This is a genomic window from Diaphorobacter oryzae DSM 22780 (assembly GCF_059568935.1).
The window spans coordinates 167745-224238 of sequence record NZ_JCANUL010000001.1 but is presented as its reverse complement, the minus strand read 5'-3'; the positions used below and the strand labels follow the sequence as shown (position 1 = coordinate 224238).

At 67.5% G+C, this 56494-nt stretch carries 49 protein-coding genes and 2 tRNA genes (2 of these 51 only partly in view); 22 read left to right on the top strand and 29 right to left on the bottom strand.

Going from position 1 to position 56494, the window contains the following annotated elements; all coding sequences use genetic code 11:
• From BP68_RS01055 to BP68_RS01045, 3 genes are all read left to right on the top strand, one after another.
• Nucleotides 1-261 carry the end of a hypothetical protein gene (locus BP68_RS01055; RefSeq protein WP_496368192.1) on the top strand. The gene continues 261 nt to the left of window position 1, outside the view, so 261 of the gene's 522 nt are visible here — the last part of the coding sequence; its start codon lies beyond the left edge, outside the window; it ends in the stop codon at nucleotides 259-261.
• A 141-nt stretch (nucleotides 262-402) separates the two neighbouring features.
• Nucleotides 403-888, top strand: coding sequence for an EVE domain-containing protein (locus BP68_RS01050; protein ID WP_496368190.1), 486 nt, complete (start codon nucleotides 403-405; stop codon nucleotides 886-888).
• Between the two features lie 118 nt (nucleotides 889-1006).
• Nucleotides 1007-2926, top strand: coding sequence for a choice-of-anchor I family protein (locus tag BP68_RS01045; RefSeq protein WP_496368188.1), 1920 nt, complete (start codon nucleotides 1007-1009; stop codon nucleotides 2924-2926).
• A 31-nt stretch (nucleotides 2927-2957) separates the two neighbouring features.
• Here BP68_RS01045 and BP68_RS01040 read toward each other — a convergent pair whose 3' ends face one another.
• Nucleotides 2958-3848: an NAD(P)-dependent oxidoreductase gene (locus BP68_RS01040; protein WP_496368186.1), complete on the bottom strand. Its 891-nt coding sequence runs from the start codon at nucleotides 3846-3848 to the stop codon at nucleotides 2958-2960.
• A 78-nt stretch (nucleotides 3849-3926) separates the two neighbouring features.
• Nucleotides 3927-4886 carry a class I SAM-dependent methyltransferase gene (locus BP68_RS01035; protein WP_496368184.1) on the bottom strand — a complete coding sequence of 320 codons (960 nt, stop codon included), beginning with the start codon at nucleotides 4884-4886 and terminating at the stop codon, nucleotides 3927-3929.
• 144 nt (nucleotides 4887-5030) lie between these two features.
• Here BP68_RS01035 and BP68_RS01030 point away from each other — a divergent pair, with 144 nt between their 5' ends.
• A complete protein-coding gene (locus tag BP68_RS01030) occupies nucleotides 5031-5345 on the top strand; it encodes a DUF2322 family protein (RefSeq protein ID WP_496368182.1) in 315 nt (104 codons plus the stop codon).
• 241 nt (nucleotides 5346-5586) lie between these two features.
• Complete coding sequence (locus BP68_RS01025) at nucleotides 5587-7470, top strand: hypothetical protein (RefSeq protein WP_496368180.1); 1884 nt, start codon at nucleotides 5587-5589, stop codon at nucleotides 7468-7470.
• Between the two features lie 117 nt (nucleotides 7471-7587).
• Here BP68_RS01025 and lpdA read toward each other — a convergent pair whose 3' ends face one another.
• The 3 genes from lpdA to aceE are packed head-to-tail and all read right to left on the bottom strand — an operon-like array spanning nucleotide 7588 to nucleotide 13813.
• Nucleotides 7588-9414: a dihydrolipoyl dehydrogenase gene (gene lpdA / locus BP68_RS01020; RefSeq protein WP_496368178.1), complete on the bottom strand. Its 1827-nt coding sequence runs from the start codon at nucleotides 9412-9414 to the stop codon at nucleotides 7588-7590.
• A 13-nt stretch (nucleotides 9415-9427) separates the two neighbouring features.
• A complete protein-coding gene (gene aceF, locus BP68_RS01015; RefSeq protein ID WP_496368176.1) occupies nucleotides 9428-11095 on the bottom strand; it encodes a dihydrolipoyllysine-residue acetyltransferase in 1668 nt (555 codons plus the stop codon).
• A gap of 21 nt (nucleotides 11096-11116) precedes the next feature.
• Nucleotides 11117-13813, bottom strand: a complete 2697-nt coding sequence (gene aceE, locus BP68_RS01010) for a pyruvate dehydrogenase (acetyl-transferring), homodimeric type (RefSeq protein WP_496368175.1) — start codon at nucleotides 13811-13813, stop codon at nucleotides 11117-11119.
• Nucleotides 13814-13982: 169 nt separating this feature from the next.
• Here aceE and BP68_RS01005 point away from each other — a divergent pair, with 169 nt between their 5' ends.
• The 5 genes from BP68_RS01005 to BP68_RS00985 all read left to right on the top strand — a co-directional run bounded on the left by BP68_RS01005 (nucleotide 13983) and on the right by BP68_RS00985 (nucleotide 20898).
• Nucleotides 13983-16529: a PAS domain-containing sensor histidine kinase gene (locus BP68_RS01005; protein ID WP_496368173.1), complete on the top strand. Its 2547-nt coding sequence runs from the start codon at nucleotides 13983-13985 to the stop codon at nucleotides 16527-16529.
• Nucleotides 16526-17152: a response regulator transcription factor gene (locus tag BP68_RS01000; protein ID WP_496368171.1), complete on the top strand. Its 627-nt coding sequence runs from the start codon at nucleotides 16526-16528 to the stop codon at nucleotides 17150-17152. The genes BP68_RS01005 and BP68_RS01000 overlap by 4 nt, the downstream gene beginning before the upstream one ends.
• An 81-nt stretch (nucleotides 17153-17233) precedes the next feature.
• Complete coding sequence (gene folD, locus BP68_RS00995) at nucleotides 17234-18085, top strand: bifunctional methylenetetrahydrofolate dehydrogenase/methenyltetrahydrofolate cyclohydrolase FolD (protein WP_496368169.1); 852 nt, start codon at nucleotides 17234-17236, stop codon at nucleotides 18083-18085.
• 43 nt (nucleotides 18086-18128) lie between these two features.
• The gene (locus BP68_RS00990; RefSeq protein WP_496368167.1) at nucleotides 18129-20168 is read left to right on the top strand and encodes a M3 family metallopeptidase; all 2040 of its coding nucleotides are present in this window, start codon (nucleotides 18129-18131) and stop codon (nucleotides 20166-20168) included.
• A gap of 85 nt (nucleotides 20169-20253) precedes the next feature.
• The gene (locus BP68_RS00985) at nucleotides 20254-20898 is read left to right on the top strand and encodes a glutaredoxin family protein (RefSeq protein ID WP_496368165.1); all 645 of its coding nucleotides are present in this window, start codon (nucleotides 20254-20256) and stop codon (nucleotides 20896-20898) included.
• A 42-nt stretch (nucleotides 20899-20940) separates the two neighbouring features.
• Here BP68_RS00985 and rpiA read toward each other — a convergent pair whose 3' ends face one another.
• A complete protein-coding gene (rpiA, locus tag BP68_RS00980; RefSeq protein WP_496368163.1) occupies nucleotides 20941-21630 on the bottom strand; it encodes a ribose-5-phosphate isomerase RpiA in 690 nt (229 codons plus the stop codon).
• 35 nt (nucleotides 21631-21665) lie between these two features.
• On the opposite strand from rpiA, the gene BP68_RS00975 reads away from it, so the two are divergent.
• Nucleotides 21666-22712 (top strand): quinone-dependent dihydroorotate dehydrogenase, encoded by a 1047-nt coding sequence (locus tag BP68_RS00975; RefSeq protein WP_496368161.1) that lies wholly within the window; start codon nucleotides 21666-21668, stop codon nucleotides 22710-22712.
• Between the two features lie 64 nt (nucleotides 22713-22776).
• Here the strand turns inward: BP68_RS00975 and BP68_RS00970 are convergent, their stop codons facing one another.
• From BP68_RS00970 to uvrB, 16 genes are all read right to left on the bottom strand, one after another.
• A complete protein-coding gene (locus tag BP68_RS00970) occupies nucleotides 22777-23091 on the bottom strand; it encodes a hypothetical protein (RefSeq protein ID WP_496368159.1) in 315 nt (104 codons plus the stop codon).
• Nucleotides 23092-23093: 2 nt separating this feature from the next.
• The gene (locus BP68_RS00965; protein WP_496368157.1) at nucleotides 23094-23489 is read right to left on the bottom strand and encodes a phage holin family protein; all 396 of its coding nucleotides are present in this window, start codon (nucleotides 23487-23489) and stop codon (nucleotides 23094-23096) included.
• Nucleotides 23490-23559: 70 nt separating this feature from the next.
• Entirely contained in the window at nucleotides 23560-23868 is a 309-nt protein-coding gene (locus BP68_RS00960; RefSeq protein ID WP_496368154.1) for an ElaB/YgaM/YqjD family protein, read from the bottom strand.
• Nucleotides 23869-24011: 143 nt separating this feature from the next.
• Nucleotides 24012-25127, bottom strand: a complete 1116-nt coding sequence (locus BP68_RS00955) for an NAD(P)/FAD-dependent oxidoreductase (RefSeq protein WP_496368152.1) — start codon at nucleotides 25125-25127, stop codon at nucleotides 24012-24014.
• A gap of 16 nt (nucleotides 25128-25143) precedes the next feature.
• Nucleotides 25144-26181: a histone deacetylase family protein gene (locus BP68_RS00950; RefSeq protein WP_496369046.1), complete on the bottom strand. Its 1038-nt coding sequence runs from the start codon at nucleotides 26179-26181 to the stop codon at nucleotides 25144-25146.
• 105 nt (nucleotides 26182-26286) lie between these two features.
• Nucleotides 26287-26361: transfer RNA gene (locus BP68_RS00945), tRNA-Val, on the bottom strand.
• A gap of 41 nt (nucleotides 26362-26402) precedes the next feature.
• Nucleotides 26403-26477, bottom strand: a tRNA-Val gene (locus BP68_RS00940).
• Nucleotides 26478-26502: 25 nt separating this feature from the next.
• A complete protein-coding gene (gene dnaQ, locus BP68_RS00935; protein WP_496368150.1) occupies nucleotides 26503-27231 on the bottom strand; it encodes a DNA polymerase III subunit epsilon in 729 nt (242 codons plus the stop codon).
• A complete protein-coding gene (gene fdx, locus BP68_RS00930; RefSeq protein WP_496368148.1) occupies nucleotides 27231-27569 on the bottom strand; it encodes an ISC system 2Fe-2S type ferredoxin in 339 nt (112 codons plus the stop codon). Before fdx ends, dnaQ begins: the two co-directional genes overlap by 1 nt.
• A 52-nt stretch (nucleotides 27570-27621) precedes the next feature.
• Nucleotides 27622-29490 (bottom strand): Fe-S protein assembly chaperone HscA, encoded by a 1869-nt coding sequence (hscA, locus tag BP68_RS00925; protein ID WP_496368146.1) that lies wholly within the window; start codon nucleotides 29488-29490, stop codon nucleotides 27622-27624.
• A gap of 69 nt (nucleotides 29491-29559) precedes the next feature.
• The gene (gene hscB / locus BP68_RS00920) at nucleotides 29560-30078 is read right to left on the bottom strand and encodes a Fe-S protein assembly co-chaperone HscB (RefSeq protein WP_496368144.1); all 519 of its coding nucleotides are present in this window, start codon (nucleotides 30076-30078) and stop codon (nucleotides 29560-29562) included.
• 66 nt (nucleotides 30079-30144) lie between these two features.
• On the bottom strand, nucleotides 30145-30468 hold the full coding sequence (gene iscA / locus BP68_RS00915; protein WP_496368142.1) for an iron-sulfur cluster assembly protein IscA: 324 nt from the start codon (nucleotides 30466-30468) through the stop codon (nucleotides 30145-30147).
• Nucleotides 30469-30475: 7 nt separating this feature from the next.
• Nucleotides 30476-30874, bottom strand: coding sequence for a Fe-S cluster assembly scaffold IscU (gene iscU / locus BP68_RS00910; RefSeq protein ID WP_496368140.1), 399 nt, complete (start codon nucleotides 30872-30874; stop codon nucleotides 30476-30478).
• A gap of 32 nt (nucleotides 30875-30906) precedes the next feature.
• Nucleotides 30907-32127 carry an IscS subfamily cysteine desulfurase gene (locus BP68_RS00905; RefSeq protein ID WP_496368138.1) on the bottom strand — a complete coding sequence of 407 codons (1221 nt, stop codon included), beginning with the start codon at nucleotides 32125-32127 and terminating at the stop codon, nucleotides 30907-30909.
• Between the two features lie 106 nt (nucleotides 32128-32233).
• Complete coding sequence (iscR, locus tag BP68_RS00900; RefSeq protein WP_313295999.1) at nucleotides 32234-32770, bottom strand: Fe-S cluster assembly transcriptional regulator IscR; 537 nt, start codon at nucleotides 32768-32770, stop codon at nucleotides 32234-32236.
• 254 nt (nucleotides 32771-33024) lie between these two features.
• The gene (uvrB, locus tag BP68_RS00895) at nucleotides 33025-35127 is read right to left on the bottom strand and encodes an excinuclease ABC subunit UvrB (RefSeq protein ID WP_496368135.1); all 2103 of its coding nucleotides are present in this window, start codon (nucleotides 35125-35127) and stop codon (nucleotides 33025-33027) included.
• Between the two features lie 108 nt (nucleotides 35128-35235).
• On the opposite strand from uvrB, the gene BP68_RS00890 reads away from it, so the two are divergent.
• Nucleotides 35236-36432 carry an amino acid aminotransferase gene (locus tag BP68_RS00890; RefSeq protein ID WP_496368133.1) on the top strand — a complete coding sequence of 399 codons (1197 nt, stop codon included), beginning with the start codon at nucleotides 35236-35238 and terminating at the stop codon, nucleotides 36430-36432.
• 107 nt (nucleotides 36433-36539) lie between these two features.
• On the opposite strand, the gene ygiD is transcribed toward BP68_RS00890, so the two are convergent.
• On the bottom strand, nucleotides 36540-37403 hold the full coding sequence (gene ygiD, locus BP68_RS00885; protein ID WP_496369044.1) for a 4,5-DOPA-extradiol-dioxygenase: 864 nt from the start codon (nucleotides 37401-37403) through the stop codon (nucleotides 36540-36542).
• Between the two features lie 195 nt (nucleotides 37404-37598).
• Here ygiD and BP68_RS00880 point away from each other — a divergent pair, with 195 nt between their 5' ends.
• Nucleotides 37599-38501, top strand: coding sequence for a CoA transferase (locus BP68_RS00880; protein WP_496368131.1), 903 nt, complete (start codon nucleotides 37599-37601; stop codon nucleotides 38499-38501).
• Nucleotides 38498-39193, top strand: coding sequence for a DUF1294 domain-containing protein (locus tag BP68_RS00875; RefSeq protein WP_496368129.1), 696 nt, complete (start codon nucleotides 38498-38500; stop codon nucleotides 39191-39193). Before BP68_RS00880 ends, BP68_RS00875 begins: the two co-directional genes overlap by 4 nt.
• Nucleotides 39194-39258: 65 nt before the next feature.
• On the opposite strand, the gene BP68_RS00870 is transcribed toward BP68_RS00875, so the two are convergent.
• Nucleotides 39259-41715, bottom strand: coding sequence for a YgiQ family radical SAM protein (locus BP68_RS00870; RefSeq protein ID WP_496368127.1), 2457 nt, complete (start codon nucleotides 41713-41715; stop codon nucleotides 39259-39261).
• A gap of 93 nt (nucleotides 41716-41808) precedes the next feature.
• Nucleotides 41809-42267 (bottom strand): azurin, encoded by a 459-nt coding sequence (gene azu / locus BP68_RS00865; protein WP_496368125.1) that lies wholly within the window; start codon nucleotides 42265-42267, stop codon nucleotides 41809-41811.
• Between the two features lie 182 nt (nucleotides 42268-42449).
• Between azu and BP68_RS00860 the strand changes: the two genes are divergently transcribed.
• A complete protein-coding gene (locus BP68_RS00860; protein ID WP_496368123.1) occupies nucleotides 42450-43031 on the top strand; it encodes an IMPACT family protein in 582 nt (193 codons plus the stop codon).
• 33 nt (nucleotides 43032-43064) lie between these two features.
• Here BP68_RS00860 and BP68_RS00855 read toward each other — a convergent pair whose 3' ends face one another.
• Together BP68_RS00855 and BP68_RS00850 are read right to left on the bottom strand one after the other, a co-directional pair.
• A complete protein-coding gene (locus tag BP68_RS00855) occupies nucleotides 43065-43598 on the bottom strand; it encodes an ankyrin repeat domain-containing protein (protein ID WP_496368121.1) in 534 nt (177 codons plus the stop codon).
• Between the two features lie 124 nt (nucleotides 43599-43722).
• Nucleotides 43723-44652 carry a pseudouridine synthase gene (locus BP68_RS00850; protein WP_496368119.1) on the bottom strand — a complete coding sequence of 310 codons (930 nt, stop codon included), beginning with the start codon at nucleotides 44650-44652 and terminating at the stop codon, nucleotides 43723-43725.
• Nucleotides 44653-44848: 196 nt separating this feature from the next.
• Here BP68_RS00850 and dusA point away from each other — a divergent pair, with 196 nt between their 5' ends.
• A complete protein-coding gene (dusA, locus tag BP68_RS00845) occupies nucleotides 44849-45868 on the top strand; it encodes a tRNA dihydrouridine(20/20a) synthase DusA (RefSeq protein WP_496368117.1) in 1020 nt (339 codons plus the stop codon).
• Here dusA and BP68_RS00840 read toward each other — a convergent pair.
• Nucleotides 45858-48554, bottom strand: a complete 2697-nt coding sequence (locus tag BP68_RS00840) for a bifunctional diguanylate cyclase/phosphodiesterase (protein ID WP_496368115.1) — start codon at nucleotides 48552-48554, stop codon at nucleotides 45858-45860. The genes dusA and BP68_RS00840 overlap by 11 nt on opposite strands.
• 255 nt (nucleotides 48555-48809) lie before the next feature.
• On the opposite strand from BP68_RS00840, the gene BP68_RS00835 reads away from it, so the two are divergent.
• The 3 genes from BP68_RS00835 (at nucleotide 48810) to BP68_RS00825 (ending at nucleotide 52047) form a co-directional block, all read left to right on the top strand.
• Nucleotides 48810-49862 (top strand): GTP pyrophosphokinase, encoded by a 1053-nt coding sequence (locus BP68_RS00835; protein ID WP_496368113.1) that lies wholly within the window; start codon nucleotides 48810-48812, stop codon nucleotides 49860-49862.
• Nucleotides 49863-50044: 182 nt separating this feature from the next.
• Nucleotides 50045-51364, top strand: a complete 1320-nt coding sequence (locus BP68_RS00830; protein ID WP_496368111.1) for a polyhydroxyalkanoate depolymerase — start codon at nucleotides 50045-50047, stop codon at nucleotides 51362-51364.
• A gap of 8 nt (nucleotides 51365-51372) precedes the next feature.
• Nucleotides 51373-52047, top strand: coding sequence for an RnfABCDGE type electron transport complex subunit B (locus tag BP68_RS00825; protein ID WP_496368109.1), 675 nt, complete (start codon nucleotides 51373-51375; stop codon nucleotides 52045-52047).
• 42 nt (nucleotides 52048-52089) lie between these two features.
• On the opposite strand, the gene BP68_RS00820 is transcribed toward BP68_RS00825, so the two are convergent.
• The gene (locus BP68_RS00820; protein ID WP_496368107.1) at nucleotides 52090-53598 is read right to left on the bottom strand and encodes a methyl-accepting chemotaxis protein; all 1509 of its coding nucleotides are present in this window, start codon (nucleotides 53596-53598) and stop codon (nucleotides 52090-52092) included.
• Between the two features lie 190 nt (nucleotides 53599-53788).
• Between BP68_RS00820 and dapC the strand changes: the two genes are divergently transcribed.
• The 3 genes in view from dapC to BP68_RS00805 are tightly spaced (at most 55 nt apart) and all read left to right on the top strand, a layout consistent with a single transcriptional unit that may run on beyond the window.
• Complete coding sequence (dapC, locus tag BP68_RS00815) at nucleotides 53789-54991, top strand: succinyldiaminopimelate transaminase (RefSeq protein WP_496368105.1); 1203 nt, start codon at nucleotides 53789-53791, stop codon at nucleotides 54989-54991.
• Nucleotides 54992-54999: 8 nt separating this feature from the next.
• Nucleotides 55000-55824 (top strand): 2,3,4,5-tetrahydropyridine-2,6-dicarboxylate N-succinyltransferase, encoded by an 825-nt coding sequence (gene dapD, locus BP68_RS00810; protein WP_496368103.1) that lies wholly within the window; start codon nucleotides 55000-55002, stop codon nucleotides 55822-55824.
• A 55-nt stretch (nucleotides 55825-55879) separates the two neighbouring features.
• On the top strand, nucleotides 55880-56494 hold the 5' portion of the coding sequence (locus BP68_RS00805; RefSeq protein ID WP_496368101.1) for a PilT/PilU family type 4a pilus ATPase. Its footprint extends 549 nt past the window's final position; the window shows 615 of its 1164 coding nt (coding positions 1-615); its start codon is at nucleotides 55880-55882; its stop codon lies off the right edge, out of view.

Below are 56494 nucleotides of genomic sequence, written 5' to 3'. Positions count from 1 at the left end.
CAGAAGGCGGTGTCCATGGTCGGCTCGGTGCTCATCGGCAAGTTCATCTCGCGCGAACTGGTGCTGCGCGCCACCCAGGCCGTGGGCCTGCGCCTGTCGGCCAAGCAGGCCGCCAAGTATGTGCCGCTGGCCGGCCAGGCCGTTGCCGCCGCCCTGGGCTACGCCACGCTGCGCTACCTGGGCGAGCAGCACCTGCGCGACTGCGTGCGCGTAGTGCAGCAGGCCCAGCTCATCCTGCCCGAGCCCGCGGCGCAGCGCTGAAGACGCGATAAAACGGCCATTTCAGACCCCTAGCCCTTACCCATCAAGCGCGAACAGCTATTACTTCAATAGCAAACCACCATCATAACCAACGCAGTGCGCCACGCACCAGGGCCCCGCAGGTTTTGCCAGAATGCCGCAATGACCGCCTCCGCCCGCCCCGCTCACTACTGGCTCATGAAGTCCGAGCCCGACGAATGCTCGATCGACGACGCCCTGGCTGCCCCGGGTGCCACCGTGCCCTGGACCGGCGTGCGCAACTACCAGGCGCGCAACTTCATGCGCGACGCGATGCAGGTGGGCGATGGCGTGCTGTTCTACCACTCGAGTTGCCCCGAGCCCGGCATCGCCGGCATTGCGCGCGTGGCCTCGGGCGTGCGACCGGACCCGACACAGTTCGACCCGGCCTCCCCCTACCACGACCCCAAGTCCTCGCCCGCCAGCCCGCGCTGGCTGCTGCTGGATGTGCAGGCCCTGCGCAAGACGCGGCTCATCGGCCTGGCTGAACTGCGCGCGCACCCGGCGCTTGCGGACATGCGCGTGCTGCAGCGGGGCAACCGGCTGTCCATCACGCCGGTCGAGGCGCATGAATGGGCGGCCATCACCGCCGCGATGGCGCAGGCATAGGCACGCGCCCCGGCGGCCTGGAAACATTTTTCACACGGCATTCACCGTTTTCACAGACGCGTCATGGTCGTGACATGGAATGTGGGCTTTCGCCCCCGCATTCCCTTCACACCCAGCCATGACACTTCCAGCCTCCACCCGCCGTCCCCTGCTCTGCCTCGGCCTGATCGCCTCGGCCGCCATTGCCGCCTGCGGCGGCGGCGATGGCGACGACTTCGAAGCCACGCCCAGCACCCTCAGGCTCGAGAAGATCGGCGGCTACGCCTCCGGCATCTTCCTCCAAAGCGCGGCCGAAATCCCGGCCTTCGACCCCGCATCCAAGCGCGCCTTCGTGGTCAACGCACAGTCGGGCAAGCTGGATGTGCTGGACCTGAGCGAGCCCAAGCAGCCCAAGAAGGTGGGTGAGATTTCCGCTGCCAGCGTGCTCGCCAACGGCGAGGTCAATAGCGTGGCCGTGCAAAACGGGCTGGTGGCCATCGCCATCCAGGCCCGCCCCAAGACCGACGCGGGCCGCGTGGCGCTCTACCAGGCCGCCGACCTGAAGCTGCTGGGCTCGGTCACGGTCGGCGCGCTGCCCGACATGCTGACCTTCACGCCCGACGGCAAGACCCTGCTGGTGGCCAACGAGGGCGAGCCCAGCGACGACTACCAGATCGACCCCGAGGGCTCGGTCGCCATCGTGGACGTGAGCACGCCCGCCAGCCCCAAGGTGCGCACCGCGGACTTCAAGGCCTTCAACGGCCGCAAGGCGGAGCTGCTGGCCAAGGGCGTGCGCCTCTTCGGCCCCACGGCCGACGGCCAGGGCACGGCCACCGTCGCGCAGGACCTGGAGCCCGAGTACATCGCCGTGGCGCCGGACGGCAAGACCGCCTGGGTCACGCTGCAGGAGAACAACGCCCTGGCCATCATCGACATCGCCCGCGCCGCCGTCACCGATATCGTGCCGCTGGGCTACAAGGACCATGGCCAGGCCGCCAACGCGCTGGACTTCGCCGACAGCGATGGCAAGAGCCCTGTGGTCCACATCGCCGCCGCCCCCGGCGTCCTGGGCATGTACCAGCCCGACGCCATCGCCGCCTACAAGGCCCACGACGGCCAGACCTACCTGGTGACCGCCAACGAGGGCGACGCCCGCGCCTGGGGCGAGGACACGCCCGCCTACTTCGGCAATGGCGCCAAGGGCACCGGCGACGTGACCAAGGGCTTCGTCGAGGAATGGCGCGTCAAGCACCTGGTGCACAAGGACGGCTTCCTGCGCCGCGCGGACGATGACCTGCCCGCCCACCTCATCCAGCTGGCCAAGGGCAACGGCGGCGCCCTGCTCAACCCCGCCACTTTCGCCTGGTGCGGCGCCGTCGCGGGCGACCCGAAGGGCTGCCGCGACGACGACAAGCTGGGCCGCCTGAAGGTCACCTGGACCCAGGGCTACCAGGTGAACCCCGACGGCAGTCCCAAGTGGCACAACGCCCAGGGCGAGGCGGACCCGGCCGGCAACCGGCTGATGTACGACAAGCTCTACACCTACGGCGGCCGCTCGGTCTCCATCTGGAACGCCCAGGGGGCGCAGGTCTGGGACTCGGGCGCCGCCATCGAGCAGCTCCTGGCCAGCGACGAATGCAAGCTGGGAGCCAAGCGCGACATCGCCTGCAAGACCTACTTCAACACCGGCCACGACGCCAGCGCCAAGCTGGATGCCCGCAGCTCCGCCAAGGGCCCCGAGCCCGAGGGCCTGGCCGTCGGCACCATCGGCAGCAAGACCTTTGCCTTCGTGGGCCTGGAGCGCATGGGCGGCGTGCTGGTGTTCGACATCACCGACCCCAAGGCCCCCAAGCGCGTGGACTACATCAACACCCGCGAGGACTGGAGCGCCAGCTTCAGCAACAAGACCCCCCCCGCGCTCGACAAGGTGGGCGACCTGGGCCCCGAGGGCCTGGTGTTCATTCCCGCCAAGGACTCGCCCAACCGCAAGCCCCTGCTGCTGGTCGGCAACGAGGTGAGCGGCAGCACCGCGGTGTTCCAGCTCAACCTGGGCCAATGACCCACCGCCGGGCCCCGGCCCGGCGCGAACCTCAGCGCGCCTGCGCCTTCGGGTGCAGCAGCGCCACCAGTTCCGGCACCAGCCGGTCCGGCCCGCCCTCGGCCACGGCCGTGGCGAAGGTGTCGTGCACGGCCTGGGCAATGCCGTGCGCGGCGCCGCCGTCCTGCGCCATGGTGGTGTAGTAGCCCATGTCCTTGAGCGCATTGGCCATGAAGAAGCGCAGCGCCGTCGGGTCCTGCTGCAGCAGGTAGGGGCGCAGCCGCTCCAGCGCCACGCCGCCGCCGCCGCCCTTGGCCAGCACGTCCACGAACACCTGGGGGGCAACGCCCGCATCCAGGGCGCAGGCGGCGGCCTCGGCCACCAGGGCCACGCTGCCCAGCGAGACGTAGTTGTGCAGCAGCTTCATGCGGTGGCCGCTGCCCACCACGCCCGTGTGGGTGATGTTCTCGGCAAAGCACTGCAGCAGGGGCCGGCATTCCTCCAGCAGCTGCGCGTCGCCGCCCACCAGCAGGTTCAGGCGGCCCTCGGCGGCCTCCTTGGGCGTGCGGGTCATGGGCGCGTCCAGAAAGCGGCCGCCGGCAGCGGCCACGGCGCGGGCGATGGATGCGGTGGACGCGGGAATGGCCGTGGAGCAGTCGATCACCACGCTGCCCGGCTGCAGCGCGGCCAGCGCGCCCTGCTCTCCCAGCAGCACGGCCTCGACCTGCGGCGAGCCGGTCACGCACAGGATCAGCACCTGCACCTGCCGCGCCAGCGCCTGCACGGTAGCCGCGGTGGACACGCCCAGGGCCTTCAGTTGGTCCAGCGGCTGGTTGCCCGGGTGCTCCAGCACCGTCAGCGCGTAGCCCTTGCGGGTAATGTTCAGTGCGATGCCGTGGCCCATCAGGCCGACGCCGACCAGGCCGATGCGGGGGGTGTCCATGTGTGTTTGTCTCCGTTATTCAATGGGGTGTTCCAGGTGCCCGCCCCATTGTGGCCCGCCATGGCCCCGCCCACGGCCTCAATGCCCGGGCGCCGCCTCCCGGAAAACCAGTACCTTCAGCGCCTGTTCCTCGTCCACGTCGGCGAACACGGGCGGATTGGCCACGCGCTCCACGAAGGCCAGCGACGGCGCCAGCTCCTGCATCTGGTCCCGCAGGAAGGCCACGCCCAGCTCGGGCGCGTTCAGGCACAGCAGCGCATGGCCGCCGGGCGCCAGCAGATCGGGCAGGCGGCGCATGAGGCGCGCATAGTCCTTGGTGGCGACGAAGCTGCCCTTCTGGTAGCTCGGCGGGTCGCAGATGACCAGGTCGTACGGACCGCCGCGCGTGATCTTACCCCAGGAGCTGAAGATGTCGTGCGCCAGAAAGCTGGCACCGGCGCTCAGCCCGTTGAGCTGGTGGTTCTGCTGCCCCGTGGCGATGGCGCCGCGGCTCATGTCCACGTTCACCACCTGGGCCGCGCCCGCCTGCAGCGCCGCCACCGAGAACGCGCAGGTGTAGGCAAACAGGTTCAGCACCCGGGCGCCCTCGCCCGTGCGCGCGCGGTGCGCGGCCACATGCGCGCGCACCCAGCGGCGCCCCTCGGCCATGTCCAGAAACAGGCCATGGTTCTGCCCGCGCAGCACCTGCACCCGCAGGCGCGCGCCGCCCTCCGTCACCACATGCGGATCGGGCACGCTGCCAGCCATCAGCCGCGTGTCGCTGCGACCCTCGATGCGCAGCGCCTCGCCCCGGTGCTGGAACACCCAGTTCAAGGGCTGGCCCGGGGCGATCTGCTGCCAGCGGGCCTGCAGCGCAGCGCCGATGGCGGCCAGTTCTTCCTCCGCCACCGGGGCAAAGCTAGTGAGCACGAAGACGGGCGGGTAGGCATCCAGCGTCCACTGCTCGCAGCCGGCAAAGCGCCCGCCCCGCCCATGGAAGATGCGGCAGGCATCCGAGGTCAGGGGCATGGCGGCAATGGCGTCGAGCAGGGCTTGCATGGAACGGAGGGGCAAAAAGACTGAAATAATGGAGCATCAAAATGCCCGCTAGCACCCATTGTGCCAGCGCAAGCAGCTATTGTTTTTGATGAATGGCGCGCCCCCACTGCGCCACCGTTTGACAACCGCCCTCAAGGAACCACCATGGCATTCGCCGACAACCTGCGCCAACTCCCGCCCGTCACCCACCTGGCCGCCCTGCAGCTGCTGGACGATGCGGGCCAGATCGCCGCCACCATTCCCAACCAGCCGGGCAAGACCGGCTCGCTGACCGTCTACGCCGCGCTGGCGGCAAAGCACGGCGGCATCACCGTGGCCGCGGCCCAGGAAGGCCTGGAGATGTTCGCCGAGCACACGCAGGACGCGCGCAACCGCCCCGGCGCACACCCCAACATCGACCGCCTGCTGGAGGTGATTGCCTCCGGCCGGGGCTACCGCGTGGTGCTGGTGCCGGCCTGAGGCCGCCATCGACCCGCCAGGCAACCCCGACAAAAACCGACGTAAAGGCGCTCACATCAAGCGCAGACAACTATCAAAATAAGAGCAAAACACCCTTGCAGTCGCCCTGCAAACCGCCTGACGGAGGTGCGGTGCCCGCGTACCCATCGTCACTCAAACGTCACTGTCTGTAACTTCATAATCCCACCAACGGGGGCAGAAAGGCTGTCATCCCGCCTTACCAGAAGCAGCAGAGGAACCGATGAGAAAGCCCAAAGGCCGGACCCTGGAAGAGTTTGTGCCACTGATGCCCGGCGAGGCCAAACTTCTCCAGGCGTGCGCCAATGGGGACGAGGCCGCATTGGGCAACCAACGACCGACGCAGAAGACAGGTGACAACGCTGTCCGAGCAGACTTTATTCGCTTCCTGGCCCTGGGAGGGGATGACAATGCACCGATCCATGAACGAGGGGTTCGACTCGCTGGCGGGTGGATTGAGGGCGCACTCAACCTCACCGGTGCAGTCATACACACCACCCTTTCGCTTCGCCAGTCTTACTTCCCCTCCACTCCCGTACTTGAGGGGGCGGAGATAGCTGGCCGACTCAACCTTTCCGGCAGTGAAGTTCCAGGACTACGCGCCGATCAACTGCGATGCAAGCGCAGCGTCTTTCTTTCCAAAGGATTCACGGCCGTCGGAGAAATCCGCATGGTGGGCGCACGAATTGGCGGCAACTTGGATTGCAGGGGCGCGCAACTGGATGGTCAAGGTAGCGACTGTCTATCGATGGACGGCACCTTAATCAGAGGCGACGCTTCTTTATCACACGGTTTCACCGCAGTCGGAAAAGTTTGCCTGCTGGGTGCACAAATTGGTGGCGACTTCTATTGCCAGAGTGCGAAACTGGATGGTCAAGGCAGTAATTGTCTGTCGGTAGATCGCGCCGTGATCCACGGTAGCGTCTTTCTTACTGAGGGGTTCACAGCAGTCGGAGAAGTTCGCCTGCTGGGTGCACAAATTGGTGGCGACTTCTATTGCCAGAGTGCGAAACTGGATGGTCAAGGTAGTGACTGTTTGTCGATGGACAGCGCCGCGATCAAAGGCGGTGTCTTTCTTTCAGACGGGTTCACAGCAGTTGGAGAAGTTCGCCTGCTAGGAGCACAAATTGGCGGCAACTTGAATTGCCAGAGCGCGAAGCTGGATGGCGATGATGGTGGCAGCCTATCAGCTGACGGCATGACGGTAAGCGGTGCCTTTTTCTTTCGCCACTTAAAGCAATCCGTCAAACACGTTCAACTGTCTTCCGCCAAGGTAGGCCAGCTGATTGACGACGCAGACTCTTGGGGCGATCAATTGGTGTTGGATGGCTTTGTCTATAGCCACATTGCCGGCCAAGCCCCCACGGATGCAATGACGCGCCTGAAGTGGCTCAAAAAACAGCAGGCGAAGCACACAGGCGCAGATGGGTTTCGGCCACAGCCCTGGAAGCAGTTGCAGACCGTGCTGCGCAACATGGGGCATGAAGAGGACGCGCGGCAAGTCGCCATCGCACTTGAAGACCACATGCGATCAGTGGGGCTGATTGGGCAAACGCCCTCCAGCTGGCCAGGGTGGCGGCGCGGGGCGTATCGCACCACTGCGCAGGCTCTGCATTGGCTGTTCAAAGCACTGATCGGCTATGGTTACCGCCCGCTGCGGCTGGCGGGATGGATGGTGGGGGTCTGGTTGGCTTGCGCGATCATCTACTGGTGCGCGGCACTGCAAGGGGTGATGGCGCCCAGCAACCCGCTGGTGTTCCAGAACAAGGCTTACGAGCCGTCGTGCAAGCCGCGCGGGCCAGCACCTGAAGCGGTGGACAACACCAATTGGTATTTGTGCAAAGACTTGCCCGAGGAATACACGGGCTTCAGCCCGCTGGCCTACTCTCTGGACCTGCTGCTACCGCTGGTGGATTTGCAGCAAGAGCCCGACTGGGCCCCCATGATTCCCACGCCTGCCGGCACCTGGTACCAGGAGCTGTTTGGCAACTGGTCGTTCAAGCACTTTGTGCGGCTGACGGTCTGGTTTCAGATTCTGTTTGGCTGGGTTGCCAGCTTGCTGCTGGTGGCCGTGGTTTCCGGGCTGACCAAACGGCGCGAGGAATGAAGTGCAAGGCCAACAGAGCCTCTAATCTATCGCCCCGGGTTAAAAAAATACCGCGCAGCCCTTTCGGAATCTGCGCGGCCAGCTACTGAATCAGTAGCATTTCAGTAGCTTATCGACTTACTTCCTCTGCGGCGGCACGTCCGTGCAGCTGCCGTGGGCGATCTCCGCCGCCATGCCGATGCTCTCGCCCAGCGTGGGGTGCGGGTGGATGGTCTTGCCGATGTCCACGGCATCGGCCCCCATCTCGATGGCCAGCGCGATCTCGCCGATCATGTCGCCCGCGTGGGTGCCCACGATGCCGCCGCCCAGGATCTTGCCGTGGCCGTGGGCCTCGGGGCTGTCGTCGAACAGCAGCTTGGTGTAGCCCTCGTCGCGGCCGTTGGCAATCGCGCGGCCAGAAGCCGTCCAGGGGAACAGGCCCTTCTTGACCTTGATGCCCTGGGCCTTGGCCTGGTCCTCGGTGAGGCCCACCCAGGCGACCTCGGGGTCGGTGTAGGCCACGCTGGGGATCACGCGGGCGTTGAAGGCGGCGGCTGCCAGCTCCTTGTTGCCCTGCAGCTCGCCGGCAATGACCTCGGCCGCCACATGCGCCTCATGCACCGCCTTGTGCGCCAGCATGGGCTGGCCCACGATGTCGCCGATGGCGAAGATGTGCGGCACGTTGGTGCGCATCTGGATGTCGACGTTGATGAAGCCGCGGTCCGTGACTGCAACCCCAGCTTTTTCGGCGGCGATCTTCTTGCCGTTGGGCGTGCGGCCCACGGCCTGCAGGACCAGGTCGTACACCTGCGGTGCGGGGGCGGTGCCGCCCTCTTCCGCTGCGGCGAACGTCACCTCGATGCCTTCGGGCGTGGCCTTGGCCCCCACCGTCTTGGTCTTGAGCATGATGTTGTCGAAGCGATGCTGGTTCATCTTCTGCCACACTTTGACCAGGTCGCGGTCGGCGCCCTGCATCAGGCCGTCCATCATTTCGACCACGTCCAGACGGGCGCCCAGGGTGCTGTAGACCGTGCCCATTTCCAGGCCGATGATGCCGCCGCCCAGGATCAGCATGCGCTTGGGCACGCCCTGCAGCGCCAGGGCGCCGGTGGAGTCCACCACGCGCGGGTCGTCGGGCATGAAGGGCAGGCGCACGGCCTGGCTGCCGGCGGCGATGATGGCGCGCTTGAAGGCGATGACCTTCTTGGTGCCGGTCTTGTCCTGGCCGGTGCCGGTGGTTTCCTCCACCTCCAGGTGGTTGGCGCCGGCGAAGCTGCCGTAGCCGCGCACGGTGGTCACCTTGCGCATCTTGGCCATGGCGGCCAGGCCGCCGGTGAGCTTGCCGATGACCTTTTCCTTGTGGCCGCGCAGCGTGTCCACATTGACCTGGGGTGCGCCAAAGTCGATGCCGGCGGCAGACAGGTGCGCCACCTCGTCCATCACGGCCGCCACATGCAGCAGCGCCTTGGAGGGGATGCAACCCACGTTCAGGCACACACCGCCCAGGGTGGCATAGCGCTCGACCAGCACCACCTTCAGGCCCAGGTCCGCCGCGCGGAAGGCGGCGCTGTAGCCGCCGGGGCCGCCGCCCAGCACCAGCACGTCGCACTCCAGATCGGCGCTGCCGCCAAAGCTGGACGCTACGATTTGAGGAGCTGCTTGCGCTTGCGCAGCGGGCGCTGGGGCCTGTTTTTGCTCTGATGCTGTCGGCGCCGCGGTGGCTGCGCCTTCGGCCTCCAGCGTGAGCAGCACGGAGCCTTCGGCCACCTTGTCGCCCAGCTTCACCTTCAGTTCCTTGACCACGCCGGCGTGGCTGGAGGGGATCTCCATGGAGGCCTTGTCGGACTCCACGGTGATCAGGCTTTGCTCGGCCTTGATGGTGTCGCCAGGCTTCACCAGCACTTCGATGATGGCCACCTCGGCGAAGTCGCCGATGTCGGGCACCTTGATGTCAATCACTGCCATATCGGGTTCTCCTTTACAGCAGGATGCGGCGGTAGTCCGCCAGCACCTGGCCCAGGTAGGCGTTGAAGCGCGCGGCGCTGGCGCCGTCGATGACGCGGTGGTCGTACGACAGCGACAGCGGCAGCGTCAGGCGCGGCACAAACTGCTTGCCGTCCCACACGGGCTTCATGGCCGACTTGGACAGGCCCAGGATTGCTACCTCGGGCGCGTTGATGATGGGCGTGAAATGCGTGCCGCCGATGCCGCCCAGCGAGCTGATGGACATGCAGCCGCCCTGCATGTCGGCCGCGCCGAGCTTGCCGTCGCGGGCCTTCTTGGCCAGCTCGCCCATTTCCTGGCTGATCTGCAGGATGCCCTTCTTGTCGGCATCGCGCAGCACGGGCACCACCAGGCCATTGGGCGTGTCGGCCGCAAAGCCGATGTGGAAGTACTGCTTGTAGACCAGGGCGTCGCCGTCCAGGCTGGCGTTGAACTCGGGGAACTTCTTGAGCGCCGCGACCACGGCCTTGATGACGAAGGCCAGCATGGTCACCTTCACGCCGCTCTTCTCGTTCTCCTTGTTGGTGGAGACGCGGAAGGCTTCCAGGTCGGTGATGTCGGCCTCGTCGTTGTTGGTGACGTGCGGGATCATCACCCAGTTGCGCGACAGGTTGGCGCCGCTGATCTTCTTGATGCGCGACAGGTCCTTGCGCTCCACCGGGCCGAACTTGGCGAAGTCCACCTTGGGCCAGGGCAGCAGGTCCAGGCCCACGCCCGAGCCGCCGGCCGGCGCCTTGGCGGCCTGGGCCCTGGTCTGCAGGCTGCCGGCCATCACCGATTGGGTGAAGGACTGCACGTCTTCCTGCGTGATGCGGCCCTTGGGCCCCGTGCCCTTGACCTCGTCGATGGGCACGCCGAGTTCGCGCGCGAACTTGCGCACCGAGGGGCTGGCATGCGGCAAGCCCGGCGCGGGCGTGCCCGGCTGGTGCGCGGGCACGGCCAGCGACGCAGAGGCCGCCGCCGGCGCCGCCACAGCAGCCGCGGCCACGGGTGCGGCGGCTGCGGCCGGCGCGGGGGCCGGCACTGTGGCTGCCGCTGCGGGGGCCGCGGCCACCGCGCCCTCCAGCACAGCCACGAAGTCGCCGACGTTGACCTTGTCGCCAATCTTGGCCTTCAGCTCCTTCACCACGCCGGCGGCGGGCGACGGGATTTCCATCGACGCCTTGTCGGACTCCACGGTGAACAGCGACTGCTCCACGGCGACCGTGTCGCCCACCTTCACCAGCAGCTCGATGACGGCCACGTCCTTGAAGTCGCCGATGTCGGGCACGCGCACCTCGATGCGGCCCGCGGCCGGAGCCGCTGCAGGCGCCGCCACAGGTGTCGGCGCAGCCGCTTCTGTTTTGATAGCTGCTTGCGCTTGCTGTACGGGCGCTGCGGCCGCTTTTTGCTCAGAAACCGCATCTGCGGCGTCGAGCACGACGATCACCGAGCCCTGCTTGACCTTGTCGCCCAGGGCGACCTTGATCTCCTTGACCACGCCCGCGTGGCTCGACGGAATCTCCATCGACGCCTTGTCGGACTCCACGGTGATCAGCGATTGCTCGGCCTTGACCGTGTCGCCGGGCTTGACCAGCAGTTCGATCACGCCCACCTCGTCGAAATCCCCGATGTCCGGGACCTTGATGTCTACCAATGCCATTGTGTGTCTCCGCGGTCGCGCTCAGGCGTGAAGGGGGTTGGTCTTCTCGGTATTGATGCCGTACTTCTGGATGGCCTCGGCCACCTTGGACAGGGGCAGCTTGCCCTCGTCGGCCAGGGCCTTCAGGGCCGCCACGACGATGTAGTGGCGGTTGATCTCGAAGTGCTCGCGCAGCTTGCTGCGGAAGTCGCTGCGGCCGAAGCCGTCCGTGCCCAGCACTTTGTAGGCGCGGCCCGCGGGGATGAACGAGCGGATCTGCTCCGCGTAGTTCTTCATGTAGTCGGTGGAGGCGACCACGGGGCCCGTGGTCTTGCCCAGTTGCTCGGCCACGAAGGGCACGCGCGGCGTCTCCAGCGGGTGCAGCAGGTTCCAGCGCTCGGCGTCCTGGCCGTCGCGGGTGAGTTCGTTGAAGCTCGGGCAGCTCCACACATCGGCCTGCACGCCCCAATCGGCAGCCAGCAGCGTTTGCGCCTCCAGGCTTTCGCGCAGGATGGTGCCGGAGCCCAGCAGCTGCACGCGCTTGTCGCCTGCAGCGCCACCCTTGCACAGGTACATGCCCTTGATGATCTGCTCTTCCGTGCCGGGCTGCAGGCCGGGCATGGCGTAGTTCTCGTTGAGCAGCGTGATGTAGTAGAAGACGTTTTCCTGGCGCTCCACCATGCGCTTGAGGCCGTCGTGCATGATCACCGCCACTTCGTGCGCGAAGGTGGGGTCGTAGCTCACGCAGTTGGGAATGGTGCCCGCCAGGATATGGCTGTGGCCGTCTTCGTGCTGCAGGCCTTCGCCGTTGAGCGTGGTGCGCCCCGAGGTGCCGCCCAGCAGGAAGCCGCGCGCCTGCATGTCGCCGGCGGCCCAGGCCAGGTCGCCGATGCGCTGGAAGCCGAACATCGAGTAGTACACGTAGAACGGGATCATGACGCGGTTATTCGTCGAATACGACGTGGCCGCGGCGATCCAGGAGCACATGCCGCCCGCCTCGTTGATGCCTTCCTGCAGGATCTGGCCAGCCTTGTCTTCCTTGTAGTACATCACCTGGTCACGGTCGACCGGGGTGTACAGCTGGCCCTTGGGGTTGTAGATGCCGATCTGGCGGAACAGCCCTTCCATGCCGAAGGTGCGCGCCTCGTCCACCAGGATCGGCACCACGCGCGGGCCCAGGGCCTGGTCGCGCAGCAGCTGCGTGAGAAAGCGCACGTAGGCCTGGGTGGTGCTGATCTCGCGGCCCTCGGCCGTGGGTTCCAGCACGGCCTTGAAGGTCTCCAGCGCGGGCACAGCGAACTGCTCCTCCGCCTTGGGGCGGCGGCGCGGCAGGTAGCCGCCCAGGGCCTGGCGACGCTCGTGCAGGTACTTCATCTCCGGCGTGTCGTCGGCCGGCTTGTAATACGGGATGTCGGCCAGCTGGCTGTCGGGGATCGGGATGTTGAAGCGGTCGCGGATGTACTTGATGTCCTCGTCCGACAGCTTCTTGGTCTGGTGCACGGTGTTCTTGCCTTCACCGGCCTTGCCCATGCCGTAGCCCTTGACGGTCTTGACCAGCAGCACCGTGGGCTGGCCCTTGGTCTCGTTGGCGGCGTGGAAGGCGGCGTAGACCTTGGCGGGCTCATGGCCGCCGCGGCGCAGCTCGAAGATCTCCTCGTCGGTCATGTGCTCGACCAGCTTGGCCGTCTCGGGGTACTTGCCGAAGAAGTTCTTGCGCACGTAGGCGCCGTCGTGGGCCTTCATGGCCTGGTAGTCGCCGTCCACCGTTTCCATCATGAGCTGCTTGAGCTTGCCGCTCTTGTCGCGGGCCAGCAGCTCGTCCCAGCCATAGCCCCACAGCAGCTTGATGACGTTCCAGCCGGAGCCGCGGAACTCGCCCTCCAGCTCCTGCACGATCTTGCCGTTGCCGCGCACCGGGCCGTCCAGGCGCTGCAGGTTGCAGTTGATGACGAACACCAGGTTGTCGAGGTTTTCACGCGCAGCCAGGCCGATGGCGCCCAGGGATTCGGGCTCGTCCATCTCGCCGTCGCCGCAGAACACCCAGACCTTGCGGTTCTCGGTGTTGGCGATGCCGCGCGCATGCAGGTACTTGAGGAAGCGCGCCTGGTAGATGGCCATCAGCGGGCCCAGGCCCATGGACACCGTGGGGAACTGCCAGAACTCGGGCATCAGCTTGGGGTGGGGGTAGCTGGACAGGCCCTTGCCGTCCACTTCCTGGCGGAAGTTGTCGAGCTGCTCCTCGGTCAGGCGGCCTTCGAGGAAGGCACGGGCATAGATGCCCGGGGCGCTGTGGCCCTGGATGTAGAGCAGATCGCCGCCGTGGTTCTCGCTCTCGGCGTGCCAGAAATGGTTGAAGCCCGCACCGAACATGCTGGCCACCGACGCGAACGAGCCGATGTGGCCGCCCAGGTCGCCGCCGTCCGCGGGGTTCAGGCGGTTGGCACGCACCACCATCGCCATGGCGTTCCAGCGCATGTAGGCGCGCAGACGCTTTTCAATGGCGATGTTGCCGGGGCAGCGCGCCTCCTGGTTCGGCTCGATGGTGTTCACATAGCCCGTGTTGGCCGAGAAGGGCATGTCGATGCTGCTCTGGCGCGCATGCTCCAGCAGCTGCTCCAGCAGGAAGTGCGCACGCTCCGCACCCTCCTTGTCGATGACCGCCGACAGCGCTTCCATCCACTCTCGTGTTTCCTGCTGATCGGTGTCGGTCGTGGCGGGGGCTTTGGTCGGATCGGACATACCCAGTCTCCTTTGAATCATTGGCAATAACGGAATATTGGCGCGAGTTTCGCACAGTTTTTCGCCATTTCAAATAGTGCTTTTTGATTTCTTATTATGAAAAATTGCTGCAAACGCACATTATTTCTTCAGATGAAATGGCCTTCGGCCAGCCTTTAAACTTGCGCCCATGGACTCCCCCGACGCCCCGCCCGCCGACCCCGTCTCTGCTGTCAAAACCCCGGCGCGCTGGTGGCGTTCTTGGTGGCGCAGCCTCTCGCCCATGCGCCAGGACCGCTTTGCCGCCCTGGCGCCCCTGGCGTCCGTGCTGATGTTCCTGGCAGCCATCGTGGCGGCCTTCTGGTATTTGCGCACGGAAGAGGTGGAACGCGAGAAGGAAGCCCTCAAGCGCGACGTGGAATACGCCCAGCAGCGTGTGCGCCTGCGCCTGCTGGAGCGCCAGGAGCAGGTCATGCGCATCGCCCGCGACCTGTCCAACCAGGACCTGGAGCGCGCCGACTTCGTGAGCCGCGCCGAAACCCTCATCAGCCAGTACCCCGAGCTGCAGGCCATTACCTGGATCGACGAACGCCGCCGCATTCGCGCCAGCCATGCTGCTCCCACGGTGACCAGCAGCCAGCTGCGCGTGGGCGGCGAGGTGCTCAAGCCCGGTGAAACGGCCGACCTGTTCAGCCTGGCGCGCGACATGCAGCAGCCCGTCTACTCCCAGCCTGTGGCCAGCGCCGGAGACACCGTACCACTGCTGCAGCTGCAGGTTCCCCTGTCCCCACAGGGCAAGTTCGGCGGCGTGGTGCTGGCCGAATACTCCATCGACAGCCTGCTGCGCTATGGCACCCCCACGGAGGTGCTGGCGCGCTACGCCGTGACGCTGCTCGACGGCAACAACCAGACGCTCGCCGGCACGCCGCTGGCCCCGCGCACCAACGCCCTGCTGCCCTGGACCACCAAGGCCAACGAGTACGAAATCCCCGTATCCCCCGTCGGCAACGGCCTGGTACTGCGGGCCCAGGCCTACCGCACCTCACTAGGTGTGGTGGGCAGCGGCCTGTTCTGGCTGGTGGGCACGCTCAGTGGCATGACAGCATGGATGCTGATTGCCACCTGGCGCCACACGCGCCGGCGCCTGCAGGCCCAGCAGGCGCTGGTGGCGGAGACCAACTTCCGCCGCGCCATGGAAAACTCCATCCTCACCGGCATGCGCGCGCTGGACCTGGAGGGACGCATCACCTACGTGAACGCCGCGTTCTGCCAGATGACGGGCTGGACCGAGGCCGAACTGGTGGGCCAGACGCCGCCCTACAGCTACTGGCCCGAGGGGGAATACGAGGCGCTGCATGCCAACCTGCGCGACGAGCTTTCAGGCAAAACCGTCCCTGGCGGCTTTCAGGTGCGCGTGCGGCGCAAGAGCGGCACGCTGTTCGACGCGCGCCTGTATGTCTCGCCGCTGATCGATGCCCGCGGCCAGCAGACGGGCTGGATGACCTCGATGACGGACATCACCGAGCCCAACCGCGTGCGCGAGCAGCTCACAGCCTCACACGAGCGCTTCACCATCGTGCTGGAGGCCCTGGACGCCTCGGTGTCGGTCGCGCCCCTGGGCAGCGAGGAGCTGCTGTTCGCCAACCGCCTGTACCGCCAGTGGTTCGGCTCGCAAACCGGCGGCCACCTGCAGCTGGTGGCGCAGGCGGGCGTCTTGCCCGCGCCGGAGGCCAGGGGCATGGACGACGAGGACGGCCTCATGGGCCTGCCCACCGACCCGCTGACCAGCGCCCGCTCGGAAAACGCCGAGATCTACCTGCCCGACCTGGGCAAATGGCTGGAGGTGCGCTCGCGCTACCTGAACTGGGTGGACGGGCGCCTGGCCCAGATGGTGATTGCCACCGACATCACGCCGCGCCGCCAGGCCGAGGAGCAGGCTGCGCGCCAAGCCGAGCGCGCCCAATCGGTGAGCCGCCTGATCACCATGGGCGAGATGGCCTCCAGCGTGGCCCACGAGCTCAACCAGCCGCTCACGGCCATCAGCAACTACTGCAGCGGCATGGTGTCGCGCATCCAGAGCGGGCAGATCAGCGAAGAGGCCCTGCTGTCCGCGCTGCAAAAGACCGCGCACCAGGCGCAGCGCGCCGGCCAGATCATCCAGCGCATCCGCGCCTTCGTGAAGAAGAGCGAGCCCAACCGTACGCTGGCCGATGTGCACGACATGGTCAGCGAAGCCGTGGAGCTGGCCGACATCGAGCTGCGCCGCCACAACGTGCGCCTGACGCATTACGTCGCCGCCCGCCTGCCCCAGGTCATGGCGGACACCATCCTCATCGAGCAGGTGCTCGTGAACCTGATGAAGAACGGCGCCGAATCCATCGCCCAGGCCCACCGCCCACCCGCGGGCCGCAGCGTGGAGCTGCGCGTGGTGCCGCGCAACGTGGAGGGGCACGACGTGATCGAGTTCACGGTGCAAGACACCGGGAAGGGGTTGGCGCCCGAAGTGCTAGCCCACCTGTTCGAGGCCTTCTTCTCCACCAAGAGCGAGGGCATGGGCATGGGCCTGAACCTGTGCCGCAGCATCGTCGAATCGCACCACGGCCGGATGCAGGCGGAGAACCTCTACAATGGAACGGAGGTTACCGGCTGCCGGTTCTCTTTCTGGCTTCCGCTTGCCACTGCTGTGGATGCCACTATCAATTCCGCAGCAACGTCAACGCCAAGGACTATTGCATGAGCTTGATCCCGAAAAAAGGCACCGTCTATGTCGTCGATGACGACGAAGCCGTCCGCGACTCACTTCAGTGGCTGCTGGAAGGCAAGGATTACCGGGTACGCTGCTTTGATTCGGCGGAATCGTTCCTCGCGCGCTACGACCCGCGCGAAGTGGCCTGCCTGATCGTGGACATCCGCATGGGCGGCATGACGGGCCTGGAGCTGCAGGACCGGCTGATGGAACGCAAGTCCCCCCTGCCCATCGTGTTCATCACCGGCCACGGCGACGTGCCCATGGCCGTGAACACCATGAAGAAGGGGGCGCTGGACTTCATCCAGAAGCCCTTCAACGAGGAAGAGCTGCTGGGCCTGGTCGAACGCATGCTGGACCACGCCCGCGAAGCCTTCGCTGGCCACCAGCAGGCCGCCAGCCGCGACGCGCTGCTGTCCAAGCTCACGAGCCGCGAGGCGCAGGTGCTCGAGCGCATCGTCGCCGGCCGCCTGAACAAGCAGATCGCCGATGACCTGGGCATCAGCATCAAGACGGTGGAAGCGCACCGCGCCAACATCATGGAAAAGCTCAGCGCCAACACCGTGGCGGACCTTCTTAAGATTGCCCTGGGACAAAACGCCGCCAAGGCCTAAACGATTCCATTTTCATAGCTGCCTGCGCCCGTTCCACAAGCGCTAGGCAGCTTTTTCATTTGTATTTCGGATAGTTCAAACATGACAGCCCAACTGATCGACGGCAATGCCCTTTCGCGCCAACTGCGCACCGAAGTCGCCCAGCGCACGGCGGCCCTGAAAGAGCGCGGCATCACCCCCGGCCTGGCCGTGGTGCTGGTGGGCGACAACCCGGCAAGCCAGGTCTACGTACGCAACAAGGTCAAGGCCTGCGAGGACGTGGGCTTCCACTCCGTGCTGGAAAAGTACGACGCCACCATGACCGAGGCCGAGCTGCTGGCCCGCGTGGAGGCACTCAACAACGACCCCAGCATCCACGGCATCCTGGTCCAGCTGCCGCTGCCCAAGCACATCGACGATCACAAGGTCATCGAAGCCATCTCTCCCCTGAAGGACGTGGACGGTTTTCATGTGGCCAGCGCCGGCGCGCTGATGGTCGGCGAAGTGGGCTTCAAGGCCTGCACGCCCTACGGCTGCATGAAGATGCTGGAGTCGATCGGCATGAAGGACCTGCGCGGCAAGCACGCGGTGGTGATCGGCCGCTCCAACATCGTCGGCAAGCCCATGGCCATGATGCTGCTGGCCGCCAACGCCACCGTCACCATCACCCACAGCGGCACGGCCGACCTGGGCGCCATGACGCGCCAGGCCGACGTGGTGGTCGCCGCCGTGGGCAAGCGCAACGTGCTGACGGCCGACATGGTCAAGCCCGGCGCCGTGGTGATCGACGTGGGCATGAACCGCAACGACGAGGGCAAGCTCTGCGGCGACGTGGACTTTGATGGCGTCAAGCAGGTGGCCGGCCACATCACCCCTGTACCCGGCGGCGTGGGACCCATGACCATCACCATGCTGCTGGTCAACACGCTGGAAGCCGCCGAACGCCTGCCCTGAGCCGGTGCTTGAACCCTCCCCCTGCGACGCCATCTAAGCCAGCATGAGCAATCCCCTCCTCGACTTCTCCGGCCATATTCCGTTCGACCGCATCACTCCTGCCGATGTGGCTCCCGCCGTGGATGCGCTCCTGCAGCGCGCCGACGCCGCCCTGGAGACCGTGACCCAGCCCGACTTCCCCGCACGCTGGGATGCCATCGCCGGCGTGCTGGACATCGCCACCGAAGAACTCGGCCGCGCCTGGGGCGCCGTCAGCCATCTCAACAGCGTGGCCGACACGCCCGAGCTGCGCGCCGCCTACAACGAGGCCCTGCCCAAGGTCACCGAGTTCTGGACCCGCCTGGGCGCCGACGAACGCCTGTACGCCAAGTACAAGGCGATCGATCCGGCCACGCTCAACCCCGAGCAGCGCCAGGCGCACAGCAACGCCATCCGCAACTTCGTGCTGTCGGGCGCCGAGCTGCAGGGAGCCGCCAAGGAACGCTTTGCCGCCATCCAGGAACGCCAGGCCGAGCTGAGCCAGAAGTTCAGCGAGAACGCGCTGGACGCCACCGACGCCTATGCCTACTACGCCACTGCCGATGAACTGGACGGCCTGCCCGCCGATGTGCGCCAGGCCGCGCGTGCCGCGGCCCAGGCCGATGGCAAGGAAGGCTACAAGCTTACGCTGAAGATGCCCTGCTACCTGCCGGTGATGCAGTTCGCCACGAGCAGCGCGCTACGCGAGAAGCTCTACCGCGCCTACGTCACGCGCGCATCCGAACAGGCCCAGGGCGATGCCGCCCGCTTTGACAACACCGCCGTGATGGCCGAGATCCTGGCGCTGCGCAAGGAAGAGGCGCATCTGCTGGGCTACGGCAATTTCGGCCAGGTGTCCCTGGTGCCCAAGATGGCCCAGTCGCCCGACCAGGTCATCCACTTCCTGCGCGACCTCGCGCGCCGCGCGCGCCCCTTTGCCGAAAAGGACGTGGCCGATCTGCGCGCCTTCGCCGCCGAACACCTGGGTCTGGATGATCCGCAGTCCTGGGACTGGCCCTACATCTCCGAGAAGCTCAAGGAGGCGCGCTACGCCTTCAGCGAGCAGGAGGTCAAGCAGTACTTCACGGCGCCCAAGGCGCTTGCGGGCCTGTTCAAGATCGTCGAAACGCTGTTCGAGGTGGCCATCCGCCGCGACACGGCGCCCGCCTGGAACCCGGCCGTCGAGTTCTACCGCATCGAGCGCGACGGCCAGCTGGTGGGCCAGTTCTACCTGGACCAGCCCGCACGCCAGGGCAAGCGTGGCGGCGCCTGGATGGACGACGCGCGCGCGCGCTGGCTGCGCCCGGACAACGGCCAGCTGCAGACGCCCGTGGCGCATCTGGTGTGCAACTTTGCCGAGGGCGTGGAGGGCAAGCCGCCGCTGCTCACGCATGACGACGTCATCACCCTGTTCCATGAGTTCGGCCACGGCCTGCACCACATGCTCACCCAGGTCAACGAACGCGATGTCTCGGGCATCAGCGGCGTGGAGTGGGACGCCGTGGAGCTGCCGAGCCAATTCATGGAGAACTTCTGCTGGGAGTGGGAAGTGCTGCGCCACATGACCGCCCATGTCGACACCGGCGAGCCCCTGCCCCGCCCGCTCTACGACAAGATGATCGCGGCCAAGAACTTCCAGGCAGGCATGGCCACGCTGCGTCAGATCGAGTTCGCGCTGTTCGACATGCTGCTGCACACCGAGCACGATCCGCAGGACGCCCTGCTGCCGCTGCTCGACCGCGTCCGTGACGAAGTCGCCGTGCTCAAACCGCCGGCCTTCAGCCGCACGGCGCACACCTTCAGCCATATCTTTGCGGGCGGCTACGCCGCCGGTTACTACAGCTACAAGTGGGCCGAGGTGCTGAGCGCCGATGCCTACGCCGCCTTCGAGGAAACGGCCGGCGCAAACGGAGAGCCCAGCCTAGCGACCGGCAGGCGCTACCGGCAAGCCATCCTGGAGGCAGGTGGCAGCCGCCCGGCCATGGAGTCCTTCAAGGCCTTCCGCGGCCGTGAACCCAGCCTTGATGCGCTGCTGCGACACCAGGGCATGGCCACCGCGGCCTGAGTCCCCGACAATCGACGGCCCATTGCGGGCCGGCCGCCCTTGCGGGCGGGGCGCATTCCAACGACAACAGCCACAGGAGAGCTGCATGAACACCCTTCGCTTCGCCACCACCCTGGCCTGTGCGGCCGCCGCGCTGCTGGCTGCAACCGCACAAGCCCAGCAGGTGTACCGGATCGTGGGGCCCGACGGCAAGGTCACCTTCTCCGACCGCGCGCCCAGCACCACGACACAAGGCACCGAAGTCAGCAGCGGCCCGCGTGCAAGCGGTGGCAGCGGCCTTGACGCCCTGCCCTACCAGCTGCGCCAGGTCGCCACGCGCTTTCCCGTGACGCTCTACACGGCCAGCGACTGCGCGCCCTGCGGCAGCGCCCGCAACCTGCTGATCAATCGAGGAATCCCGTTCACCGAGCGTACGGTGGCATCCAATGAGGATCTCGACGCGCTCAAGCGGCTGGGCGGCGATGCCAGCCTGCCCCTTGGCACGATCGGCGCCCAGCATCTGAAGGGCTTTTCCGACTCCGAATGGAGCCAGTACCTGGATGCGGCGGGCTACCCCAAGCAGTCGCAGTTGCCGCCCAACTACCGACGACCCTCGGCCACGCCGCTCGTTGCGGCCACTCCCAAGCCGGCCACGCCGGCCAAGGAGCCGGCGGCACCACCCGCCGCAGCGGCGCCCACGCCGCCGCCCACGGGCCGCACACCCGCCAACCCTGCCGGCATCGTCTTCTGAAGCCAAGGGCGCCTGCGGGCGCCCCTCATGCAGGAGCCCGGGTCAGAACGACAGCGTGCGCACGCCCTGCGCCGTACCCAGCAGGCAGACATGGGCCTTCTGGTGCGCGAACACCCCCACGGTCACCACGCCGGGCCACTGATTCACCTCGCTTTCAAAGGCCAGCGGGTCATTGATGCCGAGGCCGCGCACATCCAGAATGTGCTGGCCGTTATCGGTCACCACAGGCTGGCCGTCCTTCAGGCGCAGGCTGGGCTGGCCGCCCATGGACTCGAACCGGCGCGCGATCTGCGCCGCGGCCATGGGAATCACCTCGACCGGCAGGGGGAACGCCCCCAAAACGTCCACCAGCTTGGACTCGTCTGCGATGCACACGAAGCGCTGCGCCAGCGCCGCCACGATCTTCTCGCGCGTGAGCGCCGCGCCGCCCCCCTTGACCATGTAGCCGCGGCCGTCAATCTCGTCCGCGCCGTCGATGTACACCGACAGCGAACGCACGTCATTGGCATCGAACACCGGAATGCCCAGCGCCCGCAGGCGCTCGGTGCTGGCCACGGAGCTGGACACCGCGCCACGGATGCTGTCCTTGATCGCCGCCAGCGCGTCGATGAACTTGTTCACCGTGGAGCCCGTGCCCACGCCCACAATCTCGCCAGGCACCACATATTGCAGCGCGGCCTGGCCCACCAGGGTCTTGAGTTCGTCTTGGGAAAGGGATGTGGGTGTCGTCATGGGGGAAAATCCGAAGTGATCATTGAATTATCCCCATGTCACTCCTTCCCTACGCTCTCGCTCGCCCTTTTCTCTTCGGCATGGATGCCGAGGCCGTCCACGAACTGACCATGGACATGCTGGCACGCGGCCAGCGCACGCCGCTGCAATGGGCCTGGTGCAACGAGACCGTGAGCGACCCGGTGCAGCTCGCCGGGCTCACCTTCCCCAACCGCGTGGGCATGGCCGCGGGGTTGGACAAGAACGCGCGCTGCATCGACGCCCTGGCCGCCATGGGCTTCGGCTTCGTGGAGGTGGGCACCGTCACGCCCCGCCCCCAGCCCGGCAACCCCAAGCCGCGCATGTTCCGCCTGCCCGAGGCACGCGCGCTCATCAACCGACTGGGCTTCAACAACGAGGGGCTGGTCGCCTTCATCGCCAACGTGCAGCGCTCGCAGGTCCGCGCCCAGGGCAAGCCGCTGCTGCTGGGCCTGAACATCGGCAAGAACGCCACCACGCCCATCGAGGAGGCCACGCGCGACTACCTCGCCTGCCTGGAAGGCGTGTACCCGCATGCCGACTATGTGACGGTGAACATCAGCTCGCCCAACACCCAGAACCTGCGCGCCCTGCAAAGCGACGAGGCGCTGGACGCGCTGCTGGGTGCCATTGCCGAACACCGTGAAAGGCTGGCCACGGCACAGGGCCGGCGCGTCCCCATCTTCGTGAAGATCGCCCCCGACCTGACCGAGGACCAGGTGGCCGTGATTGCCGCCACGCTGCAACGCCACGGCATGGACGGCGTGATCGCCACCAACACCACCATCAGCCGCGATGCCGTACAGGGCATGGCCCACGCCCAGGAAACCGGAGGCCTGAGCGGCGCACCAGTGCTGGCGGCGAGCAATGCCGTCATCCGCCAACTGCGCGCCGCACTGGGCCCGGCCTTCCCCATCATGGGGGTGGGCGGCGTCATGAGCGCAGAGGATGCCGTCAGCAAGATCCGCGCAGGCGCAGACGTGGTCCAGATCTACACCGGCCTGATCTACGAAGGGCCGGCGCTGGTGGCCCGTGCGGCACGCGCCATCAAGGCCCTGCACTGAGCATCGCGCCCACCAAAGAACAAGGGCCGCGACGCGGCCCTTGGTACATGGAGACAACGCGGCATTACCCGCGCCGCATGCGCAAGATCAGCGGCATCAGCACGCCAGCCCAGCGGATCATGCGGCCGGGCCCCGCCAGCGCGGCAGCGCCCACCACGGCCGCAACGGCCACCGGGTGTAGCCGCGCGAAGGCCAGCAGGCGCACGGCCAGCGGTGCGGCAGGCTCCACGCCCTCGCGCGTGGCCGCGATGGCGCGCGCCTGACGGAAGGCTGCGCGCCTGGCACGCAGGCGCTCGCGCTGCACCAGGATGCGATCCAGCACCTTCTGCTGCGCCGGCGTAGGTACGGGCGTGATGGCTTGGGGGTCAATGATGGGCATGGCTAGAGCTGCTCCTTGATCACATTCCAGTCCTGGCCCAGCTCCCGGCGGGTCAGCGCGAAGGCGTTGCCTGCCTGGCGCGCGACCGATACCAGGGCGGCCAACACGATGCCGCAGGCCACGAGCCAGCCCCCCACCAGAAGCCAGGCCACCAGCACACGCTGGGGGGTGTCCCAGAACTGCACCAGGATGGCCACCGACAACAGCAGCAAGGCCACGACAGCCAGGCAGCCGAAGAGGATGAGCAGCACCACCAGTTGCGCCAACCGCCGCTTCTGGTCGGCCCACTCGAGCCGCGCCAGTTGGATGCGATCTTCGGCGGCAATCGCCCCTTCCATCACGGCCGCACGCCAACGCGCGGCCCAGTCTTCCAGGCCCAACAGGGAAAACCAGTTCATGTGCTCTTTCCTAGCCGTTGGTGGACGATGGGGCGGCGTTCACGGCCAGGCCCGCACCCATCGCGCGGACTTAGCGGCGGGCCAGCAGGAAGCCGACGAGCGCGCCCACGGCCAGTGCGGCGCTGGCCACGCGCCAGGGTTCGTCATGGGCGTACCGGTCTGCGGCGCGCGCCGCATCCTTGGCCTGCTGAGCCGCATCCTGGGCGGCGCGCACGGCGGAGTCGCGCACGTTGTGGATGCCGTCATCCAGCCGCTGGCGCAGCTGCTTGATCTCCGGAATGCCGTCCAGATCCTTGCTGGACAGCAGGCTGCGCAGGTCGCCGACGAGCCGTTCAAGTTCACTCGGAGTGTTGGAAATGGTTTCGGATACGGAGGTCATACACAAGCCTTTCATAGCAGGACACAACGGTAGGCGCCACCCATGGCGAACATGGAGGGCGAACGACCCATCTTAGCCGAGCCCGACCAATTTCCCAGAACAGGCAGGGGCTGGAATGTGACCTGTGGCATACAGGCGCCGAGTCAGCCCCGCTCTCCATCGCGCAGCATGGCCGCGACATGCGCGCCGATGGCCAGCGCGCTGGTCAGTCCCGGGGACTCGATCCCGAACAGGTTGACCAGACCGGCCACGCCATGCTGCTGTGGCCCCTGGATCAGAAAATCGGCGGCCGGCTCGCCCGGGCCGTGGATCTTGGGGCGTATGCCCGCGTAACCCGCGGCCAGACTGCCATCGCGCAAGCCGGGCCAGTATTTCCGCACCTCGGCATAAAAGCCATGGGCACGGCTTGCATCCACCGTCAGATCGTCCGGGCCATCCACCCACTGCACGTCCGGGCCGAACTTGGCCTGGCCGCCCAGGTCCAGCGTGAGGTGCACCCCCAGGCCTGCGGCCTTGGGCACGGGGTACACCAGATGGCTGAAGGGCGCGCGGCCCGTCAGCGTGAAATAGTTGCCCTTGGCGTAAGCCGCGCGCGGCACACAGGCCGGGTCGAGGCCCGCAAAGCGCCGTGCCAGATCCGGCGCATGCAGCCCCGCGGCGTTCACCACGGCACGTGCGCTGATGCGGGTTCCATCGATCGCTTCCAAATGCATAGCGCCTTGCGCATACTGTGCCTGCCTCAGAGGCGAATTCAATGCCAAAAGCCCCCCTGCATTCTCCAGATCGCCCAGCAGCGACAGCATCAGGGCATGGCTGTCCACGATGCCCGTGCTGGGGGACAGCAGCGCGGCCACGCATTCCAGCTCGGGCTCCAGCGTCCTGGCCTCGTCGCGCGTGAGCCATTGCAAATCCTTCACACCATTGGCCGCCGCGCGCTCCTTGATGCCGGCCAGCGCCTGTTGCTGCTCCTGCGACGTGGCCACGATAAGCTTGCCGCAGCGCCTGTGCGGCAGCCCGCGCTCCGCACAATAGCCATACAGCATGGCCTTGCCCTGCACGCACAGCCGAGCCTTGAGCGAGCCCTGTGGGTAGTAGATGCCGGCATGTATCACCTCGCTGTTGCGCGAACTCGTTTCCGTGCCGATAGCGTTGGCCGCCTCCAGCACCAGCACCTCGCGCCCCTGCAGTGCCAGCGCGCGCGCCACGGCCAGGCCCACCACGCCCGCGCCGACGACGACGCAATCCACCATTTCGCTCATTGCCTGCTCCTCCAACTCACGCCTGCTCGAAGCCCTCGAGCACATTCACCGCATTCGTTCCCAGCTCCGCCGCCGCGTAGCCGCCCTCCAGCACGAACACCGTGGGCATGCCAAGCCGGGCAAGGCGCTCGCCAACGCGCGAGAAATCCGCCGAGGCCAGCAGGAAGCCCGAGATCGGGTCACCCTCGTAGGTATCCAGCCCCAGCGACACGACCAGCGCATCCGCGCCATGGGCGGCAATGCGCACGCAGGCATGCTCCAGCGCATTGATCCACCCGGCAAAGCACGTGCCCGCGGGCAGCGGCAGATTCAGGTTACAGCCCGCCCCAGCCCCAACGCCGGTCTCGTCGGCATAGCCCAGATAAAACGGATACTCGGTGCGCGGATCGCCGTGGATGCTGACGAACAGCACATCGGCCCGGTCATAAAAGATGCTCTGCGTGCCGTTGCCATGGTGGTAGTCCACATCCAGCACCGCCACGCGCCCGGCCCCGCGGTTGCGCAGCGATTGCGCCGCCACCGCAGCGTTGTTCAGGAAGCAGTAGCCCCCCATGAAGTCCGCCCCCGCATGGTGGCCTGGCGGGCGCGTACAGCAAAAGGCCGCGCGCGCTCCACTGGCCACATGGGCCGCGGCGCTTTCCGCGGCATCGGCCCCTGCCTTCGCGGCCGCCCAGGTGCCTGCGGCCAACGGAGAACCGTTGTCCATCGAATACAGGCCCAGTCTGGCGATGAAGTTCGCGGGCTCCACATCCGAGCGCAGCGTACGCACCGGCCAGACGGAGGGAAACGGCTGCCGTTCGGCGTTGCCCGCATCCAGTGCCAGCCATTGCTGCCAGGCCGTCTGCAGGAACGCCAGATAGCGCGGCGCATGCACCTGGGCCAGAGTGGCACGGCTGTCCGCGTTCGGCGCATGCATGTCATGGCCGCGCATCGTCAGGGCCGCCTCCACATAGACCGCTCGCGCCGGCGTTTCAAAGCATGGGACGCGCTCGCCACGAAAGAACTCATGCACGGGTGCATGCCCTTGATGCAGTGGATTGTGGAAAGTAATCATGGAAGGCGACCGGATGCTGTCACGGGAGAGCGGATTGTCTCCGAACGCATGCGCCGCAAGGCTCATGAAAAAACCCCTTGCCGGCTTGCCTGCAAGGGGTTTGTTTGGTGGGTGATACATGGATCGAACATGTGACCCCTGCCGTGTGAAGGCAGTGCTCTACCGCTGAGCTAATCACCCGATGAAACCGCTCGCGCTTGGCGCGAACGTTTTCATGAAAATGGTGGGTGATACATGGATCGAACATGTGACCCCTGCCGTGTGAAGGCAGTGCTCTACCGCTGAGCTAATCACCCGTGTCGTTGCTGCGACAGCCTGCAATTATGGCATAGCTTTTGGCGCATCAGAGAAAGTTCGCCAAATTGTTTTGCCTCCGCTGGATCTGTCGATCTGCGCCAGCAGGTCTTCGTGTTCGGAAAGCTCCTGCGCGCTGGCCTCCAGCACCTGTAGCGCAATGCCGCTCAGGTCCATGGTTGCCGCCTTCATGCCGCCCTCGCCTTCGGGCGTCTCGTCCATGATCAGCAGCGCGTCCTGGCCGCGGGTCAGATTGATGTAGACGTCGGCCAGCAGTTCTGCGTCCAGCAAGGCGCCGTGCAGCGTGCGGCCCGAGTTGTCCACGCCCAGACGATCGCACAGCGCGTCCAGCGAATTGCGCTTGCCCGGGAACATCTCCTTGGCCATGGCCAGGGTGTCGATGATGCTGCCGACATGCGTGGCCAGCGGCGGCATGCCGACCAGCTCCAGCTCCTTGTTCAGAAAGCCGACGTCGAAGCTCGCGTTGTGAATGATGAGTTCGGCGCCCTGCAGGTACTGCAGGATGTCCTGCACCCGCTCGGCAAACTTGGGCTTGTCCCGGAGGAACTCGTTGCTGATGCCGTGAACCTTGAGCGCGTCCTCGTGGCTGTCGCGTTCGGGGTTCAGGTACAGGTGCAGATTGTTGCCGGTGAGCTTGCGGTTGAGCAGTTCCACGCACCCCAGTTCGATGATGCGATCGCCACCCTCGGCGGACAGGCCCGTGGTTTCCGTGTCCAGAACAATCTGCCGCGACATCAGTGGTTCTCCTTGGCGTGGTTGATGGAGTACTTCGGAATCTCCACCGTCAGGTCGCTCTGGGCCACGATGGCCTGGCACGACAGGCGCGACTGCGGCTCCAGCCCCCAGGCGCGGTCGAGCAGGTCCTCCTCCTCTTCCTCCGCCGCGTTCAGCGAGCCATAGCCCTGGCGCACGATCACGTGGCAGGTGGTGCAGGCGCAGCTCATGTCGCAGGCATGCTCGATCTTGATGTCGTTGTCGAGCAGGGCCTCGCAGATCGAGGTGCCGGCGGGTGCGTTGATCTCGGCACCCTGGGGACAGTATTCGGGATGGGGCAGGATTTTGATGACGGGCATGGCAGCCAGGTGCTGAAAAAAGCTGAAGGATGGATGGGTGTTCTCGCGCTGCTCAGAGCGAATCGACGCTCTTGCCCGCCAGTGCCTCGCGGATGCCGCGGTTCATGCGTTGGGCCGCAAAGGCCTCGGTGCCCTTGGCCAACGCATGGGTCGCAGCCTCCACGGCGGCCGCGTCATGGCCGGCCTCCAGCACCGCACGCAGCGACTGCATGAGGGCATCGACGGCGGTGCGCTCATCGGGTGCGAGCACATCGCCATCGGCATCCAGGGCGCTTTGCGTGGCAATCAGCAGCCGGTCGGCGTCGACGCGGGCCTCGACCAGGGCGCGCGCCTGCATGTCCTGCTGGGCCGTAGCAAAGCCGTCCTGCAGCATGTGGGCGATCTGGTCATCGCTCAGGCCGTACGAGGGCTTGACATCGATGCGCGCCTCCACGCCGCTGCTTTGCTCGCGCGCGCTCACGCTGAGCAGACCATCGGCATCCACCGTGAAGGTCACGCGGATGCGCGCCGCGCCCGCGGCCATGGGCGGAATGCCGCGCAGCTCGAAGCGCGCCAGGCTGCGGCAGTCCTGCACCAGGTCGCGTTCGCCCTGGACCACGTGGATGGCCAGCGCCGTCTGCCCATCCTTGTAGGTGGTGAAGTCCTGCGCCTTGGCGGTGGGAATGGTCTCGTTGCGGCCGATGATGCGCTCCACCAGACCACCCATGGTCTCGATGCCCAGCGACAGCGGAATCACGTCCAGCAGCAGCAGGTCGCCAGCGGCGTTGTTGCCCGCCAGCTGGTTGGCCTGGATGGCAGCGCCAATGGCCACCACCTCGTCGGGGTTCAGGTTGGTGAGCGGTGGCCTGCCAAAGAAATCGGCCACGGCCTCGCGCACCTGCGGCATGCGGGTGGAGCCCCCCACCAGCACCACGCCCTGTACGTCGCCGCGCTCGATCTGCGCATCCCGCAGGGTGCGGCGCACCGCCGCCAGCGAACGCTGCGTGAGCGCGGCCGTGGCTGCAGCAAAATCCGAGCGCTTTACATCAAATTGGGCCTTGACGCCCGCCACATCAGCGCTAAAAGCTATTATTTCAGTAGCAGTCAACGCTTCCTTGCAGGCACGTGCGGCCAGGCGCACGGCGGTTTTGTCTTCCGGCGAATGTGCCTGCAGGCCCAACTGCTGCAGTACCCAATCGGCCAGCGCGGCGTCGTAGTCGTCGCCACCCAGGGCCGAATCCCCTCCCGTGGCGATCACCTCGAACACGCCCTGCGTGAGGCGCAGCACCGAGATATCGAAAGTGCCGCCGCCCAGGTCATAGACGGCGTAGATGCCCTCCGCGGCGTTGTCCAGGCCATAGGCAATGGCTGCCGCCGTGGGCTCGTTGATGAGGCGCAGCAGGTTCACGCCCGCCAGGCGCGCCGCATCCTTGGTGGCTTGGCGCTGCGCGTCGTCGAAGTAAGCAGGCACCGTGATCACGGCGCCATAGACATCGTCGTCGAAGCTGTCTTCGGCGCGGTAGCGCAGCGTGGCCAGAATCTCGGCGCTCACCTCCACGGGCGACTTCACGCCCCCGGCGGTGGACAGCGTCAGCATGCCGCCCTCGCCCGGCGCCGCAACGAAGTTGTAGGGCAGCTTCTCGCGATCGGCGATGTCGCTCACACCCCGTCCCATGAAGCGTTTGACGGAGGCCAGCGTGTTGGCGGGGTCCAGCATCTGCGAAGCCGCTGCCTCATGCCCGATCTGCCGCCCGCCGCCGGACAGGTAGCGCACGATCGAGGGCAGCAGCACCCTGCCCTGCGCATCCGGCAGGCATTCGGCCACGCCGTTGCGCACGGCCGCCACCAGCGAATGCGTGGTGCCGAGGTCGATGCCTACGGCAATGCGCCGCTGGTGCGGGTCGGGGGACTGCCCGGGTTCGGAAATCTGCAGAAGCGCCATGGAATCGTCGAAGAAATGGTGCCGGGCAAGCCACCGTCGGGCCCAGCCGGAAATGGATCGGGATGGGCCTTATTGTCCCAGTTGCTCCCGGCGTACATCGATGTCCTGTGCAAATCGCGCAATGAACATGAGGGCTCTGACTTCGCGTGCCGCAGCGGCATAGTCCTGCTGCATGTCGATCAGATCGCCGCAGCGCGCAATGGCCGCACGGCGCTCCGCCTGCGTTTCGGCATCCAGTGCATCCAGCTGCGCCTCGCTGGCAGCGTCGTCGAGGGCCTCGCGCCACTCCATCTGCTGCATCAGGAAGGCTGCGGGCATGGCGGTGTTGTCCTCGGCCCGGATCGGTGCGCCGTGGAGTTCGCACAGGTAGGCGGCGCGGCGCAGAGGATCCTTGAGGCGCTGATAGGCCTCGTTGATGCGCACCGACCACTGCATCGCCACGCGTTGCGCGGCCGCGCCCTGGGCCGCAAAGCGGTCGGGGTGCGCCTCGCGCTGGAGCTCCTTCCAGCGCGCATCCAGGGCGTCGCGCTCCTGCGCAAAGCGGCGCGGCACGCCAAAGAGTTCGAAGTCGTCGGATTGAAGATTCATGGCAACAAAAAACCGCCAGCGCGGCGGGCGATGGCGGTCAGGGCGATGAGCGCGCTCGCCAGGCGGTCACACGCGGAAACTCTCCCCGCAGCCGCAGCGATCGCGCTCGTTGGGGTTGTTGAAGCGAAAGCCCTCGTTGAGGCCTTCGCGCACGAAATCCAGCTCGGTCCCGTCAATGTAGGCCAGGCTCTTGGGGTCGATCAGCACCTTGACGCCGTGGTTCTCGAACAGGATGTCTTCGGGCGCCTGTTCGTCCACGTACTCGAGCTTGTAGGCCAGGCCCGAGCAGCCCGTGGTCTTGACGCCGAGGCGCACGCCCAGCCCCTTGCCCCGGCGGGCAAGATAGCGGCTCACATGCCGGGCAGCGGCTTCGGTCAACGTGATAGCCATCGCGGACTCAGGCAGGCACGGCCGCGCCATGCTTGGCCTTGTAGTCGTTCACGGCCGCCTTGATGGCGTCTTCGGCCAGGATCGAGCAGTGGATCTTCACGGGCGGCAGCGCCAGTTCCTGCGCAATCTCGCTGTTCTTGAGAGCTGCCGCCTCGTCCAGCGTCTTGCCCTTGACCCATTCGGTCACCAGCGAAGACGAGGCGATGGCCGAGCCGCAACCGTAGGTCTTGAAGCGCGCATCTTCGATCACGCCGGTCTCGGGGTTCACCTTGATCTGCAGCTTCATCACGTCGCCGCAGGCCGGTGCGCCCACCATGCCGGTGCCAACCGATGCATCACCCTTGTCGAACGAGCCCACGTTGCGCGGATTCTCGTAATGGTCAATCACTTTGTCTGAGTAAGCCATGATGTGTTCCTCCTTTTCAGCTTTGTGCGTGCTCAGTGGGCAGCCCACTGGATGGTGCTCAGGTCGACACCGTCCTGGAACATTTCCCACAGGGGACTGAGTTCACGCAGCTTGGCCACGTTGTGACGGATCGTGCTGATCGCGTAGTCGATTTCTTCTTCGGTCGTGAACCGGCCGATGGTCATGCGCAGGCTGCTGTGCGCCAGCTCGTCGCTGCGGCCCAGGGCACGCAGCACATAGCTGGGCTCCAGGCTGGCCGACGTGCAGGCCGAGCCGGACGACAGCGCCAGGCCCTTGACGCCCATGATCAGCGACTCGCCTTCCACGAAGTTGAAGCTCATGTTCAGGTTGTGGGGCACACGGTGCTCCAGGTCGCCGTTGATGAACACCTGCTCGATGTCCTTGAGCCCGTCGAGCAGGCGCTTTTGCAGCGCGCGCGTCTTGGCCAGGTCCTGCGCCATCTCCAGCTTGGCGATGCGGAAGGCCTCGCCCATGCCCACGATCTGGTGCGTGGCCAGCGTGCCCGAGCGCATGCCGCGCTCATGGCCGCCGCCGTGCATCTGCGCTTCAAGGCGCACACGCGGCTTGCGGCGCACGTAAAGCGCCCCAATGCCCTTGGGACCATAGGTCTTGTGCGATGCCAGGCTCATCAGGTCCACGGGCAGTGCGCCCAGATCGACCTCGACCTTGCCGGTCGCCTGCGCGGCATCCACGTGAAAGATCACGCCCTTCTCGCGGCAAATGGCGCCCAGCAGCGGAATGTCCTGCACCACACCGATCTCGTTGTTCACGAACATCACGCTCGCGAGAATGGTGTCGGGGCGAATCGCGGCCTTGAACTTTTCGATGTCCAGCAAGCCATTGTCCTGCACATCAAGGTACGTGACCTCGAAGCCCTGGCGCTCCAACTCGCGCATCACGTCCAGCACGGCCTTGTGCTCGGTCTTCACCGTGATCAGGTGCTTGCCCTTGCCCTTGTAGAAATGCGCCGCGCCCTTGATGGCCAGGTTGTTCGATTCGGTGGCGCCGGAGGTCCACACGATCTCGCGCGGGTCCGCACCGATCAGTTCGGCCACATGGCCGCGCGCCTTTTCCACGGCCTCTTCCGCCTCCCAGCCCCAGGCATGGCTGCGCGACGCGGGATTGCCGAAATGCTCGCGCAGCCACGGAATCATCGCGTCAACGACCCGGCCGTCCACCGGGGTCGTGGCTCCGTAGTCAAGGTAAATGGGGAAATGCGGGGTCATGTCCATGGCTGGCTCAGTGAAAGGTTCTGGCTGGCTTGAGTCAGAGATCAAAAATAGTGCGGCAGCATCCACCCTATGCCAAGCTTGCGCCATGGCCGGGCGTGGTGCGCGTTCAGGACTTGGCGAAGGCGTTGCCCAGTGCGAACACCGAATTCGGCGCGTTCACGCGGATGGGCTTGACCACCGGCGTAGTGGAGATCGCACGGCGCGTGACGGGCTTGTCCTCGATCTGCACGCCCTTGGCGAGCTGATCGTCCACCAGCTTTTGCAGCGTGACGGAATCCAGAAACTCCACCATGCGCTGGTTCAGCGAGGCCCAGAGCTCGTGCGTCATGCAGCGGCCCGCCTCGCCCAGGCAGTTTTCCTTGCCGCCGCACTGCGTGGCGTCGATGGGTTCGTCCACCGAGACGATGATGTCGGCCACCGTGATGTCGGCCGCCTTGCGCGCCAGCGTGTAGCCACCACCGGGGCCGCGCGTCGACTCCACCAGTTCATGGCGGCGCAGCTTGCCGAACAATTGCTCCAGATAGGACAGCGAGATCTGCTGGCGCTGGCTGATGGCAGCCAGGGTAACGGGGCCGTTATTTTGGCGCAGTGCCAGATCAATCATGGCGGTGACCGCAAAACGGCCTTTGGTAGTGAGACGCATCGCAAGCTCCTTGTCTAGGCTTGATCGTTATAGAAACACCGCGGGTTGCCTGAATCACACCCGGGCACCGTCTCCACCCTTTCCCCGACGCGCCGCGGCAATGGCCGCAACACCCGGGGCCCTTGTTTGTTGTGGGGCTTTCTTTCTTGAGTATTTAGCGCGAGTATAGCACAAATCCCTATCGTTTTTGTCGGATAAGAAAACCGATCAGTCGCATTTTCTCCCGCAAGGTAACGACCACCCGCCCTTGCCTCTCAGCGCACGACCTGGTCGCCGCCATGGGAGCCGAAGACCCGGTCCTTGAGCTGCGCCAACTGGTCGCGCACGCGCGCCGCCTGCTCGAATTCGAGGTTGCGCGCATGTTCCAGCATGCGCTTTTCCAGCCGCTTGATTTCCCGGGCAATGTCCTTCTCCGACATCTCCTCCAGCTCCGCATGGCGCGCCGCCTCCTGCTCCAGGCGCAGCGCCTCCTGCCCCGTTTTTTCGCTGTAGACGCCATCAATCAGGTCTTTCACCTGCTTGACAATGCTGCGCGGAGTGATCCCTTGCGCCTCGTTGTGCGCGATCTGCTTGGCGCGCCGGCGCTCCGTTTCGCCGACGGCCTTCTTCATCGAATCGGTGATGCGATCCGCATACAGAATGGCCTTGCCGTGCAGGTTGCGCGCCGCCCGGCCGATGGTCTGGATCAGGCTGCGCTCCGCGCGCAGAAAGCCCTCCTTGTCGGCATCCAGGATCGCCACCAGCGACACCTCGGGAATGTCCAGGCCTTCCCTCAGCAGGTTGATGCCCACCAGCACGTCGAACGCCCCCAGGCGCAGGTCGCGGATGATCTCCACGCGCTCCACGGTGTCGATGTCGGAGTGCAGATAGCGCACCTTCACGCCGTTGTCGGTCAGGTAGTCCGTGAGCTGCTCGGCCATGCGCTTGGTCAGCGTGGTGATGAGCACGCGCTGGTTCTTGTCGGCCCGGATGCGTATCTCCTGCAGCACGTCGTCCACCTGATGCGTGGCCGGGCGCACCTCCACCTCGGGGTCCACCAGCCCCGTGGGGCGCACCACCTGGTCCACGATCTGGCCGGAATGCTCCTTTTCGTAGTCTGCCGGCGTGGCGGAGACGAAGATCACCTGCCGCATGCGCTGCTCGAACTCCTCGAACTTGAGCGGCCGGTTGTCCAGCGCCGACGGCAGGCGGAAACCGTATTCCACCAGGGTGGTCTTGCGCGACCGGTCGCCGTTGTACATGGCGCTGAGCTGGCCGATCATCTGGTGGCTCTCGTCCAGGAACATGACCGCGTCCTTGGGCAGGTAGTCGGTCAGCGTGCTCGGCGGCTCTCCGGGCTGCGAGCCCGACAGGTGGCGCGTGTAGTTCTCGATGCCCTTGCAGTGGCCCACCTCGCTGAGCATTTCCAGGTCAAAGCGCGTGCGCTGCTCCAGCCGCTGGGCCTCCACCAGCTTGCCGTCATCCACCAGCTGCTTGAGCCGCTCGGCCAGCTCGACCTTGATGGTTTCCACGGCCGCCAGCACCTTGTCGCGCGGCGTCACGTAGTGGCTGCTGGGGTAGACGGTGAAGCGCGGTATTTTTTGCTGGATGCGGCCCGTGAGCGGGTCGAACAGCTGCAGGCTCTCCACCTCGTCGTCAAACAGCTCAATGCGGATCGCCAGCTCGGAATGCTCGGCCGGAAACACGTCGATGGTGTCGCCACGCACGCGGAACTTGCCGCGGCTGAAGTCCGCGTCGTTGCGCTGGTACTGCATGCGGATCAGTTGGGCGATCACGTCGCGCTGGTTCAGGCGGTCGCCCGTGCGCAGCGTCATGATCATGCGGTGGTAGCTCTCGGGCTCGCCGATGCCGTAGATGGCCGACACCGTGGCCACGATGACCACATCGCGCCGCTCCATCAGACTCTTGGTGCACGACAGCCGCATCTGCTCGATGTGCTCGTTGATGGCGCTGTCCTTCTCGATGAACAGGTCACGCTGCGGCACATAGGCCTCGGGCTGGTAGTAGTCGTAGTAGCTCACGAAGTACTCCACGGCGTTCTTGGGAAAGAACTCGCGGAACTCGCTGTAGAGCTGCGCGGCCAGCGTCTTGTTGGGCGCGAAGATGATGGCCGGGCGACCCAGGCGCGCGATCACGTTGGCCATGGTGAAGGTCTTGCCCGAGCCGGTCACGCCCAGCAGGGTCTGGAACACCTCGCCGTCCTGCACGCCGTCCACCAGCCTGGCGATCGCCTCGGGCTGGTCGCCGGCGGGCGGGTATGGCTGGAACAGCGCAAAGGGCGAGCCGGGGAACTGGACAAACTGCCCATCGGCGCCATCGGTGGCGCCTGCGGCCGGTTCGGAGGTGACTTCATGCATGGCGGAGTAAACGGCCCGCGAGGGCGGCCGTTAAAATCGTGTATTGACCCGAAAGCCTACTCCAGCTGGGGTCACGCCGTTAGATTTCCATCCCCTCAAGGACTCTTCATGTCTCTGTTCACCGCCGTCGAAATGGCCCCCCGCGACCCGATCCTGGGTCTGAACGAACAATACGCCGCCGACCCCAACCCCAACAAGGTCAACCTGGGCGTGGGCGTGTACTTCGACGACAACGGCAAGCTGCCGCTGCTGCAGTGCGTGCAGGCCGCCGAGAAGGCCATGATGGACAAGCCCACGGCGCGTGGCTACCTGCCCATCGACGGCATCGCCGCCTACGACAACGCGGTGAAGGCCCTGGTGTTCGGCGCCGAATCCGATGTGGTCCAGTCCGGCCGCGTGGCCACCGTGCAGGCCATCGGCGGCACGGGCGGCCTGAAGATCGGCGCCGACTTCCTGAAGAAGGTCAGCCCCAACGCCACCGTGCTGATCTCCGACCCCAGCTGGGAAAACCACCGCGCCATCTTCACCAATGCTGGCTTCACGGTGGGCAGCTACCGCTACTACGACGCCGCCAACCGCAAGGTGGACTTCGACGGCATGCTGGCCGACCTGAACGCCGCAGCCGCCGGCACCATCGTGGTGCTTCACGCCTGCTGCCACAACCCCACGGGCTACGACATCACCGCCGAGCAGTGGAGCAAGGTCATCGAGGTGGTCAAGGCCAAGGGCCTGGTGGCCTTCCTCGACATGGCCTACCAAGGCTTCGGCTACGGCATCCAGGAAGACGGCGCCGTGATCGGCAAGTTCGTCGCCGCCGGCCTGAACATCTTCGTGTCCACCTCGTTCTCCAAGAGCTTCAGCCTGTACGGCGAGCGCGTGGGCGCCCTGTCGGTCGTGGCCAACGACAAGGACGAGGCCGCGCGCGTGCTCTCGCAGCTCAAGCTCGTGATCCGCACCAACTACTCCAACCCGCCCACCCATGGCGGCGCCGTGGTCGCGGCCGTGCTGAACAACCCCGAGCTGCGCGCCCAGTGGGAAAAGGAACTCGGCGAGATGCGCGTGCGCATCAAGGCCATGCGCCAGAAGCTGGTGGACGGCCTGAAGGCCGCCGGCGTCAAGCAGGACATGGGCTTCATCACCACGCAGATCGGCATGTTCAGCTACTCGGGCCTGTCCAAGGACCAGATGGTGCGCCTGCGCAACGAGTTCGGCGTGTACGGCACCGACACCGGCCGCATGTGCGTGGCCGCGCTCAACAGCCAGAACATCGACTACGTCTGCCAGTCCATCGCCAAGGTGGTCTGATCGGCCCTGGTCGGCCCCATGCAACAACCGCCTTCGGGCGGTTTTTTCATGTTTTTTTGGCCTCTAGCGCTTATACAGCAAGCGCTTGCAGCTATCAATTTTGATGATCACCCCCAGAGCATGGAGCGCATGGAGATCGACGCGGACTGAAAGCCCGTGTTGAAAAAGCGCGGCATCTCGGTGGGCAGCGCCGCGCCCGCCGCATACAGCAGCGGCAGGTAATGCTCATGGGTCGGATGCGCGAGCTGCGCCCCCTGCCCGCCCCACTGCTGGAACTGCGCCAGCGCATCCAGGCGGCCATGCTTCACGCGCTCCTGCACCTGAAAGTCGAACTCGTTGGCCCACTCGTAGGCCGCGTTGATACCGGTGCCGCGCCGCACGGCGCGCAGGTTGTGCACCACGTTGCCGCTGCCCACGATGAGCACGCCGCGCTCGCGCAGGCTGCGCAGCTGCTGGCCCAGCGCATAGTGCTCCGCCGGCGGGCGGCCGTAGTCCATGCTGAGCTGCAGCACCGGAATGTCGGCCGCCGGAAACATGGGCTTGAGCACCGACCAGGTGCCGTGGTCCAGCCCCCACTCGCCCTCGTCCACCCCCAGCGCCTTCGCCGTGTCGGGCGCGCGCAGCTCCTGCGCCAGGCCGCGCGCCACGGCGGGCGCGCCCGGGGCCGGGTACTGCTGCTCGAACAGCTCGCGCGGGAAGCCGCCGAAGTCGTGGAGGGTCTTGGGCGCCGCCATGCCCGTCAAATACCAGCCGCCGCGCGTGAGCCAATGGGCCGACACGCACAGGATGAGCTGCGGCCGCTGCTCTCGCGCCAGCAGCTCGGCCCCCAGGTCCTGCCAGGCGCGGCGCCAGGCGTTGTCCTCGATCGCATTCATGGGGCTGCCATGGCCCAGGAACAGCACGGGCATGCGCGGCGACGGGCGCAGCGCCTCCAGCAGCGGCAAGGCGGCGGCATCGGTCGAAGGGCTCATGAAGACTCCGGGAAGGGCGGCCAGTCCGGCCAGGGCGGCAAAGGTGCGACGCTGCATGGTATGGGGGTGGTGGGGCAGATGGGCCAGCGGGGGGGAGGCAGCGGATTTGTTTGTATAACCGCAGGGTCGGAGCGCCCACCGGGCCCGAAGTTCCGGCGCCGCGCCACAGCCTCCATTCCCATCCACCCATTGCCGATGACCACCCCGCCCCTGCAGCCCCTGCTCCACACCCGCATTCTCAGCCTGGCGCTGAACCTGCCCGGCCCCGCCGCCCTGCTGCGCTGCCAGCGCATGGGCGCCGAATGCACCAAGCTCGAACCGCCCGCCCCCGCCGGCCACGCCAGCGCCGACCCCATGGCGCTCTACAGCCCCGGCGCCTACGCCGCCATGCACGCGGGAGTGCGGGTGCTGCAGGCCCACCTCAAGACCGACGCGGGCCAGGCCGCGCTGCACGCCGAGCTGGAGCGCACCGACGTGCTCATCACCTCCTTTCGCCCCTCGGCGCTGGCCAAGCTCGACCTGGGCTGGGAGGCGCTGCAGGCGCGCTACCCGCGCCTGTCGCTGGTGCGCATCGTGGGCGCCGCGGGCGCGCGGGCCGAAGAGGCCGGGCACGACCTGACCTACCAGGCCGAGGCCGGCCTGGTCACCAGCACCGCCATGCCGCCCTCGCTCTACGCCGACATGGGCGGCGCCCTGGTGGCCAGTGAGGCCGTGCTCCAGGCCCTGCTGGCGCGCGCGGCCAGCGGGCGCGGCGTGTGCATCGAGGTGCCGCTGGCCGACGCCGCCCAGTGGCTGGCCCTGCCCCGCCACTGGGGCCTGACCACGCCCGCGGGCGACACCGGCGGCGCCCACGCGGGCTACCGCGTCTACCCCTGCGCCGACGGCCTGGCGGCCCTGGCCGCGCTGGAGCCGCACTTTGCCGCCCGCCTGTGCGAGGCCGCCGGCCTGCCACCCGACGCCGACCCGCGCGCCGCCGACACCCACGCGGGCATTGCGCGCTTCATGCAGGGGCAGAGCCGCGCCGCGCTGGACGCGCTGGCCCAGGCCCGCGACATTCCGCTGTTCACCCTGCCCGGCGGCACGGGCGCCGGCGCATGAGCGCGCAGGGCACCGTCCGCCGCTGGGAGGCGGACAAGGGCTTCGGCTTCATCCAGGGCGCCGGCCACAGCAACGTGTTCTTCCACATCCGCGACTTTCGGGGGCCGGCCGCGCCCGCCGTGGGCATGGCCGTGGAATACGAAGAGATCCAGGTCGGCGGCAAGGGGCCGCGCGCCATGCAGGTGCGCCCGCGCTCCGCGCAGGCCGCGCGCGCCACCGCAGCCAAGGCGGCCAACACACGGCCGGGGCGCGCCACGCCACGCACCCAGGCGGCCGCCCAAGGCCGCACACGCCATGCGTCCGCACCTGCACCCGCAACTGGCAGCGGCCTGGCCGCCGTGCTGATGGTGCTGTGGCTGGGCCTGCTGGCCTGGGGCGTCGCCAGAGGGGCGCTGCCGCTGTGGCTGCTGGGCGCGCTGGCCGCGCTCAATGCGGCCACCTTCCTGGCCTATGCGATCGACAAGGGGGCGGCCCAGCGCGGCGCCTGGCGCATCAGCGAAAAGCAGCTGCACCTGCTGGCCCTGCTGGGCGGCTGGCCCGCGGCCTGGTGGGCGCAGCAGGGGCTGCGCCACAAGTCGGCCAAGGCGGAGTTTCGCGCCGTGTACTGGGTCACCCTGCTGCTGAACTGCGCGGGGCTGGCGGCGCTGGTGTGGCAGCCCGCCCTGGCGCACCCACTTTTGCTACTTTTTTAATAGCTATCAGCGCTTGCCAGACAAGCACTGGAGGCCCAAAACCCTCAATAACCCAGGATTCCGGCTCAGGACCTGCCGCCCCGTCCCGCCGGGCGCTTGGGCGCAGGCTTGGCCTGGGCGCCGGCGCGCGGTGGCAGGCCCGTGTGCTGGGTGAGCATCTGGCCGGGCCGGGGTTCGTTGCGGCGAAAGCGCACGTCGCCCTGCGGCTCCTGGCTGTCCTGCGGGCGGCGGCGCAGCGCCACGGCCTTGCCGTCCTTGTTGATGGCATAGCCCAGCCCGCCGCCCTTGGCCTTGGGCGCCCCGCCGCCCTTGGCGCCGCCGGCGTTGCCGGTCAGGGGCTGGAAGGTGGGGATCAGGTGCTGCTTGCCGTTGCCGATCAGGTCGGCGCGGCCCATGCTTTTCAGCGCCTCGCGCAGCAGCGGCCAGTTGTTCGGGTCGTGGTAGCGCAGGAAGGCCTTGTGCAGGCGGCGGCGCTTTTCGCCGCGCACGATGTCCACGGTTTCTTCATCCCGGTCGCGCATCTGGCGGCGCACCTTGGTGAGTGTGTTGCGACCGCTGTGGTACATGGCCGTGGCCGTGGCCATGGGGCTGGGGTAGAAGGTCTGCACCTGATCGGCGCGAAAGCCGTTCTTCTTGAGCCACACGGCCAGGTTCATCATGTCCTCGTCGCTGGTGCCCGGGTGCGCGGCGATGAAGTACGGGATCAGGAACTGCTTCTTGCCCGCCTCCTCGCTGAACTGCTCGAACAGCTGCTTGAAGCGGTCGTAGGTGCCGATGCCCGGCTTCATCATCTTGGACAGCGGCCCGGCCTCGGTGTGCTCGGGCGCGATCTTGAGGTAGCCGCCCACATGGTGCTGCACCAGCTCCTTGATGTACTCGGGCGACTTCACGGCCAGGTCGTAGCGCAGGCCCGAGCCGATCAGGATCTTCTTGATGCCCGGCAGCTTGCGCGCGCGGCGGTAGATGTTGATCAGCGGGGCGTGGTCGGTGTGCAGGTTCTGGCAGATGCCGGGGAACACGCAGCTGGGCTTGCGGCAGGCGGCCTCGATCTGCGGGTCGCGGCAGCCCAGGCGGTACATGTTGGCCGTGGGGCCGCCCAGGTCGGAGATGGTGCCGGTGAAGCCCTTGACCTTGTCGCGGATGTCCTCGACCTCCTGGATGATCGAATCCTCGGAGCGGCTCTGGATGATGCGCCCCTCGTGCTCGGTGATGGAGCAGAAGGTGCAGCCGCCGAAGCAGCCGCGCATGATGTTGATCGACGCGCGGATCATCTCCCACGCGGGAATCTTGGTCGCTCCGTCGTGGCTGCCGCTCTCGTCGGCGTACTGCGGATGCGGGTTGCGCGCATAGGGCAGGCCGAACACCCAGTCCATCTCGGCCGTGGTGAGCGGAATGGGCGGCGGGTTCAGCCACACGTCGCGCGCCGTCGCGCCCTCGCCGTGCGCCTGCACCAGCGCGCGGGCGTTGCCGGGGTTGGTCTCCAGGTGCAGCACGCGGTTGGCGTGGGCATACAAGATGGGATCGCTCTTGACCTGCTCATAGCTGGGCAGGCGCAGCACGGTCTTGTCGCGCGGCGGCTGCCGGCCCTTGGCGCGCAGCGACAGGTTGGGCACGAACTGGATCGGCTGTTCCAAGCCTTTTTGGCCTGCAGCGCTTGTCTGCAAAGCGCTGAAAGCTCCTGAATCAGGAGCATCCTCCTTCGAGCAGCTCTGGCCCTGGGCCGCGGCCTGCTCGCTGGTGGTCATGTACGGGTTGATGTGCGCCTCGACCACGCCGGGCTCATCCACCTCGGTCGAGTCCAGCTCGAACCAGCCCTCCTCCGACGCCCGGCGCACGAAGGCCGTGCCGCGCACGTCGGTGATGCTCTCCACGGGCTGGCGCTGGGCGATGCGGTGGGCCACCTCGACCAGCGCGCGCTCGGCGTTGCCGTACAGCAGGATGTCGCACTTCGCGTCCACCACGATGGAGCGGCGCACCTTGTCGCTCCAGTAGTCGTAGTGGGCGATGCGGCGCAGCGAGCCCTCGATGCCGCCCAGCACGATGGGCACGTCCTTGTAGGCCTCGCGGCAGCGCTGGCAGTAGACGATGGCCGCGCGGTCCGGGCGCTTGCCGCCCACGTCGCCGGGGGTGTAGGCGTCGTCGCTGCGGATCTTGCGGTCCGCCGTGTAGCGGTTGATCATGGAATCCATGTTCCCCGCCGTCACGCCCCAGAACAGGTTGGGCTTGCCCAGCGCCTTGAAGGCCTCGGCGCTCTGCCAGTCGGGCTGGGCGATGATTCCCACGCGAAAGCCCTGGGCCTCCAGCACGCGGCCGATCACGGCCATGCCGAAGCTCGGGTGGTCCACATAGGCATCGCCCGTCACCAGGATGATGTCGCAGCTGTCCCAGCCAAGCTGCTCCATCTCCGCCCGGCTCATGGGCAGGAACGGCGCCGTGCCAAAGCGCTTGGCCCAGTACGGGCGGTAGCTGGTCAGGGGCTTGGCGTTGCGGGGAAAGAAGGAAACGTCGATGGGGGCGTTCATGGGCGGGCCTGCAGGGCGGGGCCGGGCATTGTAGAAGCCGGGCGCCAATCGCGCTGGGGCGGCCCCGATCAACCCCGCGGCCCGTGGGCGTGCCTACTTGGCCAGGGTCAGCGTCCCCTTCATGAGCGCCAGGTGGCCAGGAAACGAGCAGAAGTAGCTGTAGGCCTCGCCCGCCTTCAGGGCGCCCGTGGCGAAGGTCACCGCATCGGACTCCCCGCCGCCCACGACCTTGGTGTGGGCCAGCACGCGGGCATCCCCGTCCTTCACGTAGTTCTTGGCCGGCCCGGCCGCAATGCCGTCGGTGACCACGCCCTGCATGTCGGCCGTCCTGGCCAGCACCCAGTTGTGGCCCATGGACGTCTTGGGCAGCTTGCCCGCGTGCTTGAGCCTGACGGTGAACTGCTTGCAGCTCGCGGGCACGCTTATGCTGGATTGGTTGAACTGCATGGCGTCGTTGCCCTCGATCTCGGCGGTGCAGTCCGCCGCCCAGACAGCGGGAACGGACGCGCCCGCCAGCAGGGCCAGGGCCATGTGCTTGCAGAGTTTCTTCATGGTGTGTTCTCCTTGGTGCAGGCCCCGCCCCGCCGATGCGCGCCCGGGGGCCGTATGCCACGCGGCCCGGGCACGCGCGGGGCGCGGCACCGCAGGTATCGCGCCATTGGCCCCGGACATCAAGCCACCGGATGTAACCGACGCAAGGCGGGTTTTCCGCTGGGGTAAGCTCGCGGGCCCCCATGCCGCACACCCTTCACGCCCCCGTCCACAGCGAACTCGTCATCAAGAAAAGCCGCTTCATCGGCTGCGTGCAGCCCATGGCCGACCGCGCCGCCGCCCAGGCCGTGGTGCAGGAGCTGTGGCGCCAGCACCCGGGCGCGGCCCATGTGTGCTGGGCGCTGCTGGCCGGCGGCCAGTCGGCCGCGGTGGACGACGGCGAGCCCAGCGGCACGGCCGGGCGGCCCATGCTGGACGTGCTGCGCCACCAGGACCTGGAGGGCGTGCTGGCCACCGTGGTGCGCTACTTCGGCGGGGTCAAGCTGGGCGCCGGCGGCCTGGTGCGCGCCTATACCGACACCGTGGCCCAGGCGCTGCTGCAGGCCGACAAGGTGCCGCTGCAGCGCATGTGCATGCTGCAGTGCAGCGTTCCCTACGCCCTGGAGGGCCTGCTGCGCCGCGAGATCGAGGCCGCTGGCGCGCAGCTGCTGGAGGTGGGCCACGCCTCGCAGGTCACGCTGCACCTGAGCCTGCCGCAATCCCAGGTCGACGGCTTCGTGGCGCGCATCAACGACATCGGCCAGGGGCGCGTGGCCTGGCTCTGAGGGCCGGCGCCGCCCGGCGAACAGCGGATGGCCTCAGCCCACGCCCTGCGCGCCCGGCGCCGGCTGCAGCAGGGCCGCGGCCGCCTGCGCGTTCATGGCCAGGGCGCAGCCCAGCGCGGTGTTGCCCTGGGCGTCGGCCAGCCCGGCATTGGCGCCGCGCTCCAGCAGCAGCGCCACCACCGCCGGGTGGTTGAACAGGGCGGCGAACATCAGCGGCGTGCGTCCGTCGGGCGAAGGCCCGTCCACCGCCGCGCCGCCGTCGAGCAGCAGGCGCGCCATGTCCGCGTCGCCCTTGAAGGCCGCGCCGGCCAGCGGCGTCTGGCCGCGCCCGTTGACCAGCCCGGCGTCGGCGCCGCGGGCCAGCAGCAGGCGCGTGGCGTCGGCATGGCCGTGGTAGCTGGCCAGCATCAGCAGGCTGTCGCCCTTGGCGTTGCGCAGATCGGGCGGCAGGCCGTTGTCCAGCCACTGGGCCAGGCTGGCGGCATCGCCGCTGCGCGCGGCGTCGAAGACACGTTCGGCAAAGGCCAGCGTGGCTTCGTCCAGTGCGGGGCGTTCGGGCGTGGACATGGGCACTCTCCTGGGTGGTGATGGGCCGATTGTAGAAAGCCGGCCCCACGCCGGCGCCGCATTTTCGCTATTGCTTTGATAGCTTGAAACGCCTACTGGTAAAGCGCCGCATGCGCTTTTCGCCTCAATTCCCTGCGGCCCCGCTCCCCAGGCCACGCAACGCCAGGCGGCTTTCGAAGCGCCGCCGCGCCCCCGTCACCGGATCGTCGAACTCCAGCAGGCGCGCCAGCAGCTGCAGCGGGTTGGAGTAGTCGCCCTCGGGCGGGTCGTTCACCTCCGGGTAGAACGCGTCGCCGCGCAGCGGCAAGCCCAGGGCCGCCATGTGCACGCGCAGCTGGTGGCGCTTGCCCGTGACAGGCTCCAGCCGGTAGCGCGCCCAGGGGGCGGCCACCTCCAGCAGCTCCATGCGCGTATGGGAATTGGGCTCGCCCGGCACCTCGTGCATGCGAAAGAACTGCGGGCTTTCCTCCATGCGGCTGATGTGTTCGCGCGGAAAGCGCAGCCCGGGCTGCCAGGGCGCCACGGCCTCGTACACCTTGCGCACCGCGCGGTCGCGAAACAGCGCCTGGTAGCGGCCCCGCGTCGCGCGCTGTACCGAAAACAGCACCAGCCCCGCCGTATCGCGGTCGATGCGGTGCACGGGCGAGAGTTCGCGCAGCCCCAGCTTGCGCTTGAGGCGCACGAGCAGCGTGTGCTGCAGGTAGGCGCCCGTGGGCACCACGGGCAGGAAATGCGGCTTGTCGGCCACCAGCAGGTGTTCGTCCTGGAACAGCACGGTTGCCTCGAACGGAATTGCGGCCTCGTGCGGCAGCTCGCGGTAGTAGTAGTAGCGCACGCCGGGCGCGAAGGGGCTGCGGGCCGTGGCCGGCGTGCCGAACTCATCCACCACCTCGCCCGCGTCCATGCGGCGCTGCCAGTCCTGGCGCGGCACCGCCGGCAGGCGCTGCGCCAGGAAGTCCAGCAGCAGGCCCTGCCCGGCCGACGGCAGCACCACGCAGCTGGGGTTGACCCCATCGCGCATTGGCAGGACGCGGGGGTCGTGGCTGTTGTGCATGGGGCAGGCATTGTAGTGACTGCGCCGGCAGCCGCCCACCTCTCAAATGCTATTTATTTAATAGCTAATAGCGCTTTATTGGCGGGCTGAAATGGCGATTTCTCTCAAAACCCGGCACAGAGCACCTAAACCCCCTGGCCCGCCGCCCGCCGGCCGGAACTGGGACAATGCCGCCCCTCGCCCTGAAAAACACACCGTGGAATCCGCGCTCCCCTCCTCCCCGCACAGCCCCTGGCGCATGTCCGTCGCCCCGATGATGGATTGGACCGACAGGCACTGCCGCCACCTGCACCGCCTGCTGTCGCGCCAGACGCTGCTCTACACCGAGATGGTGACCACCGGCGCCCTGGTGCACGGCGATGTGCAGCGCCACCTGCGCTTTGGCGAGGCCGAGCATCCCGTGGCGCTGCAGCTCGGGGGCAGCGAGCCGGCCGACCTGGCCCACAGCGCACGCCTGGGCGCGCAGTGGGGCTACGACGAGATCAACCTGAACTGCGGCTGCCCCAGCGAGCGCGTGCAGCGCGGCGCCTTCGGCGCCTGCCTGATGAACGAGCCGCGCCTGGTCGCCGACTGCGTGAAGGCCATGGTGGACGTGGTGGATGTGCCGGTCACGGTGAAGCACCGCATCGGCATCGACCAGACGGAAGACTACGGCTTCGTGCGCGACTTCGTGGGCACCGTGGCCGACGCGGGCTGCCGCGTTTTCATCGTGCATGCGCGCAATGCCTGGCTCAAGGGCCTTTCCCCGAAGGAAAACCGCGAAATTCCGCCGCTGCGCTACGACGTGGCGGCGCGGCTGAAGAGCGACTTCCCGCATCTGACCATCGCCATCAATGGCGGCTTTCAGACCGACGAATCCGTGCTGGAGCAGCTGGCGCTGGTCGACGGCGTGATGGTGGGCCGCGAGGCCTATCACAACCCCTGGTGGCTGGCGCGCTGGGACGAGCGCTTCTACGGCGCGGCGCCCGGCACGCTCACCCGCGAGCAGGTCGAGGAGGAGATGGTGGCCTACATGGAGCGCGAGGCCGCCGAGCACGGCACGCACTGGTACGCCGTGGCGCGCCACATGCTGGGCCTGCGCAACGTGCTGCCCGGCGCGCGCCGCTGGCGCCAGGTGTGGAGCGACCACCGCCTCAAGCACCTGCCCGCGCGCGAGGTGATGGCCCTGGCGCGCACCAAGCCGGGCGCGGCGCAGCCCGAGCCGGTCAGCCCCTGAGGCGGGCCAGCCAGTCCTCCAGCGGCTCGGGCCGGCCGAACAGGTAGCCCTGCAGCCCGTCGCAGTGGTGGGCCGTGAGAAAGTCGGCCTGCTCCTGCGTTTCCACGCCCTCGGCCACCACGCGCAGGCGCAGGTGGCGCGCCACCGAGAGGATGGCCTGCACGATGGCGGCGTCGTTGGCGTCGGCCGGCGTGTCCTGCACGAAGCTCCGGTCGATCTTGAGTTCGTACAGCGGCAGCTTCTTGAGGTAGGCCAGGCTGGAATAGCCGGTGCCGAAGTCGTCAATGGACAGGCGCACGCCCAGGGCCACCAGCTCGTCCATGCGCCGCGCCGTGTCTTCCCAGTTCTCCACCAGCAGGCTTTCGGTGACCTCCAGCGTCAGCAGATCGGCCGGCGCGCCCGTTTCGGCCAGCGCCTGCCGCACCTGGTCCACGAAGTCCGCCTGCCGGAACTGGCTGGGGCTCACGTTGACCGAGATGGCCAGCGCATGCCCGTGCAGCTGCAGTTCGGCCAGCGCGGCGCAGGCCCGGCGGATCATGGCCGCGCCCAGGCGGGCGATCAGGCCCGCAGCCTCGGCGACGGGAATGAACTGGGCCGGCGGCACGGCTCCGCGCTGCGGGTGGTTCCAGCGCAGCAGCAGCTCGCCGCCGGTCAGGCGGCCCTGAACATCGACCTGGGGCTGCACATAGGTCAGCAGCGCGCCGCTGGCCACGGCGCTCTTCAGGTCCTGCTCCAGCGCCAGGCGCTCCTGCACCTCGGCGTGCATGCCCTGCTCGAAGAAGCACACCTGGTTGCGCCCGCGGTCCTTGGCGCGGAACATGGCGGTGTCGGCCTCGCGCAGCAGGTCCTCCACGCCCTCGGCGCCCTTGGGAAACAGCGCCACCCCGATACTGCCGGTGCTGCCGTAGCGCGTGCCGTCCACGTCGTAGGGCGCGTCCAGGCTTTCGCGCAGGTGCTGCGCGCGCTGCAGCGCCTGCCACCGCGCGGCCCCGGACTCGCTGCCCAGCCTGGGCACCAGCATCACGAACTCGTCGCCGCCCAGCCGCGCCACGATGTCCCCCGGGGCGGCTGCCGCCTGCAGCCGCCCGGCGGCCTGCTCCAGCAGGCTGTCGCCCACGCCGTGGCCGCGCGCGTCGTTGATCTGCTTGAAGTTGTCCAGGTCGATGTAGAACAGGCCACCCAGGTGGCCGCTTTGGCGCGCCGCCAGCAGCGCGGCGCGCATGTGCTGCAGCAGCAGGCGGCGGTTGGGCAGACCGGTCAGGGCGTCGAAATAGGCCAGGCGGTACATGGCGGCCTCGGCCTCGTGGCGGCGGCTGACATCGCGCGACAGGGCGATGAAATGCCGGCCCGTGCCCGCCTCGGCCTTGCCGCCATCCTTGCAGGCCACCGACAGCTCGAACCAGCGCGTGCCGTCCGGCATCTGCAGGCTGTACTGGCGCCCTTCGGAGTAGCCGTGCTCGCGGGCCTCGTCCAGCGCCGCCATGCATTCGGCGGCGGCATCCGGCGGCAGCACGTCCCGCAGCGTGCGGCCGATCATCGCCTGCGGCGCCTGCCCCACCAGGTCGGTGCGCGCCGAGCGGTAGTGGTGGATGCGGCCGCCGTCGTCCACCTCGAACAGCAGGTCAGGCACGGCGTTCAGCGTGCTTTCCAGCTCGTCGCGCGTGCGGCGCAGCTCGCCCGTCATCTCCCGCGCCAGGGCCATGGCGCGCTGGCGCGCGGTGATCTGCAGGCCCATGAACCAGCCGGCCAGCAGGCTGAAGCCGACGCCCAGCAAGGCGATGATGTGGTGGGCCGAGCCCTCGAAGCGCTGCTCGAACGAAGGCAGCGGGTACAGCACCAGCGTCCAGCGCCGCCCGCCCAGGTCCAGGCTGCGCAGCGCCTCCAGGCCGCCGTTGACGGCGTGGGGCGCGTAGTCCTCGCGCGAGGCAAAGATGTTCACGCCGCCGGCCACCGACGGGCCGTCATGGATCGCCAGGGCCAGGTCGCTGTCGAGTTCGTGCGCCAGGCCCTGGATCACTTCCGATATCCAGAACGGCGCGGCCACCCAGCCGGCGATGGCGCGGCGGCGCTCGGCCGTAGTGCCCAGCGGGGCGCTTCTGGCGTAGAGCGGCATGTACATGGCCAGTAGCGTCGGCGCGCCCGCTGCGTCGTACACCCCCAGGGGGCCCGACAGTGCCATGGCGCCCGAGTCCCGGGCCCGGGCCAGCGCCTCGCGCCGCGCGGGCTGCGTCATGGCGTCCAGGCCCAGTTCCTGCTGGTTTTCGGGGCTCATGGGCTCGATGTGGGTGACCGGCGCGTGCAGCGCCTGGTCCGCGACCGGATGCAGGCGGTAACCCGGCAGCCCTTGCGCGCGCATGGCGGCCTCATGCTGAGCAGCCCGCGATGACGGCACGCCCGCCAGCAGCGCAATGCCCTGCAGTCCCGGGCGGGTCTGCGGAAGCTTCAATGCCTCCACATAGGCGCGAAATTCCCGGTGGTCGATGCTGTCCGAGCCCTCGTAATAGCCCTTGACGCCGCGCAGCACCATCTCGTAGGCGGCCATGCGGTCCGAGAGGTTGGAGACGACGCGCTCCACGGCCGTGCCGAAGATCTGCAGGCGGCGCTCATGGCGCGCCCGTTCCACGTTGTGCCAGACCAGGTAGGTGGCGCACAGCAGCACCAAGGTCAGCAGCAGCGCGGCGACCATACCCGGATGCCAGGGAGAAAAACGTTCGGGAGAGTTCCGTTGGATGACCGCCGCAGTATTCATGCACCGCCGAGCGTGGCATAGCGCCCGCCGCAAGACAATAGGGAAGCGCCACATGGGCCGGTGCGGCGCAGGGGATTCGGCCACGGCGGCGGAATGCGGCGTTGTCCTACCGACGCCGCAACGCCGCCGTCAGCGCCCTGCTCTACCATCGGCGGCTGTCCCGTGAACCATCCATTCCTGCCGCCGCATCCCATGTCTTCTGCGTCCCATCTCACCCGCGAGGAAGCGGCCTTCCACGCCTTCTACGCGCAGGAGCGCCCGGCCCTGGAGCATGCCTGCGCCTTCTACGTGGCGCTGCTGCAGTCCATCCTGTCACAGGCACGCGATATCGACATTTCCAAGGTCGAGGCCCGCGTGAAGGACCGCGACGAGTGCGTGCGCAAGTTCTCGCGCAAGTACCGCGCCGCGCTCGAGGAAAGCGGCGCACCCTACGAGATCCGCCACTACATCACCGACCTGGTCGGCGTGCGCGTGGTCTGCCTGTACGAGGACGAGCTGGAGAAGGTGGCGCAGATCGTGCAGTCGCACTTCGACGTGATCGACGTGACCGACAAGGTGAGCGCCATGGAGGGCACCGAGGCCTCGTTCGGCTACAAGGGCCTGCACCTGGACCTGCGGCTCAACGCCGCCCAGGCCGCGCTGCCGGAGAACGCCGCCTTCGCCGGCCAACCGTTCGAGCTGCAGGTGCGCACCATCATCCAGGACTCCTGGAGCGTGCTGGACCACAAGATCAAGTACAAGAAGTCGATTCCCGCCGAGCTCAAGCGGCGCATCAACGTGCTGTCGGCGCTGTTCGAGCTGGCCGACCGCGAGTTCCGCCAGATCCGCGACGCCACCGACGCCGAACTGCTGCGCGCCCCCGACGAGACGACCGAGCCCGAGACGGGGCCCGCCCGCCCGCCCGCACCGGGCAGCGAGCTCAACGCCTTCACCTTCCTGAAGATCGCCAACCATTTCTTCAAGGACCAGGAATTCGACGCCCACAAGGTGGACCTGTTCGTGGACGACATCCGCGCCTGGTCGCCGGGCATCACGCGGGCGCGCTTCAATGCGCTGATGCGCGAAACCCTGGCCACCGTCAAGCGCTACAAGCAGTTCTACGAGGAGCAGAACCCCGAGGGCAGCTTCAACCCCTTCACCGTGATCCGCCACTGCCTGTACCTGGGCGACAAGCAGGTGTTTCGCCGCACGCTGCGCAACAGCTCGCGCGAGGCCTTCGAGTCCTGGCTGCAGGACAACGACTGAGCCGATTTTTAGTCAAAAGTGCCTCTAGCGCTTATGCAGCAAGCGCCGACAGCTATCAATACCATTGCAAAAAAGAGGCGCAATCCTGTCACATTCGCGACAAAGCATCGGTAATTGCACGGCCGGCAGGATCTTGCAACTGCTGCTATATTGCACTGCAACATAACCATATCCTTCGCCCCATGCTGTACACCCTCTACGAGACCCAGCGCTCCCTGATGGAGCCCTTCGCCGACCTGGCGCAGGCGGCGGCCAAGCTTTACAGCAACCCGCTGTCGCCCTTCAGCGAGACGCAGCTGGCCCAGCGCATGTCCGCCGGCTACGAACTGCTGTACCGCCTGGGCAAGGACTACGAAAAGCCCGAGTTCGGCCTCACCACGGTGGACGTGGATGGCGTGAGCGTGGCCATCCACGAGCGCGTCGAGGTGGACAAGCCCTTTTGCGAGCTGCGCCGCTTCAAGCGCTTCTCGGACGACCCCGACACCCTGCTCAAGCTCAAGGGCCAACCCGTGGTGCTCATCGTCGCGCCGCTGTCGGGGCACTACGCCACGCTGCTGCGCGACACCGTGCGCTCCATGCTCGGAGGCCACAAGGTCTACATCACCGACTGGAAGAACGCGCGCATGGTCCCGCTGTCCGAGGGGGAATTCCACCTCGACGACTACGTGAACTACGTGCAGGAGTTCATCCGCCACCTGCAGGGCATCTATGGCAACTGCCACGTGATGAGCGTCTGCCAGCCCACGGTGCCCGTGCTGGCGGCCGTGTCGCTCATGGCCAGCCGCGGCGAGGCCACGCCGCTGACCATGACCATGATGGGCGGCCCCATCGACACGCGCCGTTCGCCCACTGCGGTGAACAACCTGGCCACGCAGCGCAGCTTCGAGTGGTTCGAGAACAACGTCATCTACCGCGTGCCCGCCAACTTCCCCGGCGCCGGCCGGCGCGTGTATCCGGGCTTCCTGCAGCACACGGGCTTCGTGGCCATGAACCCGGACCGGCACGCCAGCAGCCACTACGACTATTTCAAGAACCTCATCCGGGGCGACGACGCGAGCGCCGAGGCCCATCGCAAGTTCTACGACGAGTACAACGCCGTGCTCGACATGGACGCCGACTACTACCTGGAGACCATCAAGACGGTGTTCCAGGACCACCGCCTGGTCAGCGGCACCTGGGACGTGCGCTCGCCCGAGGGGCACATCGAGCGCGTGCGCCCGCAGGACATCACCGGCACCGCCCTGCTGACCATCGAGGGCGAGCTGGACGACATCTCCGGCTCCGGCCAGACCGAGGCCGCGCAGGGCCTGTGCTCCGGCATCGCGGCCAACCACCGCCACCACCTGGAGGTCAAGGGCGCCGGCCACTACGGCATCTTCAGCGGCCGCCGCTGGCGCGATCAGGTCTACCCGCTGGTGCAGGACTTCATCCTGTCCCGCCAGCCCGAACAGGCGCAGCAGATGGCTGCGCCGCGCGCACGGCGTGCGCGCTCGGGCACTTGAGCGGCGCCATGGCCGCCCCCGCGGCCCTGCCGTCCACCAAGACGGATCTGGCGGCCCTGGCCGCGCGCATTGACGCCGCCCTGCCCCAGACCCAGTGCACGCGCTGCGGCTACCCGGACTGCGCCGCCTACGCGCATGCCGTGGCCAGCGGCGGGGCCGGCATCAACCAATGCCCGCCCGGCGGCGCGCAGGGCGTGGAGCGCCTGGCGGCCATCACCGGCCAGCCCGCGCTGCCGCTGAGCGCCGCGTATGGCCTGGAGGCACCCCGCGCCGTGGCCGTGATCGACGAGGACTGGTGCATCGGCTGCACGCTGTGCATCAAGGCCTGCCCCACCGACGCCATCCTGGGCCTCAACAAGCGCATGCACACCGTGATCGCGCCGCATTGCACGGGCTGCGAGCTGTGCCTGCCCGTCTGCCCCGTGGACTGCATCCGCATGGACAATGCCAGCGGCCAGGCCACGGGCTGGGCCGCCTGGTCCGCGCCCCAGGCCGAGCAGGCCCGCACGCGCTATCTTGCCCACCAAGAGCGCCTGCGGCGCGAAGAGCAGGAGGCACAGCAACCCGTAGCGCCGCCTGCGCCTGCCGATGCGCAGGCGACCGCCCCGTCCGCCGACCCCAAGCGCGCGGCCATCGCGGCGGCCCTGGCGCGCGCCCGGGCACAGCGCGCCGAACACGGCTGAGGCCAGGCTAAGGAACGGCCGGGACGCGCCCGCCGGACGCCGTCAGGCCAGGGCAGCCAGCGACTTGTACACGCCGCAGCCCAGGTACACGTCGCCCACGCGCTGCACGAACGACATCTTGGTCTGCACGGCCCCGCTGGCCGGGTTGGTGATGTCGTACTCCACCCAGCCGGGGCCACGCTCCGCCTGCGCCACGATGTCGCGCACCAGTTGCTCGCCGGCGATGCCCGGAATGTCCTGCACGCGCGTGCCCACCTTGGCGGGGTTGCCGCCAAAGGCCAGGTAGGTACCGGCCGCATCCAGGGCGAACACGTACATGTCCCGGTCGTGGTAGGGCTGCGCCGGATCGGTCAGGGTGCGCAAGAAGGCGTCGCGCGCACGGCCCCGGTGCAGGGCAGCGGCACCTTCGACCAGCGCGACGGCCTCCTCGGCGGTGCCCTGCTGCAGGCGAAAGGACAGCACCGCCTGCGACAGCGTGGAGGCCCGGCTCTCCAGCGCCTGCGCCTGGCGCAGGGCATCGCCCACCATCTGGGCGTTGCGCTGGGTGATCTGATCGAGCTGCTGCACGGCGGCGCTGATCTCCCGCAGGCCCGTGCCCTGCTCGTTCACCGAATGCGAAATCTCGCTCACATGGCTTGCCACGCCCCGGATGCCGTCCGTCATGGAGGCGATGCCGTCGCCCGCCGAGCGGATCAGGCCGGCGCTGGCCTCCACCTGCTGTACCGATGCGCCGATCAGGCCCCGGATCTCGCGCGCGGCCTCGGCCGAGCGGCCCGCCAGGCTACGCACCTCGCCCGCCACCACGGCGAAGCCCCGGCCCTGCTCGCCGGCGCGCGCGGCCTCCACGGCCGCATTCAGCGCCAGGATGTTGGTCTGGAAGGCGATGCCGTCGATCACGCCGATGATCTCGCCCATGCGCCGGGCGTCGCCCTGGATGCCCTGCACCGACTCCACCGCCCGCACCATGGCCTGGGTGCCGGCCTCGGCCGCCTCGCGCACCTCGATCGCGCGCCGGTCGGCCACGCTGGCCGCCTGGGCGTTGTTGTTCACAGCCGATGACAGCTGCTCCACGCTGGCCGCGGTCTGCTCCAGGCTCGCGGCCTGCTGCTCGGTGCGGTCGGCCAGCTCCCGGTTGTCCGATGCCAGGCTCTGCCCCGCATGGGCCACCAGCGCCGCATTGCTGCGGATGTCGGCCACCATGGACGACAGCGTGAGCACCATGCTGTCGAGCTGCTCGCCCATGCGCGCCAGTTCGTCCCGGCCCCGCACCCCGGCACGGGCGCACAGGTCTCCGTGCGCCGTCCGCTCCATGACCTGTCCCAGGCGCCGCAGATCGCCCGCCACGCTGACCTGCATCGCCGCGGCCAGGTAGGCCGTACCCAGCACCGCGGCGGCGCACACGCCCCAGGTGACCAGGGGGCCCAGGCCCTGCACGCCGGCCACCGCCAGCAGGGCCAGCACGGCCGCGCCGCCCAGCAGGGCCAGCTTGGCCGAAAAGCGCAGCTGGCGCATGAGCCACACACCCGGCCGCAAAATGAGTGAACCCGTCATCGTCCCTTGTCTCCATCAATGCCGCCGGCCAACGTCCCTGGCGTCGACTTCCTGAATGCCCGCACAAATGATGCCAGTTGTAACCACAACCGGCGCCATGAAGTGACCAGGAAACCCCGGGTATTTATTGCGCTGGATCAGACGTAGGCGGCGTGCCGTCCCCTCGCCGCCATCCCCGATAATCGACGCCATGAATCCCCTGCTTTCCCTACTGCAGCCCTATCCGTTCGAGCGGCTGCGACAGCTTTTTGCGGGGGTCACCCCCTCTGCCGCGCACCCCGCCATCAGCCTGGGCATCGGCGAACCCCGGCACGCCACGCCGCGCTTCATTCAGGACGCGCTGGCAGCCAACCTAGGGGGACTGGCCAGCTATCCGTCCACCGCCGGCGATCCGCGCCTGCGCGAAGCCTGCGCGGCCTGGATGCAGCGGCGCTACGGGCTGGCCGTGGACCCGGCCACGCAGGTGCTGCCGGTCAACGGCTCGCGCGAGGCCCTGTTCTCCTTCGCGCAGACGGTGATTGACCCGTCCCGCCCCGGCGCCACCGTGGTCTGCCCCAATCCCTTCTACCAAATCTACGAGGGCGCGGCCCTGCTGGCGGGCGCCACGCCGCACTACGCGCCCAGCGATCCCGCGCGCAACTTCGCCGTGGATTGGGACAGCGTGCCCGAGGCCGTGTGGCAGCGCACGCAGCTGCTGTTCGTGTGCTCGCCCGGCAACCCCACGGGCGCCGTGATGCCGCTGCAGGAATGGGAAAAGCTGTTTGCGCTGAGCGACCGCCATGGCTTCGTGATCGCCTCGGACGAGTGCTACAGCGAGATCTACTTCCGTGACGAGCCCCCCCTGGGCGGCCTGGAGGCTGCGGCCCGGCTGGGGCGCACGGACTACCGCAACCTGATGGCGTTCACCAGCCTGTCCAAGCGCAGCAACGTACCGGGCCTGCGCAGCGGCTTCGTCGCGGGCGACGCGGTGCTCATCAAGGCCTTCTTGCTCTACCGCACCTACCACGGCGGCGCCATGGGCCCGGCCGTGCAGGCCGCGAGCATCGCCGCCTGGAACGACGAGGACCATGTGGTGGAAAACCGGGCGCTGTACCGCCAGAAGTTCGCCCAGGTCACGCCCCTGCTGGCCGACGTGATGGACGTGCGCCTGCCCGATGCCGGCTTCTACCTCTGGGCCAAGGTGCCCGAAGCCCTGGGAATGAGCGACGCCGAGTTCGCCCAGGCCCTGCTGGCTCAATACAATGTCACGGTGCTGCCCGGCAGCTACCTGGCCCGCGATGCAGGCGGCGCCAATCCCGGCGCCCAACGCGTGCGCATGGCCTTGGTTGCCGAGGCAGAAGAATGCGTGCAGGCCGCGCAACGCATCGTCCAGTTCATCCAATCCCGTACCTGACCGAACCCATGACCCAACAACTGCAGACCCTGATCGACAACGCCTGGGACAACCGCGCCAGCCTCTCGCCCTCCTCCGCGCCCAAGGAAGTGGTGGACGCCGTCGAGCATGTGATCGCCGAACTCAACAACGGCAAGCTGCGCGTGGCCACCCGCGAGGGCGTGGGCCAGTGGACGGTGCACCAGTGGATCAAGAAGGCCGTGCTGCTGTCGTTCCGCCTGAAGGACAACGAGCTCATGAAGGCCGGCGACCTGGGCTTCTTCGACAAGGTGCCCACCAAGTTCGCCCACCTCAGCGCCGACGAGATGGCCGCCACCGGCGTGCGCGTGGTGCCCCCGGCCGTCGCGCGCCGCGGCAGCTTCATCGCCAAGGGCGCGATCCTGATGCCCAGCTACGTGAACATCGGCGCCTACGTGGACGAAGGCACCATGGTCGACACCTGGGCCACCGTGGGCTCGTGCGCGCAGGTCGGCAAGAACGTGCACCTGTCGGGCGGCGTGGGCCTGGGCGGCGTGCTGGAGCCGCTGCAGGCCAACCCGACCATCATCGAGGACAACTGCTTCATCGGCGCGCGCTCCGAGATCGTCGAGGGCGTGATCGTCGAGGAAAACTCCGTGATCTCCATGGGCGTGTACATCGGCCAGAGCACCCCGATCTACGACCGCGCGACGGGCGAGACGACGTACGGCCGCGTGCCCGCGGGCTCGGTGGTGGTGAGCGGCAACCTGCCCAAGGACAACGGCCGCTACAGCATGTACGCCGCCATCATCGTCAAGAAGGTGGACGCCAAGACCCGCTCCACCACCAGCCTGAACGACCTGCTGCGCGACTGATCCATTCGCCGCCGACCAGCGCCGCGCACGACAACAACCACTGAGAGGGACGAGCATGAGCACGATGGAACGGATTCTTCGCCTCATGGCGGAAAAGAAGGCCTCCGACGTCTACCTGTCGGCCGGTGCGCCGGCGCTGATCAAGATCAACGGCGAATGCGTGCCGATCAACAGCCAGATCCTGCCGGGCGACGCGCCCCGCAGCCTGCTGTCCGAGATCGTGCCGCCCGACCGCATCGAGGAGCTGGTGGAAACCGGCGAGCTCAACATGGGCGTGCCGCTGTCGGGCGTGGGGCGCTTTCGTATCAGCGCCATGCGCCAGCGCGGCAGCTACGCGGTGGTGATCCGCTTCATCGCGCAGAACATTCCGAAGCTGTCCACGCTGAACCTGCCGCCGGTGCTCAGCGAGCTCATCATGGAAAAGCGCGGCCTGATCCTGGTCGTGGGCGCGACCGGCTCGGGCAAAAGCACGACGCTGGCCGCGATGCTCGACGAACGCAACGAGGCCCTGACGGGCCACATCCTCACCGTCGAGGACCCCGTCGAATACCAGTTCAAGAACAAGAAATCCATCGTCAACCAGCGCGAGATCGGCAGCGACACGCAGTCGCTGCAGACGGCGCTCAAGAACGCGCTGCGCCAGGCGCCCGACGTGATCCTGATCGGCGAA

Bases quoted from the DNA above. Each gene is read 5' to 3' on its own strand.
- BP68_RS01050 (WP_496368190.1), top strand. From the start codon at position 403: ATGACCGCCTCCGCCCGCCCCGCTCACTACTGGCTCATGAAGTCCGAG.
- BP68_RS01045 (WP_496368188.1), top strand. From the start codon at position 1,007: ATGACACTTCCAGCCTCCACCCGCCGTCCCCTGCTCTGCCTCGGCCTG.
- BP68_RS01040 (WP_496368186.1), bottom strand. From the start codon at position 3,848: ATGGACACCCCCCGCATCGGCCTGGTCGGCGTCGGCCTGATGGGCCAC.
- BP68_RS01035 (WP_496368184.1), bottom strand. From the start codon at position 4,886: ATGCAAGCCCTGCTCGACGCCATTGCCGCCATGCCCCTGACCTCGGAT.
- BP68_RS01030 (WP_496368182.1), top strand. From the start codon at position 5,031: ATGGCATTCGCCGACAACCTGCGCCAACTCCCGCCCGTCACCCACCTG.
- BP68_RS01025 (WP_496368180.1), top strand. From the start codon at position 5,587: ATGAGAAAGCCCAAAGGCCGGACCCTGGAAGAGTTTGTGCCACTGATG.
- lpdA (WP_496368178.1), bottom strand. From the start codon at position 9,414: ATGGCAGTGATTGACATCAAGGTGCCCGACATCGGCGACTTCGCCGAG.
- aceF (WP_496368176.1), bottom strand. From the start codon at position 11,095: ATGGCATTGGTAGACATCAAGGTCCCGGACATCGGGGATTTCGACGAG.
- aceE (WP_496368175.1), bottom strand. From the start codon at position 13,813: ATGTCCGATCCGACCAAAGCCCCCGCCACGACCGACACCGATCAGCAG.
- BP68_RS01005 (WP_496368173.1), top strand. From the start codon at position 13,983: ATGGACTCCCCCGACGCCCCGCCCGCCGACCCCGTCTCTGCTGTCAAA.
- BP68_RS01000 (WP_496368171.1), top strand. From the start codon at position 16,526: ATGAGCTTGATCCCGAAAAAAGGCACCGTCTATGTCGTCGATGACGAC.
- folD (WP_496368169.1), top strand. From the start codon at position 17,234: ATGACAGCCCAACTGATCGACGGCAATGCCCTTTCGCGCCAACTGCGC.
- BP68_RS00990 (WP_496368167.1), top strand. From the start codon at position 18,129: ATGAGCAATCCCCTCCTCGACTTCTCCGGCCATATTCCGTTCGACCGC.
- BP68_RS00985 (WP_496368165.1), top strand. From the start codon at position 20,254: ATGAACACCCTTCGCTTCGCCACCACCCTGGCCTGTGCGGCCGCCGCG.
- rpiA (WP_496368163.1), bottom strand. From the start codon at position 21,630: ATGACGACACCCACATCCCTTTCCCAAGACGAACTCAAGACCCTGGTG.
- BP68_RS00975 (WP_496368161.1), top strand. From the start codon at position 21,666: ATGTCACTCCTTCCCTACGCTCTCGCTCGCCCTTTTCTCTTCGGCATG.
- BP68_RS00970 (WP_496368159.1), bottom strand. From the start codon at position 23,091: ATGCCCATCATTGACCCCCAAGCCATCACGCCCGTACCTACGCCGGCG.
- BP68_RS00965 (WP_496368157.1), bottom strand. From the start codon at position 23,489: ATGAACTGGTTTTCCCTGTTGGGCCTGGAAGACTGGGCCGCGCGTTGG.
- BP68_RS00960 (WP_496368154.1), bottom strand. From the start codon at position 23,868: ATGACCTCCGTATCCGAAACCATTTCCAACACTCCGAGTGAACTTGAA.
- BP68_RS00955 (WP_496368152.1), bottom strand. From the start codon at position 25,127: ATGAGCGAAATGGTGGATTGCGTCGTCGTCGGCGCGGGCGTGGTGGGC.
- BP68_RS00950 (WP_496369046.1), bottom strand. From the start codon at position 26,181: ATGATTACTTTCCACAATCCACTGCATCAAGGGCATGCACCCGTGCAT.
- dnaQ (WP_496368150.1), bottom strand. From the start codon at position 27,231: ATGTCGCGGCAGATTGTTCTGGACACGGAAACCACGGGCCTGTCCGCC.
- fdx (WP_496368148.1), bottom strand. From the start codon at position 27,569: ATGCCCGTCATCAAAATCCTGCCCCATCCCGAATACTGTCCCCAGGGT.
- hscA (WP_496368146.1), bottom strand. From the start codon at position 29,490: ATGGCGCTTCTGCAGATTTCCGAACCCGGGCAGTCCCCCGACCCGCAC.
- hscB (WP_496368144.1), bottom strand. From the start codon at position 30,078: ATGAATCTTCAATCCGACGACTTCGAACTCTTTGGCGTGCCGCGCCGC.
- iscA (WP_496368142.1), bottom strand. From the start codon at position 30,468: ATGGCTATCACGTTGACCGAAGCCGCTGCCCGGCATGTGAGCCGCTAT.
- iscU (WP_496368140.1), bottom strand. From the start codon at position 30,874: ATGGCTTACTCAGACAAAGTGATTGACCATTACGAGAATCCGCGCAAC.
- BP68_RS00905 (WP_496368138.1), bottom strand. From the start codon at position 32,127: ATGGACATGACCCCGCATTTCCCCATTTACCTTGACTACGGAGCCACG.
- iscR (WP_313295999.1), bottom strand. From the start codon at position 32,770: ATGCGTCTCACTACCAAAGGCCGTTTTGCGGTCACCGCCATGATTGAT.
- uvrB (WP_496368135.1), bottom strand. From the start codon at position 35,127: ATGCATGAAGTCACCTCCGAACCGGCCGCAGGCGCCACCGATGGCGCC.
- BP68_RS00890 (WP_496368133.1), top strand. From the start codon at position 35,236: ATGTCTCTGTTCACCGCCGTCGAAATGGCCCCCCGCGACCCGATCCTG.
- ygiD (WP_496369044.1), bottom strand. From the start codon at position 37,403: ATGAGCCCTTCGACCGATGCCGCCGCCTTGCCGCTGCTGGAGGCGCTG.
- BP68_RS00880 (WP_496368131.1), top strand. From the start codon at position 37,599: ATGACCACCCCGCCCCTGCAGCCCCTGCTCCACACCCGCATTCTCAGC.
- BP68_RS00875 (WP_496368129.1), top strand. From the start codon at position 38,498: ATGAGCGCGCAGGGCACCGTCCGCCGCTGGGAGGCGGACAAGGGCTTC.
- BP68_RS00870 (WP_496368127.1), bottom strand. From the start codon at position 41,715: ATGAACGCCCCCATCGACGTTTCCTTCTTTCCCCGCAACGCCAAGCCC.
- azu (WP_496368125.1), bottom strand. From the start codon at position 42,267: ATGAAGAAACTCTGCAAGCACATGGCCCTGGCCCTGCTGGCGGGCGCG.
- BP68_RS00860 (WP_496368123.1), top strand. From the start codon at position 42,450: ATGCCGCACACCCTTCACGCCCCCGTCCACAGCGAACTCGTCATCAAG.
- BP68_RS00855 (WP_496368121.1), bottom strand. From the start codon at position 43,598: ATGTCCACGCCCGAACGCCCCGCACTGGACGAAGCCACGCTGGCCTTT.
- BP68_RS00850 (WP_496368119.1), bottom strand. From the start codon at position 44,652: ATGCACAACAGCCACGACCCCCGCGTCCTGCCAATGCGCGATGGGGTC.
- BP68_RS00840 (WP_496368115.1), bottom strand. From the start codon at position 48,554: ATGGTCGCCGCGCTGCTGCTGACCTTGGTGCTGCTGTGCGCCACCTAC.
- BP68_RS00835 (WP_496368113.1), top strand. From the start codon at position 48,810: ATGTCTTCTGCGTCCCATCTCACCCGCGAGGAAGCGGCCTTCCACGCC.
- BP68_RS00830 (WP_496368111.1), top strand. From the start codon at position 50,045: ATGCTGTACACCCTCTACGAGACCCAGCGCTCCCTGATGGAGCCCTTC.
- BP68_RS00825 (WP_496368109.1), top strand. From the start codon at position 51,373: ATGGCCGCCCCCGCGGCCCTGCCGTCCACCAAGACGGATCTGGCGGCC.
- BP68_RS00820 (WP_496368107.1), bottom strand. From the start codon at position 53,598: ATGACGGGTTCACTCATTTTGCGGCCGGGTGTGTGGCTCATGCGCCAG.
- dapC (WP_496368105.1), top strand. From the start codon at position 53,789: ATGAATCCCCTGCTTTCCCTACTGCAGCCCTATCCGTTCGAGCGGCTG.
- dapD (WP_496368103.1), top strand. From the start codon at position 55,000: ATGACCCAACAACTGCAGACCCTGATCGACAACGCCTGGGACAACCGC.